Genomic DNA, 56,362 nt, shown 5'->3' on the forward strand with positions numbered 1-56,362 from the left:
GACGCGGGCACGAGGGCCGGGTACACCCGGACCGAGATCGACTCGGCACCGTTCGCCTCGATCCGCTCGCACACGGCGAGCAGCTTGATCACGAAACCGGCGGCGCGTGCCTCTTCGATCATGGATGCCGTGATCGAGGTGATGCCCTCGCGGTAGACGGCTTCCAGCGGGACAGCGGTGTGGAACGCGAGGCTCGCCAGGATCGCCGCCTTCTGCGCGGCGTCGTAGCCCTCGACATCCGCCGTCGGATCGGCCTCGGCGTAACCCAGACGCTGCGCGTCGGCGAGCACGTCGGCGAAGTCGGCGCCCTCGGTGTCCATCCGGTCGAGGATGTAGTTGGTGGTGCCGTTCACGATGCCCATGATGCGCACCACGCGGTCGCCGGCGAGCGAGTCGCGCAGCGGGCGGATGATCGGGATCGCGCCGGCGGCTGCGGCCTCGTAGTACACGGAGGCACCGACGCGGTCGGCGGCCTCGAACAGCTCGGGGCCGTGCGTTGCCAACAGCGCCTTGTTGGCGGTGACGACATCGGCGCCGGAGCCGATCGCCTGAAGGATGCTCGTGCGCGCCGGCTCGATGCCGCCGATGAGCTCGATCACGATGTCGGCGCCCAGGATCAGCGACTCGGCGTCGGTGGTGAAGAGCTCCTTGGGCAGGTCGACGTCACGCGGAGCGTCCACGTCGCGCACGGCGATGCCGGCGAGCTCCAGCTCAGCACCGGCACGGTCGGCGAGCTCATCGCCGTGGCGCAGCAGGAGCGCCGCGACCTGAGAGCCGACGGCTCCGGCACCCAGCAGCGCCACACGAAGTCGTCGGTAGTCAGTCATGGTTACTCCTTCGGAGGTGGGTCATTGGTCTCCCTCGGGGGCGATCGCCCCGTCGATGCCCGCGTCGCGGGCCAGCACGTCATCGATGGTCTCGCCACGGACGATGACCGTCGAGCGCCCGCCGCGCACGGCGACGACAGGAGGACGCGGGACATGGTTGTAGTTGCTCGCGAGCGAGACGCAGTACGCACCGGTGGCCGGCACAGCGAGAAGGTCGCCCGGCACGAGGTCTTCGGGCAGGTACTCGTGATCGACGACGATGTCACCGGACTCGCAGTGCTTGCCCACCACGCGGCTGAGGCGGGGCTCGCCCTCTCCGACGCGCGAGGCGAGGCGAGCCGAGTACTGCGCGCCGTAGAGGGCCGGACGCGCGTTGTCGCTCATTCCGCCGTCGACGCTGATGTAACGGCGCACGGCTCCGGAATCGATCGTCACGTCCTTCGTGGTGCCGACCTCGTAGATCGTCACACCGGCCGTGCCGACGATGGCGCGCCCCGGTTCGAACGACAATGCCGGGACGGGGATGCCCCTGGCCGCGCAATCCTCGGCCACCGCGGTGACGATGGCGGCGGCCAGTCCCTCGATCGGAGTCGGGTCGTCGACCCGCGTGTAGGCGATGCCGAACCCGCCGCCGAGGTTGAGCTGCGGCACCGGTCCGTCCGCGAGCAGGGACGCGTGCAGGTCGAGCACGCGGGACGCCGATTCGCGGAAACCTGCGACGCCGAAGATCTGCGAGCCGATGTGGCAGTGCAGGCCAGCGAACACCAGGCCGGGAATCTCGCGGATGCGTGCCACCGCCCGCTCGGCGTCCGGGAAGGGGAAGCCGAACTTCTGGTCCTCGTGCGCCGTGGCGAGGAAGTCGTGGGTCTCGGCGTGGACGCCGCTAATCACGCGCACCAGCACACGCTGCGTCGCTCCGGTGCGGGCGACGATGGCCGCGAGCCGCTCGATCTCGATGGCGCTGTCGACGATGATCGTGCCCACGCCCACCTCGACCGCCCGCTCGAGCTCGGCCACCGACTTGTTGTTGCCGTGGAAACCGAGAGAGGCCGGTGCGACTCCGGCGGCGAGGGCGACGGCGAGCTCTCCCCCGGTGCACACGTCGACGCGCAGTCCCTCGTCGACGACCCAGCGCGCGACCGTGGTGCAGAGGAAGGCCTTGCCCGCGTAGTACACCTGCGCCGTGGTGCCGTTCTCGGCAGCCGCCTGGTCGAAGGCGAGCCGGAACCGCCGCGCACGGCCGCGCACCTCGTCCTCGTCGAGCACGAGCAGCGGGGTGCCGTAGGTGCGGGCGAGCGTGGTGGCGCTGACGCCCGCGATATCGATCGCACCATCGGCGTCCCGCGTCGCGGAGGCCGGCCAGACGCCGTCGGCGAGATCGTTCGCGTCTTCAGGGACGGCAAGCCATTCCGGAGCGAGCGAATCGGCAGGGAGAAGCACTGATCACCAATCGTGGGAAGGATCTCGGGCAGGGCGCGCACATCGAGGTTGACCCGATTCTAGGGCACCGGCCCCGCCACCTTCGTCACGGCGACGCGCGGCGTCAAGCCCCTGCATCCTGTCATCGTCGCCTCTTAGGGTGGGGTCGTGACGAACAGCGAAACACGAACAGACTCCCCGGCGCGTCCGGGTCTCATCGCGCGCATCACCGGGCCGCTGATCGCCTGGGCGCTCGCACGTCGCCCGGTGCGCGCTGCGCTGCTGTACATCGAACGCCGCGGCCCCATGCTCGCCGACAGCGTCACGTACCGCGCGCTCTTCAGCGTGTTCGCCGGCGTGCTGCTGGGCTTCTCGATCGCTGCACTCTGGCTCGCCGGGAACCCGGTCGCGTGGCAGGCGATCATCGACGCGGTGCAGTCGGCGGTGCCGGGGCTGATCGGCGAGGACGGTGTGATCAAGACCGAGGACCTGCGCGCACCGGCCTCGCTGTCGATCGCCGGCATCATCTCGCTCGTCGCGCTCGTGGGCGCGGCGCTCGGAGCCATCGGCTCCCTGCGCGCAGCCGTGCGCGTGCTGGCGGGGACCCTGCAGGACGACATCCTCTGGATCTGGGTGATCTTGCGCAACCTCGCGCTCGCGATCGGAATCGGTCTCGCCTTCGTCGCCTCGGCTTTCCTCACCTTCGCCGGCCAGCTCGGCATCGTGTGGATCACCGGCCTGCTCGGACTCCCCGAGGACTCTCCGGTGGCCGCGTGGACGGTGCGCCTGGTGTCGCTCCTCGTCGTGTTCGCGCTCGACGCGGTGATCATCATCGGCGTGTTCCTCCTGCTCTCCGGTGTCCGCCCGTCAGCACGGTCGCTCTGGTCCGGCGCGCTGCTGGGTGCGCTCGGTCTGCTGGCCTTGCAGGAGCTGTCGGGCCTCTTCGTGGGCGGCGCCACCAGCAACCCGCTCCTGGCCTCGTTCGCCTCGCTGCTCGCGCTGCTGATCTGGCTGAACTTCTCCGCTCAGGTGATGCTGTTCGCCTGCGCCTACATCGTGACCGCCGACGAGGAGAGCACCGACCGCGTGCACGCGAGGTTCGCGGCGACCACGTTCCCCGAGCGACGGCTGCAGCGCGCAGAGGTCGAGGTGCAGATCGCCACGGCCGAGCTCCGCGCGGCGCAGAAGGCGGCGGCCGCCGACGCGGGTTCCTGATCCGCGCACCTAGTTGTGACCAGATCATCTAAACTGGTCACAACGAGAGGGCATCATGGATCCCCGACGCACGAGCATCACCCTCCCACATTCCACGGTCTCGACCCTGGAATGGCGACCCGAGTGCGAGTCCGCAGTGCCGGTGCTGCTCCTGCACGGAGGCGGCGCCGACAGTGCCGAGCTCTCCTGGGGCGCGGTCGGAGCAGCCCTCGCCGCAGCCGGACACCGCGTCTTCGCGCCCGACCATCCCGGTTTCGGGCGCAGCGCCCGCGCGGAGTGGCCGCTCACGCAGGAGCGACTCGTGCGGCATGTGGGGGAACTCGTCGACGGGCTCGGTCTGGACGACTACGCGATCGCGGGCCTCTCCCTCGGCGGCGGGATGACGCTCGGGCATCTCCTGGATCAGCCGGGGCGCGCGCGATCCGCCGTGCTGCTCGGATGCTATGGGCTGGTGCCGCGGCTGGCCGATGGCCCCATCGGCCGGATCACCCATTTCGGCACCTTCGTGCTGTTGCGCACCGGGCTGCTCGCCGCGATGACCCGCTCCTACGCGCGCAACCTCTCCGCGATGGAACGCGGCCTCGGCGACCTGGTGCGCACTCCGCAGGCACGGGCTCCCGAGCTCGTCGAGGCCGTGCTCACCGAGGCCGCCGTCGGCACCGGTCTGGAGACCTTCGCACAGTGGCAGCGCGATCAGGTGCTCTGGAATCGTCTGCGCACGCTCTACACCCCGCACCTGCCATCGATCACGACGCCCACGCTCCTCGTGCACGGTGATCGCGACTCGGGAATTCCGCTCGCGCGCATCCGCACCGCCGCCGAGCTGCTGCCCGCGGTGTCGCTGGTGACCGTTCCCGGTGCCGGCCACTGGGTGCAGCGCGATCGTCCGGACGTCGTCATCCCCGCGATGCTCGACCACCTGGAGAGGACCACCGATGCCCCGCCCCCGCGTCCCTGACCGTCGCGACCGCATCCTCGATGCCGCGGAGGAACTCGTGCTCGCCCACGGGTTCGACGCCATGAGCGTGGCGTCGATCGCCGACCGTGCAGGGATCGGCAAAGGCGCGGTCTATCTGGAGTTCGCCGGCAAGCGCGAGATCCTGGATGCGCTCCTGCAGCGCGGCACGACGCGCATGAACGACCGTGTGAGCCGTGAGCTGGGTGACCGACCGCGACTGAGTGCGGCGTATCGCGCGAGCGCCCGCGCCCTGAGCGACGACGCGCTGATGACGGCGGCTTTCCTCGACGATCGCGGCATCCTCGGGGAACACGTGGCGGAGGTCACCGACGGCCGGTATCGCGATCGGCAGCGACGCGTGATCGAGTGGCTCCGCGCGCTGCAGGACCGGGGGGAGATCGTGGCGGACGTAGACGTCGAGGCGCTCGCCCTGGCACTGTCGAGCGCTTCGATCGGGCTGCTCTCCGCGGCGCGACTGCTCGGCCCGTTCGAGCCCGCCCACCTCGAACGGGCCATCGACACGATCGGCCGCATGGCCGAGACCTTCGAGAGGAACTGACCATGCACGTCGAGACCTTCGGCGCCCGCGACGGGCATCCGCTGCTGCTCCTGCACGGCGGAGGCGTCGCCGGATGGATGTGGGAGCCGTTGCGCACCCATCTCGGCGAGGGCGTACGCGTCATCGTCCCCGACCTGCCCGGTCACGGACGCAGCGCAGACGAGACCTATGTCTCTCACACGGCGACGACCACGGCACTCGCCCGCGTGCTGGAGCAGGAGGGCCGAGCGGCGACCGTCGTCGGGTTCTCGCTCGGGGCGCAGCTGACCGTCCAGCTCGCCGCACTGCACCCCGACCGCGTGAGGAATGCCGTCGTCATCAGCGCGCAGGCCGTGCCGATGCGGGCAACCCGCCCCACCCTCGCGCTCCTGTCCGCGACGGCGGGACTGGCGAAGCGGGAGTGGTTCGCGAGGGCGCAGGCACGGCAGCTGTTCGTCCCGGATGAGCTGCTGGACGACTACCTGCAGGCATCGAGCACGATCTCCCGAGAGACACTGCTGCGCTCCGTCGAGGAGAACCTCCGCTTCGCACCTCCGGCCACCTGGCGGTCCTACCCCGGCGCCGCGTCCATCCTCGTCGGCGCGAAGGAGAGGTCGCTCATGAAGCGGTCGGCCGCACTGCTGCATGCGTCGCTCCCCCACAGCGACCTGGAAGTCGTCGAGGGGTGCGGACACGGTATCCCGCTGCAGCGGCCCGCATGGCTCGCACGCCACATCGCCGCGACGTTCGGCGACCGTCCCGACGCCGCTGAGCCTCCGGGGCACTGAGGGTCAGCTGGGGCAGACGCCCTTGTCCTGGAGCGTCGTGTCGGTGACGATCGCTCCGTTCACGTCGACGTCGATCACGGCCGCGCCATCGACGATCTCGAGCCCGGTGAGGGTGAGCCCGGCCGGCAGCTGATCGGCGATGCACACCCTCTGGGGCTCGGTCAGGCCTTCGCCGAGGGAGCCGAGAGTGGAGGCGACCCGGTCGAGATCGATGTCGAGTCCGCCGATGCTCGCCCCGACGGGTGTGAGCTCGAGGTCACCGTCGACCGTTCCGGGCGTGAGGGTCAGCGAGAGCGGCACCGCGGCTCCGAGCACGCTGATCGACCCGCTCACCGTGGCGTTCGGGGCCGCGAACTCCACCGATTCCACGGGCAGATCGGTGCCGGCGAGCAGTGCGGTGAACTGCTCCTGATCGATGCGGATCGTCCCGGAGGCACCACCGAGATCTCCCCCGCGCAGCGGGACGCCCGTCGCGGTCACATCGGCAGCTCCGGTGATGCCCTCCAGCGTCACGGAATCCGTGGACAGACGCAGAGTGTCGAGTGTGCCGCCGATCAACTGCGGCAGCAGCAGACCCTCCGTCTGCACATCGAGTTGCTGGCCGGAGGGCAGATCGAGCTGTTCCACGACGATCGACCGCACGACTCCTGGCAGCACGGCTCGTGCGATGAACTCCGCGGCGACCACGAGAGCGGCGAGGACCACGACCACGATGAGCAGCACCCAGGGCCACCGCGGCCGTGTCCGCGGTGCGGCGTCCGCAGCGTCAGGCGCGGAACCCGGGATCACGAGCGTCGGATGCTCCGCCGCGGCATCCGGATACGGCAGGGTCTGGTTGTCGTCGCTCATGACTGCCATCCTGCCGTACCGAGCAGGAGGCCTGCGTGCGCTACATGCGCTCCGGCGCGGAGACTCCGAGGAGGTCGAGCCCGTTGCGCAGCACCTGGCCGGTGGCGTCGTTGAGCCACAGGCGGGTGCGGTGCACGCTCTCGATCGGGTCGTCGCTCAGTGGGATCACGCGGCAGTTGTCGTACCAGCGGTGGTACAGGCCGGCGAGCTCCTCGAGATAGCGGGCGACGCGGTGCGGTTCGCGCACCTCGGCGGCGAACGCCACGATGCGCGGGAACTCCTGCAACGCGCCGAGCAAGGCGCTCTCGCTCTCGTGCGTCAGCGTCTCCGGCGCGAACTCGGAGCGATCGATGCCCGATTGACCGGCGTTGCGGGCGACGTTGTGCGTGCGCGCGTGGGCGTACTGCACGTAGAACACCGGGTTGTCGTTCGTGCGCTTCTGCAGCAGCTCGGGGTCGAGATCGAGCGGCGAGTCGGCAGGTGAGCGCTCCAGCGAGTACCGCAGCGCATCGGTGCCGAGCCAGTCGAGCAGGTCGTCCATCTCGATGATGTTGCCCGCGCGCTTGCTGAGACGGGCCCCGTTGATCGAGACCATCTGGCCGATCAGCACCTCGACGTTCTTCTCCGGGTCCTCCCCCGCCGCACCGGCGACGGCCTTGAGGCGGTGCACGTAGCCGTGGTGATCGGCGCCGAGCAGGTAGATCTTGTTCTGGAAGCCGCGGTCGCCCTTGTTCAGGTAGTAGGCGGCGTCGGCGGCGAAGTACGTGTACTCGCCGTTCGAGCGGCGGATGACGCGGTCTTTGTCGTCGCCGAAGTCGGTGGTGCGCACCCAGACGGCGCCCTCGTCATCGAACACGTGGCCCTGCTCGCGGAGGCGATCGACGGCCTGATCGATCAGGCTCGTTCCGGAAGCATCCTTCGCGTGCAGCGTGCGCTCGGAGAACCAGACGTCGAACGGCACGTTGAAGCGATCGAGCGAGCTCTTGATCTCGGCGAGCTGGAACCCGTAGGCGAGTTCGAGTGCGACGCTCGACTGCTCGGCGTCGGGGAGTGACAGCAGGTCGGGACCCGCTTCGAGAACGCGACCGGCGAGGGTCGTGATGTACTCCCCCGGATAGCCGCCCTCGGGGGTCGGCTCGCCCTTGGCCGCGGCCAGGACCGAGACGGCGAAGCGCTCCATCTGCGCGCCCGCGTCGTTGATGTAGTACTCGCGGACGGCGTTCGCGCCGCTGGCGAGGAGCAGGCGCACGATCGAGTCGCCGAGAGCTGCCCAGCGCGTGTGGGCGATGTGCAGGGGTCCGGTCGGGTTCGCCGAGACGAACTCGACGTTCACGCTGACGCCCGCCTGCGACGAGTTCGTGCCGTAAGCGGAACCGGCATCGACGATGACCTTCGCCAGTGCACCGGCGGCAGCAGCATCGAGGCGGACGTTGATGAACCCCGGGCCTGCGACCTCGGCGCTCGCGATGCCGTCGACGGCGGCGAGGCCGTCGACGATCTGCTGTGCGAGCTCGCGCGGGTTCGTGCCGAGCGGCTTGGCCAGGCGCATGGCGATGTTCGAGGACCAGTCGCCGTGGTCGCGGTTGCGGGGGCGCTCCAGCACGATGTCGGATGCGGAGAGCTCCAGCGGCTCGCCGGGACGTCGTTCCTCGGCGATCGGTGCGAGGACGGCGAGGAGGGCTGCGGCGAGGGTTTCGGGGTTCATAGCCTCCCCAGTTTACGGGGCCGGAAGACCTCGGCCGACGGCGCGGACGACGACGAATTTGCGTTCGGCCTCCCGTGATCTACTCTCATGCCATGAAGCCGCCCACCGCCCGACGCCGTGTGGGAGCGGCGGGCATCGTCGCCGGGCTTCTGCTCGCCGTCGCAGCCGTGGTTCTCGGGGTGTGGCGTCCGTGGATCCCCGCACCGTCGACGACCCCGATCAGCGCCGCCGCCGATGGCGCATCCGAGACGTCCACGGTCATCGCACCGGCACCGCTCGTGCTGCCGGAGAAGCCCACGGTGCTCGTGTTCGGGGACTCGTGGACCTACGGCTCTGCCGCGACCGTCCCGACCCTCGGCTACGCCTACCTCCTCGCCGACCTTCTCGGCGGCGAGACGATCGTGGACGGCGTCCGCGGGAGCGGATATCTCAAGCCCGGACTCGACGGCCCCACCTTCGGGGAGCGCATCGCCGCACTCGACCCGTCCACCACGCCCGACCTGGTCATCATCCAGGGATCGATCAACGACCGCGCACAGGGCGTCGCCGGCTACCGTGACGCCGTGAACGCCGCGTGGGACACGTTGGCCGCCACGTACCCGCAGGCGACGATCGTGGTGCTCGGCCCCGCTCCGCACGAGCTCCCCGTCGGAGCGGCCACCGCACGCATCGACACCGATCTCTCCGCGCTCGCCGCCGCACGTGGCTGGTGGTACATCTCCCCGATCGCCCAGGAGTGGATCACCGCACAGAACTATCTCGACGTGATCGACGTGGAGGTGGGGCGCAAGCATCCCTCCACGAACGGGCACCGCTACCTGGCGGAGAGACTCGCCGCCGCCCTCGATGAACTGCGCACCGCCCCGGTCACCGAGGCCGGTGGGTCGGAGTCCACCCCCGACGAGTGATATTGTCGATCGGTACGCCTCCGTAGCTCAGTGGATAGAGCGCCGGTTTCCGGTACCGTAGGTCGCAGGTTCGACTCCTGTCGGGGGCACAAAGGGTTGTACGGGTCACGTCCGTGAGCCCGTACATGAAGTTCTTCATCACGAGAGAAGCCGCCTGATTCCAGGCGGCTTCTCTCGTTCGTGCTCCGTGTTGCGGGGGGCTACTCCGTCAACCACCGTGCGGTGTACCCGACGGCTTCACTCCCCTCGAGCAACACGACGTCTCCGTTCGAAAGCCGTGAGCACGGGTGCCCCGTCACGGCTTCGATGCCGAGCCGCAACAGGGTCCCGTGAGCCACGACGACGGTGTCCACGTCGTCGCGGAGAAGCTCTCTCAGCGCGCTGGCGGCGCGGTCGGCGGTGGCAGCGACGGATTCTGCGCCGGGATAGTTCTGGTCGGGCCATCGCTCCCACGCTTCGGTGACCTGCAGACCGTCGGCCTCGCCGTAGTGACGTTCGACGAGGCCGTCATGCACGCGGTACTCCGCATGGGGCATGTGCCTGCGGATGATCTCGGCCGACTGCGAGGCACGTCGCAGCGGAGACGAGACGATCCGTGTCCAGACCGCCGTCGCCAGCAGACGACCGGCCGCTTCGGCTTGGGCTTCGCCGACCGGATCGAGAGCGATGTCGGACTGCCCCTGCATTCTGCGCTCGCGGTTCCATGCGGTGCGGCCGTGCCTGACCAGTGCGAGGGTCATGCCGACATCACCGCCTCGCGCTCGGGCGCGTCGTGCGCAGCCTGCGGGTACACCACCGCATCCGCGATGTGGACGGAGACGGCGTCGCCGACCCGGTGCCGGCTGCCGTGGGTGCGCACCCGCAGATGCGTGCCGCGCCAGTCCACGACGACGTCGCTGCCGTCCGGTGTGAAAAGCGAGGAGCGGACGATGGCATCACCGCCGGGAGTGAGGGTGACGGCGGCCGGAAGCACGGCAGCGGTGGCCCGTGCGGCATTCGCCATTCCGGGGCAGGGCACGGTCAGCGGGTGGTCGCCGGCGGAGAACAAGCCCTCGGTGACGCGCCCGTCGACCAGCGTCGCGTCGGAGAGGAACTTCGCGACGAACGGACTGTCTGGGCGGGCGAGCAGGTTCGACGGGGTGTCGACCTGCTGGATACGGCCCCCATCGAGCACCGCGACCCTGTCGGCGAGCGCGAGAGCCTCGGAGCGGTCGTGTGTCACGTGCACGACGGTCAGCCCCATCTCCCGGGTGAGGGTGTGCAGCTCGAGGCGAAGCCGGTCACGCAGCGGCTCGTCGAGGGCGGAGAGCGCTTCGTCCAGCAGGAGCACCCGGGGGCGGGCGACCAGCGCCCGGGCCAGGGCGACACGCTGCCGCTGCCCGCCGGAGAGTGTCGCCGGGTCCCGGCGCTCGTATCCGGCGAGTCCCACGAGGTCGAGCGCTTCGCCGACACGGGTGCGGCGCTCGGCGAGGGGCACCTTGGCGCGTCGCAACGGATATTCGACGTTGCGCCCCACGTCCCAGTGCGGCCAGACCGCATGCTGTTGGAACACCATCCCCAGCCGGCGCTGCTCCGGCGGCACGGCGACACCGGGACCGGCGATGACGCGGTCGTCGAGAAGGATACGGCCCGCTGTGGGAGTCAAGAACCCGGCGATACTGCGCAGCAGCGTCGTCTTCCCGGATCCCGAGGGACCGACGAGAGCGAGGAACTCCCCGTCCGCGACCTGCAGGTCGACGTCGGCGAGGCCGACGGCACCGGAGCGGTATCGCAGAGAGACGTGTTCAAGTGTGACGGAGGCCATGGGCACCTTTTCTGTTACTTCGTCTTCGGGATCGCGAGCCCGATGACAGCGAGTCCGAGCACGGCCACGATGAGCGACCATGCAGCGGCGGTGCTGAACGCACCCGCCTGTTGAAAGCTGAAGATCGCGACGCCGAGGGTCTGCGCTCCCGGCGACAGCAGGAGCACCGACAGCGTGAGCTCGCGCACGGCGGTGACCGCGACGATCACCGCGCCGGAGAGAGCGGCCGGTGCCGCCATCCGACAGGAGATGTCGATCAGGGCGCGCACCCGTGTCGCGCCGCCGATCCGCGCCGCCTCTTCCGCACTGGTCGGTGTCGAGGAGAGCGGAGCGGCGACGGCCTGCACGACGAGCGCTGTGAACGACGTGACGTAGGCGGCGAGGATCAGCCACGGCGTGTTGAACAACCCCAACGCGGGTGCGAGCACCAGCCATGCGACCGCGATGACGATGCCGGGGACGGCCTGCGGCACCACGGCGACGGCCCCCAGCGCCCGGTTGGCTCGGCTCGGCACTCGCGCCACGAGCAGCCCGATGGCCAGGCCGACGACGCCGCAGATCACGGCCGCCATGATGGCGAGCATCACGGAGTTCGCCGCCCCCTCCAGCGCGTTGCGCGTGGTGAGCGCGCGGACGAGGTGGTCGAGGGTGAGGTTCTCCCAGGTGAGCGGCACGCCGGGAGCACGCAGCAGCGTCTGCGTGAGCAGGGCGAAGAGCGGGAGGACCGTGATGAGGAGCACCACGAGCCACATCGCCACCCCCAGTCCCCCACGGGCGCGGCCCAGGGAGACGCGCTCGACGACGGCGCTCGACGAATCCAGCTCCCACCCGCGTCGACCGACCATGGCGTCGGCGACGAGGGCGAGGACCGCCAGGATCAGCAGGACGACGCCGATGGTCGCGACCACGGCCAGCGGGTCCTCGACCGTGCCCGACTGCAGGTAGCGGTAGACGAGGGTGGCGAGGGTGGTGAAGCGTTCAGGGAGCCCGATGATCGACGGGATGCCGAAGTCGGCGAGGTTCCCGACGGCGATCAATACGAACGATGACAGCAGCGCCGGCCGCAGCAGAGGGATCGTCACCGAGGTGAGCGCTCGCACAGGACCTGCGCCCCCGATCCGCGCGGCCTGCTCCAGGTCGGTGGGGATACGGCGCAACGCCGCGGAGACGATGAGCATGGCGATGGGATAGCTGTGGATCGTGAGCAGCGCGATGACGCCGTCCGCCCCGTAGATCGACCAGAGCGGTCCACCGAAGATGTCCCGCCACCACAGGTTCAGCGCACTCGTGGGGCCGGCGACTCCGAGCCACGCGATGGCGCCGACGAACGGGGGCATGAGCAGTGGGCTCAGAGCGAGCAGGCGAAGCGCCGACCGCCCCGGCAGGTCGGTGCGATCCAGGAGCACGGCGAAGACCGTGCCGACCACGACGGCCAGCACCGCAGACACTCCCGCGGAGAGCAGGCTGTTGGCTCCGGCTTCGAGGACGTCGCCCTGGAGGAGCACCTCCGCCTGCTGCCCGCGGCTCGCCAGCACGAGGATCGCGCCGACGGGGAGCAGGATGAACGCGCCGCACGCCAGCCACAGGACGAGGGTGAGGATGCTGACGCCGTCGAGCCTGCGGCGCCCGCCGCCGCGGGCCCGGCGCGATGCCGGACCCGCGGCGAGAGTGGACATCTCGATCATTTAGAGGAACAGCGAGCGGAAGGTCTCGACCGCAGCGTCCTGCGTGCTGCGGATGGTCTCGAGGTCCGGGGAGAGGATCTCGATGTCGTCCATCGACGGAGCGCCCTCCGGCGTGCCGACGTCGGAGCGCACCGGCAGGTACGACTGCTCGACGGCGAGCTCCTGGCCTGCGGCGCTCACCAGGAAGTCGACGAACGCCTTGGATGCTGCTTCTTCGTCGGTGTCGGCGAAGATGCCGACCGGCTGGGACACGTACGGCACGCCTTCGCTCGGGTACGACACGGCGATGGGCGACCCCTGTGCGGCGAGCTCGCGCACCAGGTAGTCCACCACGATGCCGATCGGCTGCGCGCCCGTGGCGACGGCCTGAGACACGGGGCCGTTGCTGTCGGCGATGACCGGACGGTTCTCGGCCAGGGCCGTCATCCACTTCTCACCCAGCTGATCGTCGTCCAGCCACACGGCGGCGTTGTACGCTGCTGCTCCGGACACGTCGGGGTTCGGCATCACGATCTTGTCGGCGTACTCGGCGTCGGTGAGGTCCTTCCACGACTCGGGTGCCTCGGTGATGATGCCGGTGTTGTAGGCGATGACGGTCGGGATGATCCTGGTGCCTGTGTAGAAGCCCTCGGGGTCGACGACGTCAGGATTCAGGGCGTCCACGTCCGCCGGCGTGTACTTCAGCAGCAGGTCGTCGGCGGCGTACCCCTCGAAGGTGCCGGCGTCGGCGGCGAGGAACACGTCGGCCTGGATGCCACCGGATGCCTGCTCGGTCGCGACGCGAGTGGTCAGGTCGCCGGTGCCGGCGCGGAACACCTCGACGGTGATCTCCGGGTGGACCTCATTGAAGGCGGCGACGAGTTCGTCGGCCTTCTCCTGCGGCTCGGAGGTGTACAGCGTGATGGTCGCCGGCTCCAGGGCTGCGGCGGACTCCTCGGGCGTCGCGGCGGGAGCCGGCGTCGAGGAGCAGCTGGCGAGGGCGAGTGCGGCGACGCCGAACAGTGCCACGGGAGCGGTCTTGCGAAGGAATGACATGGTGTCCAATCAGGGTTCAGGTGGAGATGACGGAGGAGAAGATCGGTGCGGGCGAGTCGAGCCCGACGTTGGTGACGGCGACGCCGCCCGGCAGCAGATGCACGAGGGAGAACATCGCCAGGTCGTGGCCGCTGACGCGGTTCGGGCCGGCGTCCATCACCTGGTGATAGGCCAGCGAGGGACCGACGAAGACGGGGATGCCGCGCAGGGTCGCGGACAGCGGGTGATGGAAGTGCCCGGCCAGAACCGCCCGCACGTCCGAGCCGGCCATGGCGTCGAGGAAGTCGTCCGCGTCCCGCAGCCCCGCCTTCGCCAGTGTCGGCAGCGGAGAGCCCAGCGGCGCATGGTGAACGGCGACGACCGTGCCGAGGCCGTGCGGAGTGCGCAGCACGTCGCGGAGCCACGCCCGCTGGTCGACTCCGAGCTCGCCGCGAGACGAATCCAGGATGATGAAGCGGAGCTCGTCGACGATGTGCACCCTGTAGTGGGTGTGCTCGTGGCCGCGCAGCACCCGTGCGGCATCCGGCTCGTCGTGATTGCCGAGCGCGGTCAGCACCGGGACACCGGCGATCTCCGCGAGCTCGTCGAACGCCTCGCGCAGTGCCGGATAGGCATCCGCGTTCCCCCGCTGCACCAGGTCGCCGGTGACCACGACCGCCTCCGGTGTGATCCCGGCGTCGCGCAGGTACGCGCCGACGGCGCGCAGGCGGGCGAACCCGTCCACGGTGTCGTACAGAAGGCCGCTGCTCATGGCATGGACATCGCTGAGGTGCAGCACCGTCAACCGACCGGTCGCGCGACTCATGCCGACACCCCTTCCTTGCGGCGCAGCGCCGCGAGCTGATCGGAGCGGAGACCGTGTGCGCGGAGGTACTTCTCCGCGCCGCCGAACTCGCGGATGACCGCCAGCGCGTGCACGATGGCCTCCGGGGGGCTTTCCAGGTGCAGGCGCAGAACATCGGCGCGTTCCCGGGCTTCGACGGAGGCGGCGATGCGCTCGGCATGCGCCCCTCGCACCGGACGCACCTGCGGTGCGGAGAGCACGTAGTCCGCGACCACGTCGTCCTCGCTCGCCCCCGCGGCGAAGCGCGCCAGCGCGACGACGAGGCCGGTGCGGTCCTTGCCGGCGGTGCAGTGAACCAGGGCTGCGCCCTCGGCATCCGCGATGGCTGCGACCGCCGCGGTCAGCGCGTGCCCTCGGCTTCGCAGCAACCCCTCGTAGATCTCCTCGAGGGTGCCCGTGGCCGGGGGCTCGGTGCCGTAGACCGGGACGGACGCCGAAGGGATGCCGTGGACGACGGCTTCGCTCTCCGCGGGCTCGCGCAGGTCGACGATCACACTCACCCCGAGCGCGATCAGGAGCTTCTCCCCCGCTTCGCTCAGCGCTTCGGGCGCACCGGAGCGGACCAGCCAGGGCCTCGTGGTGTCACTGGCCCGGACGTTGAAGAGCCCGTCCACATCAATCGCCAGCATGAGACCGTCCCGCCGTTACATGTATTTCGAACCGCACGAAACGTCATTACAGTCGGGGTACGTCACCGTCTGCTGACCCGGCGATGACGCCCGGCTGGCCGGGAGGTGAACGGTCGGGTGCGCTACTCCTCGGCGATCGCTTCAGCGACGACGTGACGCATACCCGCAGCGTCCGACGGGGCCACATCGCTGGCGAGGGCAGAGTGCAGCGCGTGCAGCACGACGGTGTGTCCGATTCGTGCGAGGAAAGGGTCGACGTCGTGCGTCAGGGCTGCAGGCCCCGTCGCGACGACGATGTCGGCTGTGCGCCCGATGGGCGAACGAGCGAAGCTGGTGACGACGGCGACGCGTGCTCCGCGGTCCGCAGCGGCAGCGCAGGCACGGAGCGTCTGGACGTTCGCACCGGAGTAGCTCAGCCCGAAGCACAGATCGTCAGCGGTCAGACTGTTGACCGCGAACTGCTGCGCGAGCGGGTCGACGGGCGCCTCCACAGGACGCCCCAGGATGCTGAGACGCATCGCGAAGTCCTGCAGCGGCGGCCCGGAGAACCCGTTGCTGACCAGCACCACGCGGCGGGCATGACGCAGCGCCGTCGCGGCCTCCTGAACGAGCGCGGGATTCACGCTGTCTTGGGCGAGGCGCACCGCTTCCACGGCGTCATCGAAGGTGTCGGAGGTGACATCGTCTTCCCGGGGGCGCAGGGGCGTCGAGCGAGCGAGTTCCAGACGGAGGTGCTGGAACCCGCGGAAGCCCAGGCTCTGGCATGCGCGGATCACGGTTGCCGTCGACGTTCCCGCGGCCTGGGCGAGTTCGGCCGTCGACCACATGACGACCTCCGCCGGCCGCCCCAGTATCAGCGCCGCGACTCGCGACTCACTGGGCCCGAGCAGGGACGACGAGGCCCGCACACGAGCGAGCACGCTGAGATCGGGGCGGGAGATGACCATGGCTTCCTCACCGGCGCACACGTCGGAATGCACCTGCATGGAATGTAGCGCCCGAAGTCGAACGGAGAGGAAACTCCGCCTCGCCCCTCAGACCTCGGCCTCTTCGGGGCGGGCGCGCACCGTGGCCGATCCGAGGGACACGGTCGCCAGCAGCCCGAGCGCGAGGAACCCCGCGGCCGTCCACGCCGCATAGCGCGTGCCCTCGGAGAAGGCCGCCTTCGCATCCTCAGCCGCGTCGGCCGTCGCAGCGTTCCCCTCGAGCCCGCTGATCGCCGCTCCCGCGCTGTCCACGACGGCCGAGACGATCTGGTCACGCTGCGCGGCAGGCACGCCCCGCTCGTCGAGCGACGTGGCGAGGATTCCGGCCGTGCTGGTGAACAGCACCGTGCCGAGCACCGCGACGCCGAGGGCGGCGCCGATCTGCCTCGACGTGGACTGCGTGCCGGACGCGGCCCCACTGTCCGCGACCGGGACCTCGGCGAGCACGACTCCGGTCAGCTGCGCGGTGGCAAGGCCCACGCCGAGCCCGTAGACGAACAGGAACGGGATGAGCGGTCCCCACGAGGCGTCGGGCCCGATCATGAACCCGACCCCCGCGACTCCGACGATCTCTGCGATGAGGCCCACACGCACCACCCACACCGGAGCGATCTTCCCGCTCGAGGCGCCGGCGACACCGCTGGCGAGGAACGAGCCACCCGCCAGCGCCAGCAGGAGCAACCCGGTCTGCACCGCTTCGAATCCGAGGACGAACTGCAGCCAGAGCGGGAGCGCGAGGATGATGCCGAACTCGCCCAACGACACCACGGCCGCCGCGATGTTGCCGTTGCGGAAGGAGGAGATCGAGAACAGCCGCAGGGCCAGCAGCGTCGACTTTCCCGCACGCTCCCGGTGGCGGCCCCAGACGATGAACCCGATGACGGCGATGACGGCGACCGCGAAGAGCAGGGGTATCGGCGACAGCTCCCAGGGCCACACCCAGTCGCCGATCTGCGGACGCGTATCGATGAGCCACCACCCGTATGTCCGCCCCTCGATGAGGCCGAACACGAGGCTCCCCATCGCCACGATGGAGAGTGCGGCGCCGACGACATCGACTCTGCTGATGCGATCGCTGCGAGATTCCGCCACCGTCAGCAGCACGCCGATCACGATGATGATGCCGAGGGGGATGTTGATCCCGAACGCCCACCGCCACGAATACGCGGTCGTGAGCCACCCGCCCAGGAGAGGGCCGACAGCAGCCATGCCACCGATCGTCGACCCCCACACGGCGAAGGCGATCCCTCGCTCGCGTCCTCGGAAGGTCGCATTGATGATCGAGAGCGTCGTGGGCAGGATCATGGCTCCACCGACGCCCTGGGCCAGACGCGCGAGGATCAGCATCCCCCCGTCCGGCGACAGCGCCGCGAACACCGACGACAGGGCGAACACGACGACGCCGATGAGCATCACCCGCCGCCGGCCGAAGCGATCGGCGAGACTGCCGAACACGAGCAGCAGGGAGGCGAAGACGAGGGTGTACGACTCCTGCACCCACTGCACCTCGGTCGAGGTGATGCCGAGGTCCTCCACGATCGCAGGGATCGCCACGTTGACGATCGTCGAGTCGACGATGATCAGCGAGACCGCGATGCTGATGAAGACGAGCCCGAGCCACCGCAGGCGCACGTACCGTTCCATGATCGCTAGCTTAGTTAGCTAAATAGGATTCGGGTAGAGCCCCCTCCCGTGCTACTCGCACGAAGAGCCCCCACCTGCTGCGGGTGGGGGCTCTTCGTTCATCACTTCGTCGGATCCTGCCACGAGGACAGGATCAGCCGATCTCAGTGCTCGATGTTCGAACGTCGGCGCCGACCGACGAGGAACAGCACGACGCCGATCCCCAGGAGCACCACGGCGGCGGTCCAGAATGCCGGCACCTCCGCACCGGTGTTCGCCAACGGGTCAGTGCTCGGCGAAGACGGGACCGGACCCGCAGGTGTCCGCGTGACGTTGGTCGAGGCGGACACCGACTGCGCACCAGGAGTCTCCCCGGCGACCGTCGCAACATTGCGCACCTCGCCCGCGGTCACATCCGCAGCCGTCACCCGGTACGCGGACGACACGCAATCGACCGTGCTTCCCGGCGCGAGCGCGCCGGTGGGGCAGACGACGTCGACCATGCGATCGTCCACGGAGATCTCGGACAGCGTGATGTCACCCGTGTTCGTCACGGTGATCGTGAAGACGATCTCCTCACCCGCATCGGCGCGGCCGTTGCCGTTGGTGTCCCTCAGGTCGGCGCTCTTCACACCGCTGATCCCGGGGGTCGCCGCCCCCGTGGTCACCGTCGTCGACGGCGCGGATTCGACGGGCTCGCCGGCGGGCGGAGTACCCGTGGCCGTCGCGACGTTCACCACCTCACCCGCGTCGATGTCCGTCTGCGTCACGACATACGACTCGTCAGCGACGCACAGTGCGGTGGCTCCGGGCGCGAGCACCTCAGCCTCGCAGGTGACGCCGATGCCGAGGTCTTGCAGGAAGGGGTCACCGATCAGGACACCGGCGAGGGTGACGTTCCCGGTGTTCGTGACGCTGAAGGAGAAGAGGATCGTCTCCCCCACATCCATCGATCCGTCGCCGTCCCCGTCTGCGAGCTCTGCAGACTTCACCATCGCCAGCGCCGGTGCAGCAGCCACCGTGGGGAGCGTCGAGGTCGAAGGAGCGGACGACACCGGCTCTCCTCCCGGCCCGGCGGCCCCGGCCGTGGCCGTGTTCACCACTTCACCGGCGAGCACATCGGACTCCGTCACGACATAGGGATCGTCGGCGACGCAGTTCGTCGAAGCACCGGGAACGAGCGAGGCGACCGGGCACGACACACTCACCCCGACACCGGCGAGACGCGGGTCATCGACCGCGATGCCCTGCAGAGTGACGTTGCCGGTGTTGGTCACGAGGAACGAGTAATTGACCGATGCCCCGAGAGCGACCGGCCCCGCGGTGTCCGCGGACTTCACCAGTGAGACGGCCGGGTTGCTCGCGCTCGGCGCGACCGTGGAGGACGGATCGGATGTGACCGCGCCGCCCGGCGTGGTCCCGGCGGCGGCCGCCGTGTTCTCGATGCTCCCGGCATCGACGTCGCCCTGTTCGACCGTGTAGTCCGCCGTGCAGGCGGTGCTCGCCCCCGGCGTCAGCGACGTGACAGGGCAGGAAACGGCGCCCAGCGCGCCGGCCCCGGTGAAGGCCGTCTCGTCGATGCGGATGTCGGCGACGGCGACGTTGCCGGTGTTCGTCACGAGGAACGTGTAGGTGATGATCTGCCCCACGCTGATCGCTTCCTCGCCGGCATCGTTGGACTTCACCAGCGCGAGCGCCGGCGCCGGCACGATGACGGGCGAGACGGTCCAGCTGTCGGTGTTGTTCCCGGGGGTGGGATCCTGCTCATTGCCGGTGACGCTCGCCGTGTTGGTGAGCTCACCGGTCGTTCCCGCCGCGACGGTTCCCGTGACGGTGAGGGTGGTGCTCTCCGACGGCGCGAGTTCTCCCAGCGAGCAGCTCAGCGCGTTGCCGTCGACATCGCAACCCGGAGTGGGTGAGGACACCGAGGTGACCGATGCGGGAACCTGGTCGGTGACCACGGATCCCGATGACGCTCCGGGCCCGTTGTTCGTGACGGTCAACGTGTAGGTGATGGTCCCGCCGGGCGTGTACTCATCCGGTCCCGTCTTGGTGAGGCCGAGATCGACCGGCAGGCCGGCGATCGATGCGCCGTCGTTGTTGCTCGACGCCGGACCAGACGTCGAGGACACGAGCCGGAAGCCGGGCGTCGCGCTGCCCGGAAGGTCGATGGCGATCTGGAAGACCCGGCCGTCGACGTTGCGCGACAGACCGATGTTGCCGTTGCCGTACTGCCATTGGGCTCCGAAGTCTCCCGTGATGCCGAGCCCCGTCGCCCAGGAGCTCACCTGTCCGTTGACGGGGTTGATGCGGTACATCCGGTCGTTGTTGTACATCCCCCAGAGGAACCCGTCCTTCCAAGTGATGTCAGACACGTTCGGCACCCCCGCACCGGACAGGGGGATCCGCGTGGCCGACGCCGCTCCCGCGGCGGGAAGACTGCCGACGTTGATCGCCCACATCGAGTTCGCGTCGAGCTGGTTGCGCACGTACAGAGTCCCCGCGCTCGCCCCCGCCCCGAAGGAGCCTTGGTTGTAGGCGTCATTCTCCGCAGGCGTCGGGAGTCCCGTCACACCGCCGAGACCGGTGACCTGGCCGTCCTGTCCGACGCGCTGCAACGAGGTCTTGTTCCCGCTCTCCACCCGCAGCCCGTACAGGTAGTTGTCGAGGCTGTTGAATCCGATGGCGTTGTAGGTGCGATCCGCGACCGGCCCTGTGGGCTCAAACGTCACCGCTCCCGCGCCCTGCACCGCGGTGTAGAGCTGCGTCGGGGACTGCTGCCCGATGAACACGGTCGGCACGCTCGGGTCGAGAGGATCCCCCGCTGCCGCCAGCGCAGGCGCGGCCGGAACCAGCGCTGCGCCGACGGCCACGAGAGCGGAGAGTCCGAAGGCGGCGGCTCCGCGCCACCGATCCTGCGGTCGCGGTCGTCTCCGCGAAGTTCGTATCCGACGATGTGTTCCTGTCATGCCTGCTCCGATTCTCATGTCTCTCCCCTCCGCGTCCCCCGACGCCCGGCGGGAAGCCCTGGGGCGCGAGCGCACCCTCACATCCGGGAGACGACAGACCACGGCCGACGGCGGGTCCTACGCCTCTCACCTAACCCAAGGAGCGCGAGCCCCACATAGCCATGGCGCACAATGGCCGTAATTTGACCTCCCTACGGGGGTCAAGATCGGAGGAGGCGACCGGAGCGGCGAGGAGCCGTCCTCGTGCACAGAACGCCCAGCACACGTCGGGCTAGGGTGGAGGGGTGCCCCTTCTCTCGATCGCCGGCTCGACGCGTGCCCCGCACCGTCTTCGCTCGGCGACCCCGATGAGGGAATGGATGCGGGTCATCCTGCACCCGGGCACGAACGGGTGGACCAGTGTGTGGGGCACGCTCTCGCACGGCGAGATCGCCGGCTGCCCGCCGCCACGGAACTAGACCACGCCTCGAACGGGGCGGTGGTCTTCTGCACCATTCACCCCTTCTCTCGCGTGAGGTCTTTCCGTGTCCCCGAATTCATCCCCTGCCCGTTTCTCCCTCGCCCCACATGCGCTGTGGCAAGGCATCCGATCCAACGCCCGCAGCGACGTCCTGGGCGGCTCCCTCCTGCTGGCGGCGACGTTCGCGGCCCTGATCCTCGCCAACAGTCCTGCCGCCTCCTGGTACGAGTCCGTGCGCGACTTCACGTTCGGCATCCCCGAGCTGCATCTCGAGCTCAGCATCGGCGCGTGGGCGGCCGATGGGCTTCTGGCGATCTTCTTCTTCGTCGTCGGCCTCGAGCTGAAGGAGGAGTTCGTCGCCGGGCGGCTGCGCGACCCGCGCCGGGCGGCCCTGCCGATCGCCGCAGCTGTGGGCGGTGTCGTGGTGCCGGCGCTCATCTTCGTCCTGATCAACGCGGGCGGCGGCGCCGATGCGCTGCGCGGGTGGGCGATCCCCACCGCGACCGACATCGCGTTCGCGGTCGCGGTGATCGCCGTCGTCGGCAAGTTCCTCCCCCCGGCACTGCGTGTGTTCCTGCTGACCCTGGCGATCATCGACGACCTGATCGCGATCACCATCATCGCGACGTTCTACACCGACTCGATCAGCTTCCCGTGGCTGATCCTCGCCCTGCTGCCGCTGGCCGGGTTCGCCGCACTGGTCGCGAAGGGCGTCCGCGCATGGTGGCTGCTGCTCCCGCTCGCGATCGCCGTGTGGGTGTGCATCCACGCGTCCGGTGTGCACGCGACCGTCGCGGGTGTGCTGCTCGGTTTCGTCGTCCCCGTCACGGCGACCGAACGCGCCAGGGTCCGCACCGGCACCGACGAGGAGGGCCTCCCCGTCTACGACGGCATGGCCGCCCACTTCGCGGACCGCTGGAGCGTCGTGGCCACGCTGTTCGCCGTCCCCGTCTTCGCCTTCTTCGCCGCCGGCGTCACGGTCGGTGGGTGGGACGGCCTCGTCTCCGCGTTCGCCGACCCGATCACGATCGGGATCGTCGTCGGACTCGTCGCCGGCAAGCCGATCGGCATCCTTGTCACGACCTTCCTGCTGAGCCGATTCCCCGCACTGCGGCTCGACGAGACGCTGCGCTGGCCGGATCTGACCGGTATGGCCTTCCTCGCCGGTATCGGCTTCACGGTCTCCCTGCTCGTGGGAGAACTCGCTTATGGGTCGAGTTCCGTGGCGGACGAGCACGTGAAGATCGGGGTGCTCGTCGGATCCTTCGTCGCCGCGATCCTGGGGGGACTGTTCCTCGCCCGAGGCAACGCACGGGGACGCCGCGAGCGTCAGGAGGCGGAGGCGGGCGTACTCTGATCACCTAGATCACGGACGATTCCCGAGGACGACCGCCATGAACCCGACCGATGTGCCGCGCGGATCGCTCCTCTACGTGGAGGACGATGCGGAGATCGCCGCCTTGACGGTCGAAGTGCTGGGCGACGTGTACGACGTGGATCATGCTCCGGACGGCGAGAGTGCCCTGCGGCTCGCGCTGGGCAGGCGCTACGACGCGATGGTCGTCGACAGGCGTCTGCCCGGCATGGACGGTATCGCCTTCGTGCGCGCGGTGCGAACGGCGCACATCACGACGCCCGTCCTGATGCTCACGGCGCTCGGCACGGTCGATGACCGCGTGACGGGTCTCGACGGCGGTGCGAACGACTATCTGGTGAAGCCGTTCGATTACGACGAGCTGCTCGCCCGCCTTCGAGCGCTGCGGAGAGCCTTCCGCGTGGAGGGCGCGCGCCGACCGATGGGCGAGTGGGTCTTCGTCCCCGCTGCCCAGGCGATCTACGACCCCTCGGGATTCCGCGTGGCCCTGACTGCGACGGAGAGCGCGCTCCTGGAGCTGCTGACGGACAGTCCCGAGCATGTGTTCTCCCGGGAGGAGATCCTCCGTGCCGTGTTCCACGAAGGCGACACGGCGAGCTCGGTCGACACCTATGTGCACTACGTGCGGCGCAAGACGACCTCCGGCGTGATCGAGACGATCCGTGCACGCGGCTATCGAGCGGGGACTCCCGCATGAGCGACGACGCGGCGCAGGTGCGTCGGGCGGCGTTGTCGATCGGGCTGTGGGTGGGGGTGGCTTCGGGCGTGATCGTCGCGGTGGGGATCGGGATCCTCATCGCGGTGATCCTCGCCACGTCGCGCCGCGAAGGCGAGGAGCACGGCGGCGGATGGTTCGGCGGTCCCGGCGGTACTCGCGACGACTTCATCGTCGACATCGACGTGGTCGTGCCGACCGTGATCGTGTTGGGAGTCATCGGCGTCGTGCTGCTGGGTCTTGTCGCCGCCATCGCTGCGCGCCGTTCTGTTCGGCCCCTCGGCGAGGCGCTGCGCCGCCAGCGCAACTTCGTCGCCGACGCGAGCCACGAGCTGCGCACGCCGTTGACGACGCTGACCAGCCGCATCCAGGTGATGCAACGCCGTCTGGAACGGGGGGACGACATCGGGCAGGGCCTGGTCGAGCTGCGTCGCGACGCCGACTCCCTGGGCGACGTGCTGAACGATCTGCTGATCTCGGCCGAGGGCGAGTCCCACGCCGAAGGTGAGGCCGACGTGGCACACGCGGCCTCCACGGCCGTCGCCTCGCTGTCGACGATCGCGCACGAATCGGCCGTGACTCTCGCTGTGGACGCCGAGGCCGACGCCGTGGCCCGGATCCCGGCGGTGACACTCGTGCGCATCCTCGTGGCCCTGCTCGACAACGCCGTGCAGCACTCGCCGTCCGGAGGATCGGTCACGGTCCGCATCGGGCGTACTGCCCGCGATGTCACCGTGCGTGTCATCGACGAGGGGACCGGGATCGAGGGGATCCCCCCGGATCAGATCTTCGAGCGGTTCGCCCGGCCCGCCGAGAGCGGTCGCCCCCGCGGCTTCGGTCTCGGACTCTCACTCGTGCGCGACGTCGCGCGCCGGGCGGGCGGCTCGATCGAGGTCGAGCGCTCGAGCTCGAGCGGTACGACCTTCCTCCTCACGCTGCCTGCGATCCGCTGACCTCGCACACATCGATCACCGTCGAACCGAGCCAGCGCGTCACGGCTCCGTCGTCATCCACGACGATGCCGGTGCGCGTTGCCGACGGCCCGATCCACGAGTGGTCCGTGCGTCCGGCGACGACGGCTGCGGTCGCCCAGACATCCGCCTGAGCGAGCCCGTCGGCGACGATCGTGGCCGACGCGACCCCGGTCGCAGGCTCACTCGTCCGAGGGTCGAGGATGTGCAGGCCGCGCTCGGCGGTACCCGACGTGGCGACGGCACCGTCGGCGATGTCGAGGGTCGCGATCATCCGACCTCGCTCGTGCGGATCGGCGATTCCCACGTGCCAGCGCCAATCGGCTCCTGGCGCGGTGAAGAGCTGCAGGTCTCCGCCCGCATTGATCCCGACCGCGAGCGCCGAGGACAGCAGCGGAGCGAGGTGTCGACGACTCGCCTCCTCCACGGCCCACCCCTTCACCCATCCCGTGGGGTCGAACCACCCCTGCCAGTGTCCCGAGAACAGCCCACCGGTCGCCTGTTCCGCACGTTCGCAGGCCGCAGCGGCCACCCCGACCCGGGGGTCGGCATCGGCGAGCGCCATCTCTCCCCGACGGATGCGGTTGATGTCGGAATCCGGCCGATAGGTCGAGAAGACACGGTCGACCTGGTGCAGCTCGTCGAAGCACGCCCTGACGGCCCTCTCGGTCGTCGCCTCATCCCGCGCCCCCGCGGAGATCAGGTGGACGCTCATCGGGGTGCCCATGATCTCCTCGACCCAGACCCGCGTCTGTCGGTGTGCCGCACGCATCAGCTCTGCGCCTGATCGATCGCGCTCTGCAACGACGACAGGTAGCCGTCGCTCGTGTATGTCGCGCCGGACACCATCTGGATCTGGGCACTCTGCGACTGCAACGTCTCCGACACGAGGCGCGGGATCGCTGTGCCGTTGATCTGCCGGTCCCTGCCGTTGCCGTCGGGATAGTGGATCGCCTGCACGTCGCTGATCTGACCGCCCGAGACCGTGATCTGCACCTGTACCGGGCCATACCGCGTCTGCGACGAGTCGCCCGTGTAGGTGCCGTCGACCAGCCCGGTGGCCGAGGCGGTGCCGGGGGTGGACGTGGTGCCCGTCCCGGAGGTCGACCCCGAAGTCGGCGTCCCCGAGCTGTCCACGGATCCCGTCGACGCCGGAGCGGTGTCTTGCGGCGCCACCGCGTCGAGCGACGTGCGGTAGCTGAACAGGAGCACGAGACCGCTGACGGTGGCGAGCACGGCATACAGGATCTTCTTCATGGTGTTCTCCCTGGTCAGATCGTGAAGGACTCGGAGTGGATACGGTGTGGAGCGAACCCGGCGCTCTCGAGGTCGCGCGTGAGGTCCTTCATCCACGCCGCCGTTCCGCAGATGAAGACGTCATAGACCGCGGGGTCGGGGACGAGGTGGCGGAGGAGATCGGGTCCGGCCCAGGCGCTGTGGCTGGCCGCGATCCACCCCGAGGGGCCTGACGAGCGCGGCCCGACGAACGGCAGATACCGCACCCCGCGACGGGAGACGAGCTCAGCGATCGCACTCTGACGAAGGGCGTCCTCGGCGACCGAGTCGCGCGTGAGCAGGAGGGCATCCCCCGGCGCGTACTCCTCGGCCTCCAAGAGGGAGAGAAGAGGCGCGACCCCCGCTCCCGCACCGATCATGAGGAGCTTCTTCCCGGTGCGGCGCTCCCCCGTCATCTCTCCGTAGGGCCCCTCGACGATCACCCGCGTGCCCGGCACGAGCCCCGCGAGGCGGCGCGTGCCGTCCCCGACCACGCGAGCTGTCAGGGTGAGCTCTCGCCCGGGTGCAGCGGACAGGGAGAAAGGATGCCCGCGCGTCCATCCCGGCCCATCGAGGAAGCGCCAGACGAAGAACTGCCCGGCTCGGGCGCCCAGCGACGCGAGGTCGCGTCCGGCGACCCGGACGGTCACTCCGCGCGCTCCGTCCGGCTCGACGCTCGCCACGCGCAGGCTATGACGGGTCGAGCGCAGCACGGGCATGCCGATCCTGAAGACGAGGACGGACGCCGCTGCGAGCGCCCAGATCGACCACCAGTAGAGGGTGGCGAGCGGCGAGGAGAGGAAATCCGCACCCGTCCACAGCTGGTGCGGGAGCGCCAGCCCCACGCCCAGATAGGCGTAGAGGTGCAGGAGGTGCCACGATTCGTAGCGAAGACGCCGACGCGCACGACGGATCGAGGTGATCACGACGAGCAGGATCAGCAGCGTGCCCGCCGTGGCCAGGAGCATCCCCGGGTAGTCCCAGATGAACCCCCACAGCTCGACGACCGGATTGACGCCGGCCGTGATCGCGTAGCCCAGGGCGAGCAGCGCGATGTGCGCGCCCATCAACCAGAACGACCAGAATCCGACGAAGCGATGCATGCGCGTGATGCCATCACGACCGAATCCGCGTTCGAAGAGCGGCACCCGCGCCATCAGCAGCACCTGGTACAGCAGCAGATTCGCAGCGACCAGACCGGTCAGTCGCCCCAGCGTGGTGACGGTCTCACCGTTGAGTCCCAGGACGGCGGCGACGCCTCCCCCGGATACCCACAGCGCCACCACGAAGAGGCTGGTCGCCCAGATCACGGTGATCGCTCCCATCCGCCATGCCTGCGCACGGCGACGGTTCGCATGCTTCGAGGCTCCGGCCGCCGGAGGGACGGAGGCTCGGGGTCGCGTCGTCGTTGTGGTCATGAGGCCATGGTGAGGACTCGGCTCTGAGACAGCTCTAAGGAAGGATGTACCTCAGAGGACTCACAGGGATTCCATGGGATTCGCCGGGGCACGCCGTCTCCCCGCTGGTACTGCGTACCGATTCGCGGGAAGCTGGGGCATGAGGTTTCTCCGCCTGCTGTGGCGCTATCCGGCCATCACCACCACCGTCCTCGTGTTCGTCGGCGTACTGGTCCTCCACGCGATCGACGCCGCGGTCGCCGGTCGATGGATCGCGACCGGCTACGTGGCGGCGTTCGTCGTCTGGACTCTCGTCGGGATGGTGCGCGATGTGCTCCGCGGTCACGTCGGGCTCGACATCCTCGCCGTGGTGGCGATGGTGGCGACCCTCGCCGTCGGGGAGTACATCGCCTCGCTCATCATCGTGCTGATGCTCTCCGGCGGAGAGGCTCTCGAGGACTTCGCCGGACGCCGTGCGAAGCGTGACCTGTCCGCCCTGCTGGATCGCTCTCCGCGCATCGCGCACGTGCTCCTGCGCCCGCAGTCCGCGGATTCGGATGAGGTCAGGGATCTACCCGTCGACGAGGTGGCCATCGGCGACGTTCTGCTCGTGCGTCCGGCGGAGATCGTGCCCGTCGACGGCGAGCTGCTCACTGAGACCGGGACTTTCGACGAGTCCTCGCTGACCGGCGAGAGCATGCCCGTGACCCGCGAGTCCGGGGGCGAGGTGCTCTCCGGCGCGATCAACGGAAGTCGAGCAGTGCGGATCAGGGCCGTGCGCACGAGTTCGGACAGTCAGTACCAGCAGATCGTCGCGCTCGTGCATGCGGCGGAAGACTCCCACGCTCCCGTCGTGCGACTCGCGGACCGCTTCGCCATCCCGTTCACCGCGGTCTCGCTCGTGCTGGCCGGAACCGCGTGGGCCCTTTCCGGCGATGCGACGCGCTTCGCCGAGGTGCTCGTGCTCGCGACGCCGTGTCCGCTCCTGATCGCCGCACCGGTCGCGTTCCTCGGCGGCCTCTCCCGCGCGGCGAAGACCGGGGTGATCATGAAGGGCGGTGCGGTGATCGAACAGATCGCCCGCGTGCGCTCGGCCGCGTTCGACAAGACGGGCACGCTCACGCAGGGACGACCGGAACTCGTCGCGGTCCGCCCGGCGGAAGGCTTCGACGAGGATGAGATCCTGCAGCTCGCCGCCTCTGCGGAGCAGTACTCGACGCACGTGCTCGCCGAAGGCATCCGTCGCGCTGCGCACGCGCGCGGACTCGCGCTCCGCAGTGCTTCCGAAGCCCGGGAGGAGGCCACGAACGGCGTCGTCGCCGAGATCGACGGCCGATCGGTCGTGGTCGGCAAACCGGCCTACGTGGCCGCACTCGCACCCGACACCGTGCGGGCGACGCTGGAGCTGAGCCAGGCCGCAGCCTACGTCGCGGTGGACGGACGCTTCGCCGGGGTGCTGGTGCTCGCCGACCACCCGAGGCCCGAAGCCGCGGCCGTCATCTCGTGGCTGCGCACGCACGAGGTGGACCGCGTGGTAATGCTCACGGGCGACGTCGGCCCGACGGCGGAGTCGGTGGCCCACCAGGTGGGCATCTCCGAGATCCACGCCGAGCTGCTCCCTCCCGAGAAGGTTGCTCTCGCCGCTGAGCTGCAACCGCGCCCGGTCATGATGGTCGGCGACGGCGTCAACGACGCTCCCGTGCTCGCCGCCGCCGACATCGGCGTGGCCATGGGGGCGAAGGGCGCGACCGCGGCCGGGGACGCCGCTGATGTCGTGATCCTCGTCGACTCGCTGGCGAAGCTCGTCGACGCCGTCGCGATCGGCCGTCACACCCTGCGGGTCGCGCTCACCGCGATCTGGATCGGCATCGGACTGAGCATCGGACTCATGATCGTGGCGATGACCGGACTCATCCCCGCCGTCGTCGGTGCGCTCGTCCAGGAGCTCGTCGATCTCGCGACCATCCTCTACGCGCTCCGCGCCCTGAGCGGCCCTTCCACGGTGCTTGCCGCAGCGCCGGCCCGCCCGAGCGCGAGGACCGAGGCGGTGGCTCCGCAGCGCGCGGACTGACGAGCCACCGCTTCCCTGCTCGGGTCACCCCAGAGAGCAGCGGCTCAGCGGTTCTTCGCCGCTGTTGACGGCCCCGGCCCCGGGGGAACCGGCGCCTCCGGGTGGGCATCGCTCAGGAGACTGCCGTCAGCGGGGCGACGATCCCACGCAGGCTTGCGCAGAGCGTAGAACAGCAGCGGAGGGCCACCGAGGATCACGATGACCGCTCCGACGATCCATGGGTACGCGGCGGGAGAGAAGGCGGTGAATCCATCGGGAGGGATGAAGGCGAGAAGGAAGGCCGCGAGACACGCCACGAATCCGACCCCCGCCACCAGCGGCAGTGCAGCCACACGATAAGCACGGTGCACCGTCGGCTCCTTGCGACGCAGCACGATAGCGGACGCGAACATGAGCATGTACATGATCAGGTACAGCGCCGCGGCCATGTCGATCAGGGCCACGAAGGCCGCGCTGACGTTGGGAACGACGATGAAGATCGCCGCGAGGATCGTGACGATCGTTCCCTGGAGCATCAGGATGCCCGACTGCACTCCGGCCTTGTTGCGCTTCTGCAGCATCGGCGGGAGCAGGCCCGTCTCCGCAGCGGCGAGCACCCCCTTGGAGGGACCGGCGACCCAGGTGATCACCGAAGCGAGGGCACCGGCGGCGATGAGGGCCGATACGACGGCCGTCGCCCAGCCCATTCCCCAGTGGTCGAAGTAGACCCTGAATGCGAGCATGATGCCGTTGGTGAGCCCGAGCTCCTTCGATGGGACCGCGACCGGGATCGCCAACGTCGGGAGGATGAACACGAGCAGGATCAGACCGGCGGCGAGGAACACCGAGCGTGGAAAGCCTTTGCCGGGATCCTCATCTGGTTCACGTGCACGGCGTTGACCTCCATGCCCGCGTAGGCCAGCACATTCGACACGATCAGCACGATCGATGCCAAGCCGGTGAACGGAGGGATGATCGCCGACGCTTCGAGCGGCACCTGGCTCTTCTCGCCGCTGAACACCCAGATCGCCCCGAACACGATCAGGAGGGCTGCGGGGAGCAGCGTACCGAGGATGCCGCCCCAGGAGCCGAGCTTGGCGAAGAGGTTGCCGCCGCGCAGCGTGACGAACGTCGCACCCCAGTAGAAGACGATGATCACCACGGCGGTGAAGAAGCCGGAGCTCGACAACGACGGGTCGACGAAGACGAAGGCGAGCGCTCCCGCGATGAAGGCGAGCTGGGTGGGGAACCAGACGACATTCTGGATCCACTGCAACCACACCGCCGTGAAGCCCCAGCGGTTGCCGAGGGCCTCACGCACCCATACGTAGATGCCGCCCTTCCATCCGGTCGCGAGCTCCGCCGCCACGAGCGCGGTCGGCACCAGAAAAGACGATCGCCGGAATCAGGTACAGCATGATGCTGCCGAGGCCGTACGTCGCCATCGCCGGCAGCGAGCGCAGGCTGGCGACGACGACGAGGGTGAGCAGGGCGAGCTGTCCGACGCCGAGGATGGCGACGGCGGGCCGCGACACCTGCGTAGCGGCCGAGATCTGAGGGGCGGATTTCGGTTCGGGGGTGGCCCCCGTGTTCGAGGTGGACATCGTCGGCTCAGTGGTGGAAGGCCGACTGGGGCTTCTCGGTCGGCATCGGCGACTCGAGTGCGTCGAGGTACGCGACCTCGGTCTCGATGGCCTGGAGCAGTTCGGCAGCGAGGTCCATGCTCAGTCCGTTGCGGACCACGATGCGCTGCACCGTGATCTGCTCGAGGTCGGCGGGCATCGGATACGCCGGAATCAGCCAGCCCTTCATCCGCAACCGATCCTGCAGGTGGTAGAGCGTCCAGTTCTTCGTGTGCCCGTCTTTCAGACGCCAGGCGAACACCGGGATGTCGCTGCCGTCGTTCCAGAGCTCGAACGCGTCGAGCTTCGCGATGCCGGCGGAAAGGAACTTCGCGACGTCCTGCGATGCCTGCTGCACGGCCCGGTACCCCTCGAAACCCAGACGCAGGAACAGGTAGTACTGGAGCACCACCTGTGCGCCGGGTCGCGAGAAGTTCAAGGCGAAGGTGGGCATCTCCCCGCCGAGATAGCTGACCTTGAACACCAGGTCCTCCGGCAGCCACTGCGCGTCGCGCCAGACCACCCATCCGAGACCCGGGTAGACGAGACCGTACTTGTGACCCGACGTGCTGATCGAGTGCACCCGGTCGAGCCGGAAGTCCCACACCAGGTCGGGCTGGAGGAAGGGCGCGATCATCGCCCCGGAAGCACCGTCGACGTGGATGGGGATGTCGAGTCCGGTGCTCTTGTGGATCTCGTCCAGCGCCGCGGCGATCTCGGCCACGGGCTCGTACATCCCGGTGTATGTCACGCCCATGATGGCGACGACCCCGATCGTGTTCTCGTCGACGTACTTCGCCAGATCGTGCCCGTCGAGCGTCTTGTGCTCCGCGCTGATCGGCACGTACCGCGGCTCGACATCGAAGTAGTTGCAGAACTTCTCCCAGCACACCTGCACCGCCGACGACATCACCAGGTTCGGCGATGACGCGTCTTTTCCGGCGGCGCGTCTCGCCTGCTGCCACCGCCGCTTGAAAGCGAGGCCGCCGAGCATGCACGCCTCGGACGAGCCGATGGTCGATGTGCCGATGCTCTTATCCGCGTCCGGGGCGTTCCAGAGATTCGCCAGCATGTGCCAGCAGTTGTCCTCGATCGCCGCCGTCTGCGGATACTCGTCCTTGTCGATCATGTTCTTGTCGAACGACGCGGCGTACACCTGCTTGGCGTCGTCGTCCATCCACGTGCTGACGAAGGTCGCGAGATTCAACCGCGCGTTCCCGTCGAGGATCGTCTCGTCATCCACGATCTGCTTCGCCGTATCGGGAAGCGACTCTGTCGCGGGAATGACGTGACGCGATGTGAGCGTCGCCTCCCCCGGCCTTGTGAACATCGGCTGGTCATCGCTGGAGGGAGCACTCATGTCCGGAACCTTTCGCATCGCGTGGCTTCACGCCGGCGACACGCTCGATCCTCGTCGCTGGTCGTGTGCCGACCACTATCCCAAGCTCGTCAGCGTCGCACCATCCGACCTTCGGCCACATCCGACGATCTCTCATCCACCGCGGGGCACTCGAAGGGGCACAGTGACGCAGCGACGGCGAGTCGAGCCCGCCACAGCAGTCACCGATCGAGGATCGCGCGGGTCGTCACCTCCGGGCGCAGGTCCAAGCGCCGCAGCAGCTGGGCGTTGAGCGCCACCACGATGGTCGACAGCGACATCAGGACCGCTCCGACCGACATCGGCAGCACGAAGCCGATGGGTGCCAGAACGCCGGCCGCAAGCGGCACCGAGAGCAGGTTGTAGCCCGCCGCCCACCACAGGTTCTGCTTCATCTTCCGGTACGCGGCGCGTGAGAGCTCGATCACCGAGAGCACGGAACGCGGGTCGTCGCCGGCGAGGATCACCCCGGCCGAAGCGATCGCGACATCGGTGCCGGCACCGATCGCCAGCCCCACGTCGGCCTGGGCGAGCGCGGGTGCGTCATTGACGCCGTCACCGACCATCGCGACTTTGCGCCCCTCGTGCTGCAGCTCCTGCACCTTCGCGGCCTTGTCCTCGGGGCGCACGCCGGCGAAGAATCGGTCGATGCCGAGATCTGCCGCGACCGTCTGCGCGACGGCCTCGGCGTCGCCCGTGATCATGACGACCTGCACACCGAGTGCGTGCAGTGCATCGACGGCCTCGCGGGACTCGGGCCGCACCTCGTCGGCGAGTTTCAACGCCCCGATGACGTGACCGTCCTGAACCACGTGCAGGATGATCGCGCCGTCCTCGCGCCACCGCTCGGCGTCGGCGAGCTCATCCGCATGCTCTTCGGCGAGCAGATGCGGGCCACCGACGCGCACAGTCGTCCCCTCGACGGTCGCCGTGACCCCGACCGCCGGTGACGACGTGAACTCGCGGCTCTCCGGCACGGACAGGTTCTTCTCGGCGGCGGCGCGGACGATCGCCTTCGCGAGAGGGTGCTCGCTGTCAGCCTCGGCAGCGGCGGCGAGCGCCAGTACCCGATCGCCGTCGTGCTCCCCGGAGACGGACACCTCGGACACGACCGGCTCGCCCTTGGTGAGCGTCCCGGTCTTGTCGAACAGCACGGTGTCGACGGTGCGCATGCTCTCCAGTGCCAGGCGGTCCTTGACCAGCACTCCCCCGCGGGCCGCACGCTCGGTGGCGATCGACACGACCAGCGGGATCGCCAGCCCGAGTGCGTGCGGGCAGGCGATCACGAGCACGGTGATGGTGCGGATCACGGCTGCATCGGGCAACCCGACCAGGCTCCACACGATCGCGGTGATCGCCGCGGATCCGAGTGCGAACCAGAACAGCCATCCCGCAGCGGTGTCGGCGAGGCGCTGCGCGCGCGAGGAGGAGCTCTGCGCCTCGGTCACCAGACGCTGGATGCCGGCGAGCGTGGTGTCGTCCCCGGTGGCGGTGATCTCGATGCGCAGCCCGGAGTCGGTGGCCACCGTGCCGGCGGTGACCTGGTCGCCGACGCCTCGCGCGACCGTGCGGGACTCCCCCGTGACCATCGACTCGTCCATGGACGCCCGGCCGTCGACGATGCGCCCATCTGCGGGCACGCTTCCGCCCGGTCGTACGACGACGACGTCGCCGACTGCGAGGTCCGCGGGTGAGACGATGACGACCTGCCCGCCTTCCACGCGCTCGGCCTCGTCCGGCAGGAGCGCGGCGAGCGAGTCGAGAGCAGAGGTGGTCTGCGCGAGCGAGCGCATCTCGATCCAATGCCCGAGCAACATGATCACGATGAGGAGCGCCAGTTCCCACCAGAAGTCGAGCTCGTGGTGGAGGATGCCGAGACTCGCTCCCCACGACGCGAGGAAGGCGACCGTGATCGCCAGGCCGATGAGCAGCATCATGCCGGGCCTACGGACTCTGATCTCACTGACGGCCCCGACGAGGAAGGGCTTGCCGCCCCACACGTACAGCACGGTCCCGAGCACGGGTGAGACCCATGCCAGGCCCGGCACGTCGGGGAGCGTGTATCCGAGGATCATCGCGAACATGCCGGACAGCGCGACGGTCGGGACGGCGAGGACGAGCATGATCCAGAACAGCCGCCGGAACTGGCCTACGTGGTCGCCGTGGCCTGCGTGGTCGCCGTGGCCTGCGTGGTCGCCGTGGCCTGCGTGGTCGTCGTGACCTGCGTGATCGTCGTGGCCCTCGTGCGCCACGTGCGGGGAAGCGGGGCCGTCCGACTCGTGATGCGGCGCGGCGTGCGCGGTGCCCTCGTGATGTGAAGCGCTCATTGCTCTCCTCGGAAAGACGATGCCGTGCAGGCAGCGGATGGAAGCCCCGCACGGACCGAACGGGTCGTCCCGCTCACTCTCCCAGGTCAACATAATACCCTCCAGGGGTATTCCAATGCACGAAACGCCCCGACGTTCGCACCTCGGGCGTCACCCGCCGCTCAGAGAGCAGGCGCCGTGGCGTGGGAGTCGGGCTCTGCGGTGTCGTGATCGACCGTCGCGGATTCGCCGGGCTCCTCTGCCGGGAGCTCCTCGGCAGTGGACGCGTACGCCGCGCGCGGGCGCCGGAGCAGCTCGATCACGACCGCGAAGACCACGAGCCCCACGGTGACCCCGATCACCGTGCCGAGCGCGACCGGCCGTGACGTGATGAGGATGAGAACCGCGAGCGCGAAGGCGGCGATGAGGATCGGTCCGTGGAAGCGATCGACCGCGACGCCCAGGCGTCCGGTCGACAGCCCTCGTCGCTCCCACGTGCTCCGGATCGCGGTGAACCCGCTGTCCAGGATGCCGCGGATGGCCACAGCGCTGCGGCTGGACCCGGCGAGCCATGCCCACACGGCGACGAGCACTCCGACGAGGGCCAGCGCCACGATCGTCGAGCTCAGCAGCGAGGTCACCTCGTCGAACAGCGACTGGGCCGCCCCCGCCGTCATGACCGATGGACTCACCGCGCCGATGAAGAACGTCCTCCCGATCCCCATCCCCGCGGACAGGAGCAGGAACGCGACGGCGAAGCCCACGCTGGTCCAGAGAAGGGCACGCGCGCGATCTCGCGCGATCAGGATGCCGGCGACGACGAGGCCGAGAAGCACCCATGGCAGCCAGAACCCCGCGGCGACCGCGATCTGGTAGACGGTGCGCACCAGGACCAGCGCGTCGGCCTGGGCGATCGGGACCGACCTGTCGATCTCGGGGATGAGCTCGGCGAATCCGACGCCACGCTCGGTCAGCACCACCTTGACCCGGTCGACGACCTGACCGAGGTCGATCGAGAGCACTCCATCGTCAGCGAGCTGCACGGCGGTGTCCGGGCTGTTCTGCAGGATCGCGACCGCGCGTTCGTGCGTGAACCGCAGCGATTGCGCCCAGATGTCGGCGAACTGATCGGATGCCACGACGTCGTGGATCACGCCGTCGACGAGGGAGGTGAGACCGCTGGCCGCCGGGACCTCCAACAGGGCCAGCGCGGATGACGCGCGGGGCGGAAGGTCGAGTTCACGGATTCCGTCGAACACCTCTGCGACGATCGCGCTGAAGTCCACCTGCTCCTGGATGGCGGCGCTGACCTGATCCGCGACGAAGTCCTGCACATCGGGGTCCTCGGCGAGCGGCGCGAAAGTCGCGACGAACCGATCGGCATCGACGAGCTGCAGCCGGGCCCAGGTGCCCATCGCCGCTATCGGAGCCATCAGGACCGCGAGAGCGAGCACGATCCCCGCGACGATGCTCCTCCCCACCCGCCGGCGACGGGGTCGCTTGAGCGTCTCGTTCTCGTGCTCGAGGAGGACGACGCGGGCACGCAGGTCATCCAGTTCACTCATTCGCTGTCCTCGTCTCGGCTGTCGTTCCGGCGGCGGGCTGCCGGTCTCGTCAGCTCAGGAGCTTCTGCTTCGCCGCCGCGAACTCCGCATCGGAGAGCACCCCGGAATCCTTGAGGGATGCGAGCTGCTGCAGCTTCGCGATCAGGTCGTCAGCGGCGGCGGGTGCCGCCGGAGGCGGAGACGAGTACTGAGCCGCTGCATCCTTGGCTGCGGCATCGATCTGCGCCTGCTGCTGCGCGGCCGCGTACTGCTGCTGCTCGTATTCACCCTGCGCACGCTCCTGCTGATGCCGCGACATCGCGCCGCCGACGGCTGAAGCCGTCCCTGCGACCACTGCGGTCCTGGCAGCGAGGCCGATCAGTCCGGGACGGCCGAATCTTCTCATGGGCATGTCATTCATCTTCCTGGTCGAGGATGTCCATCACCGCGTTCACGACGGCCGCCGGCACACGCTCGCTGCGCAGCACCTTTCCGCCCGCAGCGGCGAGCTTCTGCGCGAGGGTGCGGGCGAAGGCGAGCTCGAGCACGACCAGAGCGGCCGACTGCCCTGGGGCGATCGCGGCGGCGAGCGCTTCGACGTCCTCCTCACCGGCGAGACCCGCCGCGATCGGCTCGAAGCCGTCGAGATCGAGCTCTCCGTCCTCATCGTCGAGCTCGACGATGAGGACCTCTCCGGTCGCCGACTTCGCGAGCACGACGAAGTCGAGCAGTCGCACGACGCCGCTGTCCACGAGCTCCGTCAGTGCGCGGAATGTCGCCGGATCCGGGCGCTGACCCTCGAGCCCGACGAGGTAGACCTCGGCCGGGCCGAAACGGAAGTCATTCATGGGTCGTCCCTTCGCCTGGCGCACGTCGCCCGTGACTGGATCCATGCTCGCATCGGGGTCACGGGCGAGGAGTCCGGCCTCACCCCGGGAGGATGAGTGCTCCGTCGTCGGAAGCCCGTCTCGGGGTCGCCCGCTCGGGGTGAGGGACGCCCCCGCTCGTCTGCTCACGCTGCCACGATCGCCCTACGCAGTAACTCGACGAAAGAGGTGCGAAGTGTCCATTTGGGAAAGCTTCTGGGACATCATCTGGTGGTTCTTCTGGGTCTTCGTGTTCGTTTCCTACCTCATGGTGCTCTTCAACATCGTCGCCGACCTGTTCCGCGATCACACGCTCAACGGCGGGTGGAAGGCCGTGTGGATCATCTTCCTCATCTTCGTCCCGTTCCTCACGGCGCTCGTGTACCTGATCGCCCGCGGCAGAGGCATGGGCGAGCGCAGCGCGTCGGCGTACCGCGAGCAGCAGCATGCCGCCGACTCCTACATTCGCAGCGTCACCGGCTCCAGTCCGAGCGACGAGATCGACAAGGCCTCCAAACTGCTCGCTGCAGGGACCATCAACGCCGACGAGTTCGCCGCCATCAAGGCGCGTGCGCTGAGCTGACCGGCATCCGCGCCGGGCGGCGAGAGCGCCGCATCGGCGAGCTCGTCCCGATCAGACGGTGGTGCGCACGGCCTCGCGTCGCGACGACACCCCGAGTTTGCGGTAGATCGCGCGCTGGTGGGTCTTCACGGTGTTGATCGACACCGCCAGTTCGCGTGCGATCTCGTGCAGCGTGCGCGCGGTCTGCAGCTGCTGGAAGACATCGCGTTCACGCCCGGAGAGGGCATCCACCAGCGACCCGGCCGTGCCCTTCGCGAGACACCTGCCGATGAAGTCCTCGAACTGCGTACCGAAGTGCACATGCTCGCCGAGCAGCTTGCGCACGGCCGTCTCGCGCGGCCCGAAGAGAAGGCGGATGTTCTCCCCCGAGGCGACGGCTACCCCCGCCTCGCACAGCTCATGCGCCTGGTCATGGTGTCCGGCCTGACGTCGAAGCAGGGCTGCCGTGAGCAGAGTCGCCGATTTCACGTAGGACACCTCCGCGAACACGCGCGGCGCCCGCAGCATCTCCAGGGCGGTGGTGTAGTCACCGGCGCGGCGCAGCACGCCGGCGAGGGCCACGTTGACGACGGGAAGGTCCGGGCACTGGATGTACTTGCGCGCGATCCGCATCGCTCGATCCGTTCGGCCGACGGCTTCTTCGAGCAGGGCGACCGACGATTCGCGGAACGCCGGCCAGGAGACGCCGTGCACGACCTCCAGGGGAATCTCCTGGATGCCGATCGCCGCGCGACGGCAGGCGGTGACATCACCTGATTCCGCTGCCGCGTAGGCGATCATCATGCGCGCCACATTCGTGAACGAACGATCAGAGCCGCCGTTGGCGATCACGGTGCCGAACTCGCGGATCGCTTCGTCGAGCTCACCCGACCAGTACGAGACGTATCCCGCGGCCGCTGCCGCACTTCCCCCGGCATAGGTGCTCCAGGGAAGACCGACATCCTCCGCACCACGAACGGCGATGAGCGACCGGCGGGCGTCGATGAGATGACCGGCCCAGGTCTGCCCGAAGGCGAGGTGCCCCAGCGAACGCTTCGCCAGTTCTCGATCTCCCAGGTTCTGCGCCTCCCTGGCCGCCGCGGAGAAGTACTCGAGCGGGACCATAGGGTTGCCGCGGTGCCGGATCTCGGTCCACCCGAGGAGATAGTTCAGCGCGGCGCGGTCGCCGAGGCCCGTCGAGTCCGCATCGAGGAGCATCTGCTGCACCTTCGCACTCGCATCCGCGACCTCTGCACGCTCGTCGGCGATGAAGAGCCGGGCGATCTGCAGCACCGCGGGCTCCTCGCCGTCGCCCGATCGACCGATCATCGCCTCCGCGCGCCGGAACAGCTCACGGGCCACCCGATGATTGCCGAGCACGTCGCTCGCACACGCGCGCACCAGCAGCACCTGTGCGTCATCGGGCGTGCGTCGCAGCATCAGCATCGCTGTGCATTCGACCTCGTCCGCCCTCGCCCCCACCACCAGGCCGAGCCAATGGCGAAGGAGGGTCTCCCGTGCGGTGAGGAACTCGGACGCATGGAGGGAGTGCGTGATCGATGCTGTCGGATCCGTCGCCTGCAGCGCGGCGGCGGCGCGGCGGTGGCATCCAGCGGCGCGTTCGGCATCGATGTCCAGGATCTCGGCGCATCGCCTGGCGAAGGAGGCATGCCAGCGGTACACCACCCCGTAGGGGCCCTCGAAACGGTCGAGGAACAGTCCGAGTCGCACGCAGGTCTCGAGCAGGGCCGCCGCATCGGAGCGGCCGGTCACCGCGGCCGCAAGCGCAGGGGTCAGCTCGCTGCAGACGCTCCCCTCGAGGACGAAGTCGGCGACATCGGGAGGGAGCGTCGCGAGCACGTGCTCCCGCACGTAGTTGCCCAGGAAGCCGGCGGCGCTCTGTGCGCGCTGGTCGGGCCTCGCTCCGCCGATCATCATCAGTCTGACCGCGATCGGCCACCCCTGGGTCTCCTCGAAGATGGTCTGCGCCGAGAGGCCGTCCGTCTCCCCGTCGAGCAGCAGCCGCACCTCCGCATCCGTGAAGCTGAGCGTGTCCGCACCGACGAAGGAGTCCGGATGCGTCACGCGGTGCCGGGAGAGGGTCACCTCGAGCAATGTCGTCCCCACCAGCACGATCCGCAGGCTGTCCGGCGCCTGCTCGGCCAGCATCCCCAGAAGTCCCGCACGCCAGTCCTCCCCTGCACGCTGAGCATCGTCGACGATCAGGTGGACGCGCTGGTCCGCATCCTCCAGCGCTCTGCAGATCTCCTCGTACGCCCGGTGCGGGTCGTCCAGATCCCGGTCCAGGTCCAGGCGACGCCCCGAGCGCTCCGCACCCCGGAGCAGCGCGTTCACCACACCCTGGGTCAGCCGCGATGGGTCGGAGTCGAACGCGTTGAGCCCGAGCCACGCCACCTGTTCGAGCCCTGAGGCCCACTCGGCCACCGAGGTCGTCTTCCCGAATCCGCTGGGGGCGCTGACCACGGTCAGGGGGTCTCTGGCGACGGCCTCCGCGATCACCGCGCTCACCCGATCGCGACGAAGGGCACCCGGCTGGGGTGCCGGCGGCCGGAATCGCACCGTGGGTCCCGGCCTCGTCGAGCGTACGGGGTGCGACATGGCACCAAAGCTAGTGCTGTGCCGGATGCGCCTTCAAGGGCATCCTCGCGCGTTAAATCAAGTTGTGCACAATTGAATCGCATGCAATGCTTTACTCATGCCCATGACCGACGAGATGGTGTGCTTCTCCCTCTACTCCGCTGCGCGCGCCACCACGCAGGCGTACCGGGCCCTGCTCGCCCCCTGGGGGCTGACATATCCGCAGTACCTGGTCCTCGCCATCCTGTGGCACGAAGGCGATCAGACGATCGGCTCCCTCGGGGACGCCATGCAACTCGACTCCGGGACCCTCTCGCCGCTGGTGCGCCGCCTCGAGCAGGCGGGCCTGGTTGCGAAGACGCGCAGCGCTCAGGACGAGCGCGTCGTCACGGTGCAGCTCACCGCCGCAGGCCAGGCGCTCCGCGGGGACCTCGCGAAGATCCCGGCCCAGATCGCGCAGCTCTCCGGCATCCGCGACGACGCGCACCGCCGCCGGCTCATCGCAGAACTCCACGAACTCACCGCTCTGCTCCAGCGCGGTGTCTCGACACCGGCTACCGGCGCGACCGCGCTGCGCGCCGGCGAATGACCACCCTCCCGGAAGGAAACCCCTCAATGGAAGCCCTCTACACCGCAGAAGCCCTCGCCACCGGCGCCGGCCGCAACGGACACGTCGCCACGAACGACGGTCGCGTCGAGTTCGATCTCGCCATCCCCAAGGAGATGGGCGGCAGCGGCGACGGAGCCAACCCTGAACAGCTCTTCGCAGCCGGATACGCCGCATGCTTCCACTCCGCTCTGCAGTCCGTCGCGCGGGCGCAGAAGATCAAGATCGATCACAGCTCGGTCGGCGCGCGCGTGCAGATCGGGTCGAACGGCGCCGGCGGCTTCGGCCTCGCGGTCGAACTCGAGGTGGTCATCCCCGAGCTCGCGCACGACCAGGCCCAGGCACTCGCCGACGCCGCACATCAGGTCTGCCCCTACTCGAACGCGACGCGCGGCAACATCGACGTCACGATCACCGTATCGGACGACTGATCAGCGGAAGGAAAGGAAACCACATCATGCGTGCACTCATCCATTCCCGGTTCGGCGAAGCCGAAGACGTCCTCGCGGTCGAGGAGCGTCCCGTTCCGGAGCCCGCAGCAGGGCAGGTCCGCCTGCGCATCGTCCTCTCCCCCATCCACAACCACGACCTGTGGACCGTGCGCGGCACCTACGGGTTCAAGCCCGAACTGCCTGCGGCCTCGGGCACCGAGGCCCTCGGTATCGTCGACGCTCTCGGTGAGGGCGTCGAGCACCTCGTGGTCGGACAGCGCGTCGCGACCGGCGGCACGTTCGGGGCCTGGGCCGAGTACATCGTGGCCAACGCCGCCGGACTCATCCCCGTGCCCGATTCCCTCTCCGATGAGAGCGCGGCCCAGCTCGTCTCGATGCCGTTCAGCACGATCAGCCTGTTGCAGTTCCTCGACGTCAACGAGGGCGACTGGATCGTGCAGAACGCGGCGAACGGCGCTGTCGGACGCATGCTCGCGCAGCTCGGCGCCGCGCGCGGCGTGCACGTGCTCGGGCTCGTGCGTCGCGCGGAGGGTGTCGAAGAGCTGCGCGCCCAGGGCATCGACAACGTCATCTCCACCGATCAGGACGACTGGCGCGAGCAGGCTGCGCGCCTGACCGGCGGCGCGCCGATCCTCGCCGGTGTCGATTCCGTGGGCGGCTCGGCCTCCGGCGACGTGCTCTCGCTCCTCAGCGAAGGCGGCACGCTCGTCGCGTTCGGGGCGATGAACTCCCCCGTCATGGAGATCGCCTCCTCCGATGTGATCTTCAAGCAGGCCATCGTCAAGGGCTTCTGGGGCAGCAAGGTCATCCAGCAGCTCGATGCCGCCACGCGCGGGGCCCTGTTCGGCGAGCTCATCCAGCGCGTCACCGACGGGACACTGACCCTCCCGGTCGCCGGCGTGTTCGACGCCGCCGAAATCGCCGATGCCGTGCGTCTCAGCATGACGCCTGGCCGCGTGGGCAAGGTGCTGCTGAAGTTCTGATCGCTCTGCTGTCCGGAAAGGGTCGTCCGCATGCGGGCGGCCCTTTCGCGTACCCGCCCTGCGGCGGCTGCGCTCAGTTGAGCTCGTCCGCCTCCGCGATGGTGTTGCGGATGTCCGTGGTGCCGCGCACACTCTCGGCATGGACATCGCACTCATGCAACCGCAGGGGCTGGTCGTCAGCCCCGCTTTCAGCCACGTCGCCGTCGTGCCACCTGGCGCCACGACCATCTACGTCGGAGGGCAGAACGGCATCGATGACACCGGCGCCCTCGTCTCGGACGACGCGGCGGAGCAGTCACTCCGCGCGGTCGAGAACGCCCGCATCGCACTCGAAGCCGTGGGCGCGGGACTCGACGATGTGATCAGCTGGACGGTGCTGATCCATCAGGATGCCGATCTGCGCGCCGCGTACGGCGCCGTCGCATCCACGCTCGCCCGCGACGACGCTCCACCGCTGGTGACGGCCGCCCTCGTCGCCGGACTCGGCGTGCCCGGCGCACTGATCGAGGTGAGCGCGGTCGCCGCGGTGGTCCGCCGCTGATGGCGAACCCGGCAGGGTTCACCCGATGGCGACGGCGATGGCCGTGGCGATGATCGCGAGCAGCGGGAGGGTTCCCTGCATCGCGGCGGCGCGGACCTTGGTGGAATCCGACAGGACGAGCACCAGAGCAGCGGCGACCATCATGCCGGTGCCGGCGAACACGAGGGTCAGACCCACGGTCGCGAAGCCGACGATCGTCAGACCGATTCCGAGCAGCGCGGTCAGCGCGAGAAACAGGTTGTAGAAGCCCTGGTTGAACGCGAGCCCCTTCATCGTCACGGCATCCGCCTCGCTGGCGACGCCGAAGATCTTCCTCGTCTCGGGCTCGGTCCACTTCAGCGACTCGAGCGCGAAGATGAACACGTGGAAAGCGGCGGCAGCCGCGGCGAGGACCAGACCGACGATGAGCATACGGCGATTGTCCCGCGCCGGGGCGCCGCACACCAAACGCCCCCGGACACTCGGCGCGTCTGGATGTGCCGCTCTAGACCAGGAAGATCGGCAGCAGTCCCGGGTTGTGCGCGTGCACCAGGACGGCGAACACCACGGCGTCGAAGAGCAGGTGCACCGTCACGACGTAGGCGAGCGAGTGCGTCCGGAGGAAGATGTAACCCTGCAGGAGGGCGAACGGAATGGTCAGCAGCGGTCCCCACTCGCGGTAGCCCAGTTCCCACAGGAACGAGACGAAGACGATCGCCTGCAGCAGGTTCGCGACGAGATCCGGGAAGTGGCGCCGCAGCAGAGCGAACACCGTGCAGATGAAGAACAGCTCGTCCCAGATGCCGACAGCGCCCACGCCGACGAAGAGTCTCGCGATGAGATCGGGCGTGTCGACCACCGGCCAGTTCTGGTACACGCCGCTGGTGATGAAGTAGAAGGGCAGGATCAGCCAGCCGAGCACCAGCACCGCCACGAGCCAGCCCCACTGCAGCCCGCCCCAGCGCTTATGGGTCCGCCAGGGGAAGCTGATCGCGCGGTCGCGATAGACGAACCGCGAGATCAGGTACGGCACCGCGACCGCCCCGCCGAGTGCGAGGGTGAAGCGCAGCATCGCGAGATTGTCGAGCTCTGCGGCCAACGGGATGATGCTCACGATCAGAAGGCCGATCGCGATCAGGGAGAGATCCCTGGTGAGAGACGGGGGCCGGTGCAGGCCGATCGCCCTCGCGCTCTCCCGGCGCGACCCCACGCTCACGACCTGGTCCTCGGGGTGCCGACCCCGCTCGATCAGACCGGCCACGGCGATGCCAGCCGCGAGCAGCGTCCAGCCGAGCCAGGGGATCTCGAGCACGAAGAACGCCGGAGCCGCGGCGCACACGAGCAGCGCCGGCACGAAGCTCCACCGCTGCCTCGTGTCGCGCCGCACATCGGTCATGTGCGCGTCCTGCGCCGATAGACGAGGTCGCGGATGTCCCGCCCCTTAGCGATGCCCTTGCGCTCGAACGCCGTCATCACCCGTCCGTCGAAGCGATCTGCCCATTCTCCGTCGAACGCGCGCTCGAATGACGGCTCGGCATCGAGCACGTCGCGCATCTGCAGCGCATAGTCCTCCCAGTCCGTCGCGAGTCGCAGCAGTCCGCCGTCACGCAGTGCCCTCGCGGCGGCGTCGCCGAATCCGGGCCGCACCAGACGGCGCTTGGTGTGCTTCTTCTTGTGCCACGGGTCGGGGAAGAAGATCCACACCTCACGCGCGGCCGCCTCTGGCAGGAACGAGGAGAGCACCTCGGGTGCGTTGGCCTCGACCACGCGCAGGTTCCGGGCGCCCTCGCGATCGGCATCGAGCATGGTCCGAGCGAGTCCGGCGCGGAACACCTCGACAGCGAGGAAGTCGTCATCCGGGCGCGACGAGGCCGCCGCCACGATCGCATGCCCCTGTCCCGAGCCGATCTCGACGTAGAGATCCGCCGAGCGTCCGTACTCGGTCGCGGGGTCCAAGCGCGCCTCGGGGTGCACTGAGGTCCAGGCGACATCGCGCGGCACATCGAGCAGATAGTGCGGGCCGAGCTCGGTGAAGGCGCGCTCCTGCGCGTCGGACATCCGGCCGCTGCGGCGCACGAACGAGACTGGCTCGTCTCGGAAGGTACGGGGTTCGGGCATGTTTCCAGGGTAGCCGCCGGCGTCGTGGCCTCCGGTGCCGCGGCGACCGCGGCGGCTCAGACCGCCGGAGCCGTGACGAAGTCGATGAGCTCCTCCACACGGCCCAGCAGCGCCGGTTCCAGGTCTCTATACGTCGTGACCTTGGAGAGGATGTGCTGCCAGGCGCGGGCGATGTCGGCCTGCGTCTCGTGAGGCCAGCCGAACGCGCGGCAGATACCGACCTTCCACTCGATGCCGCGCGGGATCTCCGGCCACTTCGCGATGCCGAGAGCCCGCGGCGTCACGCACTGCCAGACGTCGACGAAAGGATGCCCGACGATGCGGAGATGGCGTCCGTGCGGGCCGCGCGCGACGGCGTCCGCGATCCTCGACTCCTTCGAGCCCGCGACGAGGTGATCGACGAGGACGCCGTAGCGTCGCGTCGCACTGGGCGGCTCGGCGGCCAGCAGATCGTCCAGCAGATCCACGCCCTGGAGGAACTCCACGACCACTCCCTCGACCCGCAGGTCGGCGCCCCACACCTTCTCGACGAGTTCGGCATCGTGCTTGCCCTCGACGAGGATCCGACTGGGCAGGGCCACGCGGGCGCGCTGGTCGGCGACGACGAAGGAACCGGAGGCCGTCCGGCGAGGTCCCTGCTCCTTCGCTGCGGGGACGACCAGCCGGACAGGTGCGCCGTCGATGAGGAACCCCCCGCCGAGGGGGAACAGGCGCCGGCGCCCGAGGCGGTCCTCCAACTCGACGTTGCCGCCCTGCACTCGGGTGACCGCACCGCAGAAGCCGTCGTCGGCGACCTCGACCACGAGATCCGCCTCCGCCGCGACCTGTGGCACCTGCTTCGCGCCGCGGTCGCGCCAGCCCGTCGCCAGCACATCCGAACCGTACATGTCGTCCATGCCTCCCAGCGTATGTGTCTGCGCTTAGGGCGAACGGCGAACCCGCCGTGAGTGCTGTCGCGTGTCGGACGGAGTGCATAGACTCAAGGCATGGGGCTCGGCTGCCGGTCGGAGGGAACACGATGACGAAACGGTGGCTCGCGCTGGCCGCACTCACCCTCGCTGCGGTCGCCGGGGCGTTCACCGCCTCCGCGGCATCCGCCACCGATCCGGTCACGCTCGACGCCGGCTACGTCACCGACCAGGCCGGAGTGCTGAGCGCCGACGAAGAAGCCACCGTCGAGGCCAGGCTCCAGGAGCTGACCGACAACTCGAACGCCGATCTGTTCGTCGTCCTCGTCGACGACTTCACCAATCCCACCGACAACGTGCAGTGGGCCGACACGGTCGCGCAGAACAACAACCTCGGCACGGAGCAGTATCTCCTCGCGATCGCCGTCGACGGCCGCAGCTACTACATCTCCGCTGCACCCGACGGTCCGGTGAGCTTCGGCCAGCTCGACAGCATCGAAGACAAGATGGTCCCCTTCGCCGCAGACGGCGACTGGGTCGGCGCGATCACCCTCGCCGCCGACGAGATCCAGGGAGACGGGGGCGCCGGCGCGCTGCGGATCGGACTGATCGTGGTCGCCGTCATCGCGGTGGCACTGCTTCTCTGGCTCGTGATCGCGCTGGTGCGTCGCGCACGCCGCAGGGCCGAGATCCGCGAACGCGGAGCCATGCCGGAGACGCCCGACCCCGCCGATCCCTTCTCCACCCTCACCGACCAGCAGGTCGAGACGCAGGCCGGACTCGCGCTCGTGCAGGCCGACGACGCCATCACCTCCAGCAGAGAGGAACTCGGCTTCGCCGTCGCGCAGTTCGGTGAAGGAGCGACCGAGGAGTTCACGCGCGTCGTCGACGCCGCGAAGGCGAAGATCTCCGAGGCCTTCGACCTCAAGCAGAAGCTCGACGACGAGATCGAGGACACGATCCACGAGCGCAGGGCCTGGCACATCCGCATCATCCGGATCGCCGACGAGATCGATGACATCCTCGACGACAACACGGCGGCCTTCGACGCCCTCCGCAAGCTGGAGCAGAACGCCCCGCAGGAGCTCGAGCGGGTCCGCGGTGAGCGCGCGGCCCTCGACCCCGTCCTCGCTTCGGCATCCCCGGCTCTCGCCGCACTGTCGACGACCTACGCACCGGCGGCGCTCGCGATGATCGCAGACAACCCCGCCCAGGCCCGCGAACGCGCCGATCTCGCGGATCGGTCGATCGAGGCGGCGGCGCAGGCGATCGCGGCCGGGCGCTCGGGCGAGGCGGCCTTCGCCATCCGCACGGCCGAGCAATCCGTCGCGCAGGCCGCGCAGCTCGCACAGGCTGTCTCGACGCTGGGGGCCGAGCTCTCCACGATCGAGGCGCAGTCCCAGGCGCTCGTCGCCGAGCTCCAGGCAGACCTCGCCGCAGCGCAGCAGCTTCCCGACCCCACGGGCACGATCGCCGCAGCGGCCTCCGCGACCGCGCAGCAGCTTCAGGTGGCGCAGACCGAGCTCGCCGGTTCCGCGCGCAATCCGCAGCGTGTGCTCGAGGCGCTCAGCGCGGCCAACGCACAGATCGACGCGGCGATCGCGCAGGGTCGGGAGAGCGTCGAACGCGCCCGCCGTGTGCAGCAGATGCTGGAGCACACCCTCGCGCAGGCGACCTCCGAGATCCGTGCTGCTCGCGAGTTCATCGAGACCCGTCGTGGGACCGTGGGCTCCACCGCACGCACGCGTCTCGCCAACGCGGAGGCGAGTCTGACGCAGGCGCTGAGTCTGCGAGCCACCGATCCGGACGCCGCGCTGGCGGAAGCGAATCGTGCGCTCGCTCTGGCGGGGCAGGCGACGTCCGCGGCGCAGTCCGACGTGCAGTCCTACACCCCTCCCGGCTTCGACCAGGGCGGCTTCGGCGGCCCCTTCGGCGGTTCCGGATCGTCGTCGGGCGGTTCGGGGATCGGCGGCGACATCCTCGGCGGCATCATCGGCGGCCTGCTCGCGGGTGGAGGCGGAGGCTCCTCTCGTCGAGGAAGCAGCAGCGGCTGGCGCTCCTCGGGAGGGGGAGGCTTCCGCAGCTCCGGTTTCGGAGGCGGAGGCTCGCGAAGCAGCGGCCGCAGCGGCCGATCGGGAGGTAGACGCTTCTGATCCCCTACACAGACACTTACGACAAGCTCTCGAAGACGCCCTCTGAAAGGAACCACGCATGACCAAGCAGTCCATCTTCGGACGTATCTCGACCCTCGTCCGCGCGAACATCAACTCCCTGCTGGACTCTGCGGAAGACCCGCAGAAGATGATCGACCAGCTCGTTCGCGACTACACGAACAGCATCGCCGACGCCGAGTCCGCGATCGCGGAGACCATCGGCAACCTGCGCCTGCTCGAGCGCGACCACGAGGAAGACGTCCAGGCTTCGACCGAGTGGGGCAACAAGGCCCTCGCCGCCAGCCGCAAGGCCGATGAGATGCGTGCGAGCGGCAACACCGCCGACGCCGACAAGTTCGACAACCTGGCCAAGATCGCTCTCCAGCGTCAGATCAGCGCCGAGCGCGAGGCCACGGGCGCCGAGCCGCAGATCGCGGCCCAGACCGAGATCGTCGACAAGCTCAAGAGCGGCCTGAACGGCATGAAGGACAAGCTGGTCGAGCTCAAGAACAAGCGCAGCGAACTCCTCGCCCGTGCCAAGGTCGCCGAGGCGCAGACCAAGGTGCAGGACGCGGTCGGCTCGATCAACGTGCTCGACCCCACCAGCGAGCTGGGCCGTTTCGAGGACAAGGTCCGCCGCCAGGAGGCCATCGCACAGGGCAAGATCGAGCTCGCAGCGTCGAGCCTCGACGCACAGTTCGAGAGCCTGGAAGACCTCGGCGAGCTGACCGAGGTCGAGGCGCGCCTCGCCGAGCTCAAGGCCGGCGGCAGCGCTCCCCGCCAGGCCATCGAAGGCAACTGACACGACCGGCGGATGCCCCGAGCTGCGTGCCCGGGGCATCCGCCCACTCTTCTTCGGAGGCACCCATGGTGCGATTCCTCGTCATCCCGCAGTGGCAGGGCTCGCCCGCACCGCGCGCGATGCTGCTCACAGACGGCGCCTCGGCGATCTCCGGTGATCTCCCCCGGGCTGCCACCACCGTGCTCGATGTGCCGGTCGAGGCCGGCGAATCCCTGGGCACCGGGGTCCGCCGTCTGAGCGCTCTGCTCCGCACCCGAGAACTCGTCCACGGGCACATCGACTCCGGCACCGTCGTGATCGGTGGTGATTGCAGCGTCACCGTCGCCGCCCTCGATGCACTGCCCGGGGGCACCGATGACCTTGCTGTGGTGTGGTGCGATGCGCACGCCGACATGCACACCCCCGAGACCTCGCCGTCGGGTGCGTTCTCGGGCATGGCGCTGCGAGCTCTGCTCGGCGAGGGAGAGGAGCAGCTCGTGCTCACCCCCGCGATCCCTGCGAGCCGCGTGGTCACGGTCGGGATCCGCAATCTCGATGACGAGGAGGTCGATCAGATCGCCCCTCTCACCAACCTCTCGGTCGACGACCTCGCGCGCCCGGAGGCGCTGCTCGATGCAGTTCGTGCGACCGGGGCCTCACGTGTGTGGGTGCACATCGACGTCGATGTGCTGGACCCCTCCGACTTCGCCGGCGTCTCCTCCTCGGTGCCCTTCGGGCTCTCCCCCGCAGCGCTCAGCACCGCCATCCGCGCCCTGCGCACCGAGGTGCCGCTCGCCGGTGCGACCATCGCCGGGTTCGCACCCCGGTCTCCTGCCGATGCCGTCGACGACCTCGGTGCGCTGCTGCGGCTGGTCGGAGCGGTGGCGTGAGCGCCGGGGCCGACTGGCGAACGCGAGCCGATGAGATCCTCGCTCGTGGACGACGATTCGACCGTCGCATCCCGTCGTTCCTGCTGCGCTCTCCGGTGAGCCGGCTCGGCTACCTCTGGGGCACGGCCGTCGGCTGGGTGTGGGGATCCCTGTGGAGCACCGGCCCTGTCGAGCGGCGTGCCGGACTGTGGATCTTCCAGGGCATGCCGAGCTGGACCTTCAATCGAGGAGGAGTGTGCGTCGGCGGCTGCTTCCTGACCGGTGACAGCCGTCCCAGCGAAGCGGTGCTCCGGCACGAGGCTGTGCACAAGGAGCAGTGGCTCCGCTACGGCTTCCTGATGCCCGTCCTCTACCTGTTCGCCGGCCGAGACCCGCTGCGCAACCGCTTCGAGATCGAAGCGGGGCTGGAGGACGGCAACTACGTGCGACGCACGCGCCGATAGATCGCGGCCATCCGCGAGACGCACCGCTGCTCACAGCACCGCGCTCAGGAGGACCATCGCTGCGCGCGAACGCGGATCGGCAGAGGCCGTGTCAGTATTCGACGGGCAGCAGGCCGAAGCGCTCGGGGGCATGGATGAGCGCCGGCGAGATCTCCAACGAGGTCGTCAGGTGCTCGACGATGTCCGCCGTGCCCAGGTAGCCGCCCAGCAGGGTGACGTGGGTCTCGATCTCGTCGTCGCACATCATCTCGTCGGCCCACGCACAGGTCGCGCGCGCCAGGGCCTGGCCCGGTGCGCATGCACGACCGCTTCCGGGGGCGCCCGATCGCTGCTCTCGCGCCAGCCATGTCACCGTCATGCGGCCAGGCGCCTCGATGAAGCCGATGTCGGCGACCTCGGGCACCTCGATGAAGATGCGGCCGGACGCGCACAGCGGCAACGTCGTCAGGAACACCTCGAGCTCGGTCAGCGAGCGCTCGTCGGCCGTCACCAGGTGGTGGGAACGCCGACGGGCTGCGCGACGTTCGGCGCGCGTGCCGCGAGTCTCGAGCGAGGTGTTCATGGTGTCTTCATCGTACACCAAGTGAAGGCTTGCCTAACCTTGCATCAGCTGGGCAACGGCGAGGTCGACGACTCCGACGCGTCCTCGACAAGTGCCGCCGAGAGCGCAGCCAGCTCTGCCTCCGTCATCCCCTGCGCGCGCAGGTACCCGGCGGCAGACCCCCACCGTTCGTCCACCTGCTCCAGCAGGCGTCGCATCACGGGCGCCGGAGACTGGGTGGCGAGCGCCACTGCGTGCACGGCTTCCGGGTGCTGGGTGCGAAGGTAGTCGGCGATCCGCTGCGAACGCTGAGCCGGGAGCTGAGACTCCGTGAGCGCATAGTCGGCGATCACGGCCTCCCGATCGGCGCCGACGGCGGAGAGGGCGAGGGCGACCGTGACCCCCGTGCGGTCCTTGCCGACCGTGCAGTGCACCAGCGTGCGCTCCCCCGCGGCGATGATGCGGATGGCGTCCGCGAGCCGTTCCCCGCTCTCTTCGAGCAGATGCAGATACAGATCGTCGAGGCTGGTGTCGGCTTCGAAGAAGGATCGCACCGACCCCAGGAACAGCGGCAGGTGCGTGGTGTCCGGCCCCTCGATCTCCGAGGGCTCCGCTGCGACCTCTTCGCCGTCACGCAGATCCACGATGTGCTGGACACGGGCCCGCAGTGCGGCGGCACCCGAGGTCGTCGCCCCGGAGAGCTGTCCTGCTCGCAGCAGGGCGCCGGAGCGGATGCGCCCACCGTTCGCCGGCATGCCCCCGACGTCCCTGACGTTGAAGACCCCTTCGATCTCGAGGATGGTCATGCCTGGGCCTGCGGGGCCCGAACGGGAACCGGGTATCGTCCGGCGATCACGATGCGGTTGAACGCATTGATGGATACGCATGCCCAGCTGAGCGCCGCATACTCCTTCTCGGTGAACACGCTTCCGACCTGGTCGTACACCTCATCGGAGATCCCGTCCTCGGCGATGAACGTGAAGGCTTCGGCGAGCTCGAGCGCAGCGCGCTCGCGTTCGCTGAACACGCCGCTCTCGCGCCAGGTGGGAATCTGCGTGAGGGTGTCGATGTCGACTCCGGCCGCCACCGCCCTGTCGACATGGATCCGCGCACAATAGGCGCAGCCGTTGAGCTGCGAGCAGTGGATCATGACAAGCTCTTTGAGGCGCTCATCGATGCCGTTGGCCGCGCAGATCTGCCCCACGGTCTTCGAGAATGCGTCAAGCGCCTGGTACGCGGCCGGCTCGGTCTTGGACAGGTGCACACGCGTCTCGCTCATGACTCCATGATATTCGGCGCCTCTCAGCGGACCCTGATCGGAGCCATCTGTCGCCGAAATGCACCATGACAAGTCTAATGAGCCAACGTCGAACATATTGCGAGACTGAAGGCGGCACTCCCTTGTCATATTGATCCGGCATTTCCGGCATCTTGGACTGAGGGAGCAGAATGTGGAGGTGGCGATCGACAACAGCGAGTTCAGCTATCTTCCCGCACAGGCCGAAGCGCTCGGCGTCCCCCTTCCCCCGGTGGAACGTCTCACCCTTCCGCTCGCCGACGGACGCACCCTGAGTGCCCTCCGCTTCGGAAGCGAAGCCCCGCGCGTGACGCTGCTGCACGGCGCGGGCCTGAACGCGCACACCTGGGACACCACAGCGCTCGCGCTGCAACAGCCCCTCCTCGCGATCGATCTCGCCGGGCACGGCGACTCCTCCTGGCGAGACGACGTCGACTACACGCCGCGCACCCTCGCGCGCGACGTCGCTGCCGCGGTCGAGGCCTGGACCACGCAGCCCCAGCTGGTGGTCGGGCAATCGCTCGGAGGCCTCACGGGCGCCGCTCTCGCCGCCTCGCGGCCCGATCTGGTGTCCGAAGTCATCGTCATCGACATCACGCCCGGCATCGACGTGACAGCCGGCCCTGCGGCGTTGCGCGAGTTCTACGCCGGCCCGACCGACTTCGCTTCACGGGACGAACTCGTCGACAAGGCGATCTCGCTCGGCTTCGGCGGGACCCGTCCCGAGACGGAACGCGGCGTCTTCCTGAACACGCGCGTGCGCGCGGACGGACGTGTGGAGTGGAAGCACCACTTCGCCCATCTCGCCGCCCAGGCACTGGCGGCTCACGATCCCGGATCGGCGACGGCGCCGTCGGTGCTCCACGAGACGGGCTGGGACGACCTCGCAGCGGTCACCGCGCCGATCACACTGGTGCGCGCGGCGCGCGGTTTCGTCAGCGAAGCAGATGCCGCGGACTTTCAGCGACGCGTCCCCACGGCCCATCTTGTCGTCCTCGATGCGACCCACAACGTGCAGGAGACGGCTCCGGTCGCTCTGGCGGGGCTCATCGAATCAGCGACCCCCGCCCGCAGAATATGACGTTCCGTTCCATACCCGACCCTCACCACGCCACACATCTCTAGGCTCGATCCCACGGCACACAGCAGCTGCCGCACCGAGAGGAAACGCCCATGTTCCGACGTACCCGACGTCTCGCGCTGATATCCGCGCTCGCGGCCACCGCTGTGATCCTGAGCGCATGCTCCGGCACTCCCGACCCCGAGCCCAGCAGCGCGCCCGGAACACCCGATCCGAACGCGACGCTGCACGTCGGTCTCGTCCTCGAACCGACCAACCTCGACATCCGTCACACCAGCGGCGCCGCCCTCGAGCAGATCCTGATCGACAACATCTACGAAGGCCTCGTGACCCGCACGCAGGACAACGAGATCGAAGGTCGGCTCGCCTCGGACTACGAGGTCTCCTCCGATGGCCTCACCTACACGTTCACGCTGAACGAGGGAGTCCTGTTCCATGACGGAACGCCTCTCACCTCGGCCGACGTCGTCTCCTCTTACGAGACCGTCCGCACCGATGCCACCGTGCAGGGCAACGCGGACTTCGCCGCTGTCACGGCGATCACCGCACCCGATCTGACGACGGTCGAGATCACGCTGTCCGAGCCGAACCAGAACTTCCTGTTCGCTCTCACCGGGCCCGCAGGTCTCGTCTTCAAGTCCGGGGACACGACCGAGCTGAAGACCGCGGAGAACGGCACCGGACCCTTCACGCTGACGCGCTGGAACAAGGGCAGCACCATCACCTTCGCGCGCAACGACGCCTACTGGGGGGATCCTGCCGGGGTCGCCCAGGTCGAGTTCCAGTACATCCCCGACTTCACCGCCGGCGTCAACGCGGCGCTGGCCGGCGACGTCGATGTGCTCACCGCCGTCGACCCGAACCTTGCGCCTCAGCTCGAGGACTCCGGCGACTTCGCTCTCACGACGGGACGCACGACCGACAAGGCGACACTCGCCTTCAACAACAAGAAGACACCGCTCGACGACGTTCGCGTGCGTGAAGCGCTGCGCCTCGCCATCGACCACGACGCCCTCATCGAGGCGGTCGGCGCGGGAACTCCCCTGTACGGTCCGATCCCCGAGCTCGACCCCGGCTATGAAGATCTGTCGGATGTCGTCTCCTATGACCCGGAGAAGGCCAAGGCGCTGCTCGCCGAGGCCGGTCAGAAGGACCTGGAGCTGACGCTCACGATCCCCTCGTTCTACGGGACCACCGTTCCCAAGGTCCTGATCTCCGACTTCAAGAAGGTCGGTGTGACCCTCGAGGTGAACGCGGTCGAGTTCCCGACCTGGCTGGAAGACGTCTACACCAACCAGGACTACGACCTGAGCTTCGTGCTGCATGTCGAGCCCCGCGACTTCGGCAACTTCGCCAACCCCGACTACTACTTCGGGTACGACAACGCCGAAGTGCAGAGCCTGTACGCGAAGGCGCTGGCCGAGGTCGACCCCGACAAGTCCGCCGAGCTGCTCGCGCAGGCCGCGCGCATCGTGTCGGAGGACCACGCCGCCGACTGGCTCTACAACGGCGAGACCATCACGGCGGTGAGCCCGATCGTGACCGGATTCCCCGAAGACTCCATCAACTCGCGCATCAACCTCGCCGGCGTCACCGTCTCCGCCGAGAAGTAGCGAGCGGTCACCCCTTCGTGATCCGCTACGCGCTCGTCCGAGGAGCCCTGCTCATCGCAGGGCTCCTCGTCTCGAGCGTGCTCATCTTCCTGACTCTGCGCGTGTTCCCCGGAGACGTCGCGCAGCTCATCGCGGGCACGCAGGCCTCCCCCGTGGAAGTCGAAGCCCTCCGTGAGTCCCTCGGTCTGAACCGTCCTCTGCTCGCCCAGTACACGGACTGGATCGGGGGGATCTTCCGCGGCGACCTCGGCACCTCGTTGCTGTCGGGAGCATCCGTCGGGGAAGAGCTGTTCCTCAAGGCCCAGGTCACCGTTCCGCTGGGGGTCATGTCGCTGCTGATCGCCGTCCTCATCGCGGTGCCCTTCGGCATCCTGGCCGCACTCCTGCGCAACCGTCGCGGCGGCACCGCACTCAGCGTCGGTGCCCAGACGCTGGCCGCCGTACCCGTGGTGTGGGCCGGCATGATGCTCATCGTCGTGTTCTCGGTCTGGCTGGGGTGGCTTCCTCCGCAGGGCTTCCCCCGCACCGGCTGGTCGACCCCGGGGAAGGCGATCGAGGCCCTGCTGCTCCCCGCCTTGACGATCGGCATCGTCGAGGGGGCGATGCTCATGCGATTCGTCCGCAGCGCGACGTTGCAGGCCGCCGGCCAGGACTTCGTCCGCACCGCCGCGGCGAAGGGCCTCACCCGCACCCGCGCTCTCATCCAGCACGGCATCCCCGCTGTCGGCCTCTCGATCATCACGGTGCTCGGCTTGCAGGTGGCCGGCATCATCGTCGGATCGGTGGTGATCGAGCAGCTGTTCACCCTGCCGGGGATCGGACGCATGCTCGTGGCTGATGTCGGCACCCGCGACCTCATCAAGGTGCAGAGCGAACTGCTGGTGCTCACCGGCTTCGTGCTGGTCGTGGGCTTCCTGGTCGATCTCCTGCACCGCGCGATCGACCCTCGGCAACGGGAGACCGCATGATTCCGCGCTGGCTCGCCCGACTCTGGGCCACCTCGACAGGGCGCTTCGGGATCATCGTCGTCGCGGTGATCGCCGTCGCCGCTCTCGTGTCGCTGTTGTGGACGCCGTTCGACCCGCAGGCCTCGGACATCGGCGACCGCTGGCTGCCGCCGAGCTGGCCGCACCTCCTCGGCACGGACGACACCGGACGCGACATCCTGAGCCTGCTGATGGCGGGGGCACGCACGACGGTGTTCGTCAGCGTGGGCGCCGGCATCGTGGCCACCGTGGTGGGCGTCGCCCTCGCCGCGCTGGGAGCGCTGACGGCGCGCTGGCTGCGAGAGACCGTCGCCGTGCTCGTCGACATCCTGATCGCCTTTCCCGTGCTGCTGATCGCCATGATGATCTCCTCCGTCTGGGGTGGTTCGCTCTGGGTCGTGATCTGGGCGGTGGGCATCGGATTCGGCGTGAACATCGCGAGGGTCACCCGGCCGGAGCTGCGCCGCGTGCAGCAGAGCGACTTCGTCCTGGCCGCGCGAGCCGCAGGACTCACTCCCTCCCAGAGCCTCGTGCGCCACCTGCTTCCGAACGTGGCGCCGGTCTTCATCGTGCAGCTGTCGTGGTCGATGGCCGTCGCCGTCCTCGCCGAGGCCGGACTGTCCTACCTGGGCTTCGGCGCTTCCGTGGTCGAGCCGAGCTGGGGCCTGCTGCTCGCCGATCTCCAGCGGTACATCGGGGTGCATCCGCTCTCGGTCATCTGGCCTGGACTCACGATCACGATCACCGTGCTCGCCCTCAACCTGCTGGGCGACGGCCTGCGCGAGGCGACCGATCCCACCCTGCGGCATCGCGCCGCCGAGATCCACACCCCGGGGGTGGTCGCATGAGCCTGTCGGTGCACGACCTGGTGATCGAGATCGACGGACGAACGGTGGTCGACGGCGTCTCCTTCGACGTGCCGGACGGCGCTCGACTCGGTCTGATCGGCGAGTCCGGCTCCGGCAAGTCGCTCACCGCCCTCGCGGCGCTGGGCCTGCTCCCCGACGGAGCGACCGCGAGCGGCAGCATCCGCTGGGACGGCACCGAGCTGATCGGGATGCCCGATCGCGAGCTCGCCCGTCTGCGCG

The 56,362-nt window shown here is 69.0% G+C and carries 54 protein-coding genes, 1 tRNA gene and 1 pseudogene (2 of these 56 only partly in view); 25 read left to right on the top strand and 31 right to left on the bottom strand.

Going from position 1 to position 56,362, the window contains the following annotated elements; translation table 11 throughout:
• Together D514_RS34730 and lysA are read right to left on the bottom strand one after the other, a co-directional pair.
• On the bottom strand, positions 1–827 hold the 5' portion of the coding sequence (locus D514_RS34730; protein ID WP_017831011.1) for a homoserine dehydrogenase. 478 nt of this gene lie to the left of the window's left edge; the window shows 827 of its 1,305 coding nt (coding positions 1–827); it begins with the start codon at positions 825–827; its stop codon lies off the left edge, out of view.
• 21 nt (positions 828–848) lie between these two features.
• Positions 849–2,267 carry a diaminopimelate decarboxylase gene (lysA, locus tag D514_RS34735; protein ID WP_017831012.1) on the bottom strand — a complete coding sequence of 473 codons (1,419 nt, stop codon included), beginning with the start codon at positions 2,265–2,267 and terminating at the stop codon, positions 849–851.
• A gap of 147 nt (positions 2,268–2,414) precedes the next feature.
• Between lysA and D514_RS34740 the strand changes: the two genes are divergently transcribed.
• From D514_RS34740 to D514_RS34755, 4 genes are read left to right on the top strand one after another with little or no spacing between them, the layout of a single operon-like run.
• Positions 2,415–3,461, top strand: coding sequence for a YihY/virulence factor BrkB family protein (locus tag D514_RS34740; protein ID WP_017831013.1), 1,047 nt, complete (start codon positions 2,415–2,417; stop codon positions 3,459–3,461).
• 55 nt (positions 3,462–3,516) lie between these two features.
• Positions 3,517–4,419, top strand: coding sequence for an alpha/beta fold hydrolase (locus tag D514_RS34745; RefSeq protein WP_017831014.1), 903 nt, complete (start codon positions 3,517–3,519; stop codon positions 4,417–4,419).
• Positions 4,397–4,978: a TetR/AcrR family transcriptional regulator gene (locus D514_RS34750; protein WP_017831015.1), complete on the top strand. Its 582-nt coding sequence runs from the start codon at positions 4,397–4,399 to the stop codon at positions 4,976–4,978. The genes D514_RS34745 and D514_RS34750 overlap by 23 nt, the downstream gene beginning before the upstream one ends.
• Before the next feature lie 2 nt (positions 4,979–4,980).
• Positions 4,981–5,745, top strand: coding sequence for an alpha/beta fold hydrolase (locus D514_RS34755; protein WP_017831016.1), 765 nt, complete (start codon positions 4,981–4,983; stop codon positions 5,743–5,745).
• Positions 5,746–5,748: 3 nt separating this feature from the next.
• Here the strand turns inward: D514_RS34755 and D514_RS34760 are convergent, their stop codons facing one another.
• On the bottom strand, positions 5,749–6,594 hold the full coding sequence (locus D514_RS34760) for a DUF2993 domain-containing protein (protein ID WP_017831017.1): 846 nt from the start codon (positions 6,592–6,594) through the stop codon (positions 5,749–5,751).
• A 40-nt stretch (positions 6,595–6,634) separates the two neighbouring features.
• Entirely contained in the window at positions 6,635–8,299 is a 1,665-nt protein-coding gene (argS, locus tag D514_RS34765; protein WP_017831018.1) for an arginine--tRNA ligase, read from the bottom strand.
• A gap of 92 nt (positions 8,300–8,391) precedes the next feature.
• Here argS and D514_RS34770 point away from each other — a divergent pair, with 92 nt between their 5' ends.
• Entirely contained in the window at positions 8,392–9,207 is an 816-nt protein-coding gene (locus D514_RS34770; protein ID WP_051056627.1) for an SGNH/GDSL hydrolase family protein, read from the top strand.
• A gap of 16 nt (positions 9,208–9,223) precedes the next feature.
• Positions 9,224–9,296, top strand: a tRNA-Arg gene (locus tag D514_RS34775).
• 111 nt (positions 9,297–9,407) lie between these two features.
• Here the strand turns inward: D514_RS34775 and D514_RS34780 are convergent.
• The 9 genes from D514_RS34780 to D514_RS34820 all read right to left on the bottom strand — a co-directional run bounded on the left by D514_RS34780 (position 9,408) and on the right by D514_RS34820 (position 20,782).
• On the bottom strand, positions 9,408–9,947 hold the full coding sequence (locus tag D514_RS34780) for a histidine phosphatase family protein (protein WP_017831020.1): 540 nt from the start codon (positions 9,945–9,947) through the stop codon (positions 9,408–9,410).
• The gene (locus D514_RS34785; RefSeq protein ID WP_017831021.1) at positions 9,944–11,011 is read right to left on the bottom strand and encodes an ABC transporter ATP-binding protein; all 1,068 of its coding nucleotides are present in this window, start codon (positions 11,009–11,011) and stop codon (positions 9,944–9,946) included. Before D514_RS34785 ends, D514_RS34780 begins: the two co-directional genes overlap by 4 nt.
• A gap of 14 nt (positions 11,012–11,025) precedes the next feature.
• On the bottom strand, positions 11,026–12,687 hold the full coding sequence (locus D514_RS34790; protein WP_051056628.1) for an iron ABC transporter permease: 1,662 nt from the start codon (positions 12,685–12,687) through the stop codon (positions 11,026–11,028).
• A gap of 9 nt (positions 12,688–12,696) precedes the next feature.
• On the bottom strand, positions 12,697–13,731 hold the full coding sequence (locus D514_RS34795) for an ABC transporter substrate-binding protein (protein ID WP_017831023.1): 1,035 nt from the start codon (positions 13,729–13,731) through the stop codon (positions 12,697–12,699).
• A 16-nt stretch (positions 13,732–13,747) separates the two neighbouring features.
• Entirely contained in the window at positions 13,748–14,536 is a 789-nt protein-coding gene (locus D514_RS34800) for a metallophosphoesterase (protein WP_017831024.1), read from the bottom strand.
• The gene (locus D514_RS34805) at positions 14,533–15,204 is read right to left on the bottom strand and encodes a tyrosine-protein phosphatase (RefSeq protein WP_017831025.1); all 672 of its coding nucleotides are present in this window, start codon (positions 15,202–15,204) and stop codon (positions 14,533–14,535) included. The genes D514_RS34800 and D514_RS34805 overlap by 4 nt, the downstream gene beginning before the upstream one ends.
• A 122-nt stretch (positions 15,205–15,326) precedes the next feature.
• Positions 15,327–16,151 carry a MurR/RpiR family transcriptional regulator gene (locus D514_RS34810; protein WP_017831026.1) on the bottom strand — a complete coding sequence of 275 codons (825 nt, stop codon included), beginning with the start codon at positions 16,149–16,151 and terminating at the stop codon, positions 15,327–15,329.
• Between the two features lie 87 nt (positions 16,152–16,238).
• Positions 16,239–17,834: a DHA2 family efflux MFS transporter permease subunit gene (locus tag D514_RS34815; protein WP_017831027.1), complete on the bottom strand. Its 1,596-nt coding sequence runs from the start codon at positions 17,832–17,834 to the stop codon at positions 16,239–16,241.
• 143 nt (positions 17,835–17,977) lie between these two features.
• Positions 17,978–20,782, bottom strand: coding sequence for a DUF11 domain-containing protein (locus tag D514_RS34820; protein WP_186004855.1), 2,805 nt, complete (start codon positions 20,780–20,782; stop codon positions 17,978–17,980).
• A 284-nt stretch (positions 20,783–21,066) separates the two neighbouring features.
• On the opposite strand from D514_RS34820, the gene D514_RS39040 reads away from it, so the two are divergent.
• The 4 genes from D514_RS39040 to D514_RS34835 all read left to right on the top strand — a co-directional run bounded on the left by D514_RS39040 (position 21,067) and on the right by D514_RS34835 (position 24,285).
• On the top strand, positions 21,067–21,240 hold the full coding sequence (locus D514_RS39040) for a hypothetical protein (RefSeq protein ID WP_017831028.1): 174 nt from the start codon (positions 21,067–21,069) through the stop codon (positions 21,238–21,240).
• Positions 21,241–21,306: 66 nt separating this feature from the next.
• Entirely contained in the window at positions 21,307–22,599 is a 1,293-nt protein-coding gene (gene nhaA / locus D514_RS34825) for a Na+/H+ antiporter NhaA (protein ID WP_017831029.1), read from the top strand.
• 37 nt (positions 22,600–22,636) lie between these two features.
• A complete protein-coding gene (locus tag D514_RS34830; protein WP_017831030.1) occupies positions 22,637–23,314 on the top strand; it encodes a response regulator transcription factor in 678 nt (225 codons plus the stop codon).
• Positions 23,311–24,285 carry a HAMP domain-containing sensor histidine kinase gene (locus tag D514_RS34835; protein WP_017831031.1) on the top strand — a complete coding sequence of 325 codons (975 nt, stop codon included), beginning with the start codon at positions 23,311–23,313 and terminating at the stop codon, positions 24,283–24,285. Before D514_RS34830 ends, D514_RS34835 begins: the two co-directional genes overlap by 4 nt.
• Here the strand turns inward: D514_RS34835 and D514_RS34840 are convergent.
• The 3 genes from D514_RS34840 to D514_RS34850 are packed head-to-tail and all read right to left on the bottom strand — an operon-like array spanning position 24,263 to position 26,996.
• The gene (locus tag D514_RS34840) at positions 24,263–25,075 is read right to left on the bottom strand and encodes an FAD:protein FMN transferase (RefSeq protein WP_017831032.1); all 813 of its coding nucleotides are present in this window, start codon (positions 25,073–25,075) and stop codon (positions 24,263–24,265) included. The two genes, D514_RS34835 and D514_RS34840, sit on opposite strands and share 23 nt — an antisense overlap.
• Positions 25,075–25,560: an FMN-binding protein gene (locus D514_RS34845; protein WP_017831033.1), complete on the bottom strand. Its 486-nt coding sequence runs from the start codon at positions 25,558–25,560 to the stop codon at positions 25,075–25,077. Before D514_RS34845 ends, D514_RS34840 begins: the two co-directional genes overlap by 1 nt.
• Before the next feature lie 14 nt (positions 25,561–25,574).
• Positions 25,575–26,996 carry a ferric reductase-like transmembrane domain-containing protein gene (locus D514_RS34850; RefSeq protein ID WP_031206286.1) on the bottom strand — a complete coding sequence of 474 codons (1,422 nt, stop codon included), beginning with the start codon at positions 26,994–26,996 and terminating at the stop codon, positions 25,575–25,577.
• A gap of 139 nt (positions 26,997–27,135) precedes the next feature.
• Between D514_RS34850 and D514_RS34855 the strand changes: the two genes are divergently transcribed.
• Positions 27,136–29,046 carry a heavy metal translocating P-type ATPase gene (locus D514_RS34855; RefSeq protein WP_017831035.1) on the top strand — a complete coding sequence of 637 codons (1,911 nt, stop codon included), beginning with the start codon at positions 27,136–27,138 and terminating at the stop codon, positions 29,044–29,046.
• 44 nt (positions 29,047–29,090) lie between these two features.
• Here D514_RS34855 and D514_RS39550 read toward each other — a convergent pair.
• The 7 genes and pseudogenes from D514_RS39550 to D514_RS34885 all read right to left on the bottom strand — a co-directional run.
• Positions 29,091–30,352, bottom strand: a pseudogene (locus D514_RS39550) (amino acid permease); the annotation flags it as partial.
• Positions 30,339–30,629, bottom strand: coding sequence for a hypothetical protein (locus tag D514_RS39280; RefSeq protein WP_236610980.1), 291 nt, complete (start codon positions 30,627–30,629; stop codon positions 30,339–30,341). The gene D514_RS39280 and the pseudogene D514_RS39550, both read right to left, overlap by 14 nt.
• 7 nt (positions 30,630–30,636) lie before the next feature.
• Positions 30,637–32,007 carry a glutamate decarboxylase gene (locus D514_RS34865; RefSeq protein WP_186004856.1) on the bottom strand — a complete coding sequence of 457 codons (1,371 nt, stop codon included), beginning with the start codon at positions 32,005–32,007 and terminating at the stop codon, positions 30,637–30,639.
• A 200-nt stretch (positions 32,008–32,207) separates the two neighbouring features.
• Complete coding sequence (locus D514_RS34870; RefSeq protein ID WP_031206288.1) at positions 32,208–34,352, bottom strand: heavy metal translocating P-type ATPase; 2,145 nt, start codon at positions 34,350–34,352, stop codon at positions 32,208–32,210.
• Between the two features lie 161 nt (positions 34,353–34,513).
• Entirely contained in the window at positions 34,514–35,896 is a 1,383-nt protein-coding gene (locus D514_RS34875) for a hypothetical protein (RefSeq protein ID WP_017831039.1), read from the bottom strand.
• A gap of 49 nt (positions 35,897–35,945) precedes the next feature.
• Complete coding sequence (locus tag D514_RS34880; protein WP_017831040.1) at positions 35,946–36,287, bottom strand: SHOCT domain-containing protein; 342 nt, start codon at positions 36,285–36,287, stop codon at positions 35,946–35,948.
• Position 36,288: 1 nt separating this feature from the next.
• Positions 36,289–36,723 carry a DUF6325 family protein gene (locus D514_RS34885; protein WP_031206290.1) on the bottom strand — a complete coding sequence of 145 codons (435 nt, stop codon included), beginning with the start codon at positions 36,721–36,723 and terminating at the stop codon, positions 36,289–36,291.
• A 214-nt stretch (positions 36,724–36,937) separates the two neighbouring features.
• Here D514_RS34885 and D514_RS34890 point away from each other — a divergent pair, with 214 nt between their 5' ends.
• Complete coding sequence (locus D514_RS34890; RefSeq protein ID WP_017831042.1) at positions 36,938–37,324, top strand: PLDc N-terminal domain-containing protein; 387 nt, start codon at positions 36,938–36,940, stop codon at positions 37,322–37,324.
• Positions 37,325–37,375: 51 nt separating this feature from the next.
• Here D514_RS34890 and D514_RS34895 read toward each other — a convergent pair whose 3' ends face one another.
• Positions 37,376–39,922, bottom strand: a complete 2,547-nt coding sequence (locus D514_RS34895; RefSeq protein WP_144053062.1) for a LuxR C-terminal-related transcriptional regulator — start codon at positions 39,920–39,922, stop codon at positions 37,376–37,378.
• Between the two features lie 97 nt (positions 39,923–40,019).
• Between D514_RS34895 and D514_RS34900 the strand changes: the two genes are divergently transcribed.
• From D514_RS34900 to D514_RS34915, 4 genes are all read left to right on the top strand, one after another.
• Positions 40,020–40,490: a MarR family winged helix-turn-helix transcriptional regulator gene (locus D514_RS34900; protein ID WP_051056610.1), complete on the top strand. Its 471-nt coding sequence runs from the start codon at positions 40,020–40,022 to the stop codon at positions 40,488–40,490.
• A 26-nt stretch (positions 40,491–40,516) separates the two neighbouring features.
• Complete coding sequence (locus D514_RS34905; RefSeq protein WP_017831045.1) at positions 40,517–40,939, top strand: organic hydroperoxide resistance protein; 423 nt, start codon at positions 40,517–40,519, stop codon at positions 40,937–40,939.
• Positions 40,940–40,965: 26 nt separating this feature from the next.
• The gene (locus D514_RS34910) at positions 40,966–41,943 is read left to right on the top strand and encodes a zinc-binding dehydrogenase (RefSeq protein ID WP_017831046.1); all 978 of its coding nucleotides are present in this window, start codon (positions 40,966–40,968) and stop codon (positions 41,941–41,943) included.
• A 139-nt stretch (positions 41,944–42,082) separates the two neighbouring features.
• Positions 42,083–42,484 carry a RidA family protein gene (locus D514_RS34915; RefSeq protein WP_017831047.1) on the top strand — a complete coding sequence of 134 codons (402 nt, stop codon included), beginning with the start codon at positions 42,083–42,085 and terminating at the stop codon, positions 42,482–42,484.
• 18 nt (positions 42,485–42,502) lie between these two features.
• Here the strand turns inward: D514_RS34915 and D514_RS34920 are convergent, their stop codons facing one another.
• The 4 genes from D514_RS34920 to D514_RS34935 all read right to left on the bottom strand — a co-directional run bounded on the left by D514_RS34920 (position 42,503) and on the right by D514_RS34935 (position 45,477).
• Entirely contained in the window at positions 42,503–42,895 is a 393-nt protein-coding gene (locus D514_RS34920; RefSeq protein ID WP_017831048.1) for a DUF1304 domain-containing protein, read from the bottom strand.
• A 73-nt stretch (positions 42,896–42,968) separates the two neighbouring features.
• Complete coding sequence (locus D514_RS34925; protein ID WP_017831049.1) at positions 42,969–43,859, bottom strand: CPBP family intramembrane glutamic endopeptidase; 891 nt, start codon at positions 43,857–43,859, stop codon at positions 42,969–42,971.
• Positions 43,856–44,581 (bottom strand): tRNA (guanosine(46)-N7)-methyltransferase TrmB, encoded by a 726-nt coding sequence (gene trmB, locus D514_RS34930; protein ID WP_031206294.1) that lies wholly within the window; start codon positions 44,579–44,581, stop codon positions 43,856–43,858. Before trmB ends, D514_RS34925 begins: the two co-directional genes overlap by 4 nt.
• Positions 44,582–44,637: 56 nt before the next feature.
• Positions 44,638–45,477, bottom strand: coding sequence for a DUF3097 domain-containing protein (locus D514_RS34935; protein ID WP_017831051.1), 840 nt, complete (start codon positions 45,475–45,477; stop codon positions 44,638–44,640).
• Positions 45,478–45,599: 122 nt separating this feature from the next.
• Here D514_RS34935 and D514_RS39425 point away from each other — a divergent pair, with 122 nt between their 5' ends.
• The 4 genes from D514_RS39425 to D514_RS34955 all read left to right on the top strand — a co-directional run bounded on the left by D514_RS39425 (position 45,600) and on the right by D514_RS34955 (position 49,756).
• On the top strand, positions 45,600–47,642 hold the full coding sequence (locus D514_RS39425) for a TPM domain-containing protein (protein WP_017831052.1): 2,043 nt from the start codon (positions 45,600–45,602) through the stop codon (positions 47,640–47,642).
• 58 nt (positions 47,643–47,700) lie between these two features.
• Positions 47,701–48,444 (top strand): PspA/IM30 family protein, encoded by a 744-nt coding sequence (locus tag D514_RS34945; RefSeq protein ID WP_017831053.1) that lies wholly within the window; start codon positions 47,701–47,703, stop codon positions 48,442–48,444.
• 65 nt (positions 48,445–48,509) lie between these two features.
• Complete coding sequence (locus tag D514_RS34950) at positions 48,510–49,313, top strand: arginase family protein (RefSeq protein WP_017831054.1); 804 nt, start codon at positions 48,510–48,512, stop codon at positions 49,311–49,313.
• A complete protein-coding gene (locus D514_RS34955) occupies positions 49,310–49,756 on the top strand; it encodes a hypothetical protein (protein ID WP_017831055.1) in 447 nt (148 codons plus the stop codon). Before D514_RS34950 ends, D514_RS34955 begins: the two co-directional genes overlap by 4 nt.
• A 91-nt stretch (positions 49,757–49,847) precedes the next feature.
• On the opposite strand, the gene D514_RS34960 is transcribed toward D514_RS34955, so the two are convergent.
• The 3 genes from D514_RS34960 to D514_RS34970 are packed head-to-tail and all read right to left on the bottom strand — an operon-like array spanning position 49,848 to position 51,576.
• Positions 49,848–50,318, bottom strand: a complete 471-nt coding sequence (locus D514_RS34960) for an SIP domain-containing protein (protein ID WP_017831056.1) — start codon at positions 50,316–50,318, stop codon at positions 49,848–49,850.
• Positions 50,319–50,362: 44 nt separating this feature from the next.
• A complete protein-coding gene (locus D514_RS34965; RefSeq protein ID WP_017831057.1) occupies positions 50,363–51,103 on the bottom strand; it encodes a tyrosine-protein phosphatase in 741 nt (246 codons plus the stop codon).
• Positions 51,100–51,576 (bottom strand): carboxymuconolactone decarboxylase family protein, encoded by a 477-nt coding sequence (locus D514_RS34970; protein WP_017831058.1) that lies wholly within the window; start codon positions 51,574–51,576, stop codon positions 51,100–51,102. Before D514_RS34970 ends, D514_RS34965 begins: the two co-directional genes overlap by 4 nt.
• A gap of 172 nt (positions 51,577–51,748) precedes the next feature.
• On the opposite strand from D514_RS34970, the gene D514_RS34975 reads away from it, so the two are divergent.
• The 5 genes from D514_RS34975 to D514_RS34995 all read left to right on the top strand — a co-directional run.
• Complete coding sequence (locus D514_RS34975; protein ID WP_017831059.1) at positions 51,749–52,675, top strand: alpha/beta fold hydrolase; 927 nt, start codon at positions 51,749–51,751, stop codon at positions 52,673–52,675.
• A 92-nt stretch (positions 52,676–52,767) separates the two neighbouring features.
• Entirely contained in the window at positions 52,768–54,288 is a 1,521-nt protein-coding gene (locus D514_RS34980) for an ABC transporter substrate-binding protein (RefSeq protein ID WP_017831060.1), read from the top strand.
• A 17-nt stretch (positions 54,289–54,305) separates the two neighbouring features.
• Positions 54,306–55,256, top strand: a complete 951-nt coding sequence (locus D514_RS34985) for an ABC transporter permease (protein ID WP_017831061.1) — start codon at positions 54,306–54,308, stop codon at positions 55,254–55,256.
• Positions 55,253–56,122 (top strand): ABC transporter permease, encoded by an 870-nt coding sequence (locus D514_RS34990; RefSeq protein WP_017831062.1) that lies wholly within the window; start codon positions 55,253–55,255, stop codon positions 56,120–56,122. The genes D514_RS34985 and D514_RS34990 overlap by 4 nt, the downstream gene beginning before the upstream one ends.
• Positions 56,119–56,362, top strand: the start of a protein-coding gene (locus tag D514_RS34995; protein ID WP_017831063.1) for an ABC transporter ATP-binding protein. It continues 545 nt past the right edge of the window; the window shows 244 of its 789 coding nt (coding positions 1–244); its start codon is at positions 56,119–56,121; the stop codon falls past the right edge of the window. Before D514_RS34990 ends, D514_RS34995 begins: the two co-directional genes overlap by 4 nt.

The sequence above is a fragment of the Microbacterium sp. UCD-TDU genome (assembly GCF_000340625.1).
GTDB lineage: Bacteria > Actinomycetota > Actinomycetes > Actinomycetales > Microbacteriaceae > Microbacterium > Microbacterium maritypicum.

Bases quoted from the DNA above. Each gene is read 5' to 3' on its own strand.
- D514_RS34745 (WP_017831014.1), top strand. From the start codon at position 3,517: ATGGATCCCCGACGCACGAGCATCACCCTCCCACATTCCACGGTCTCG.
- D514_RS34750 (WP_017831015.1), top strand. From the start codon at position 4,397: ATGCCCCGCCCCCGCGTCCCTGACCGTCGCGACCGCATCCTCGATGCC.
- D514_RS34755 (WP_017831016.1), top strand. From the start codon at position 4,981: ATGCACGTCGAGACCTTCGGCGCCCGCGACGGGCATCCGCTGCTGCTC.
- D514_RS34760 (WP_017831017.1), bottom strand. From the start codon at position 6,594: ATGAGCGACGACAACCAGACCCTGCCGTATCCGGATGCCGCGGCGGAG.
- argS (WP_017831018.1), bottom strand. From the start codon at position 8,299: ATGAACCCCGAAACCCTCGCCGCAGCCCTCCTCGCCGTCCTCGCACCG.
- D514_RS34770 (WP_051056627.1), top strand. From the start codon at position 8,392: ATGAAGCCGCCCACCGCCCGACGCCGTGTGGGAGCGGCGGGCATCGTC.
- D514_RS34780 (WP_017831020.1), bottom strand. From the start codon at position 9,947: ATGACCCTCGCACTGGTCAGGCACGGCCGCACCGCATGGAACCGCGAG.
- D514_RS34785 (WP_017831021.1), bottom strand. From the start codon at position 11,011: ATGGCCTCCGTCACACTTGAACACGTCTCTCTGCGATACCGCTCCGGT.
- D514_RS34790 (WP_051056628.1), bottom strand. From the start codon at position 12,687: ATGTCCACTCTCGCCGCGGGTCCGGCATCGCGCCGGGCCCGCGGCGGC.
- D514_RS34795 (WP_017831023.1), bottom strand. From the start codon at position 13,731: ATGTCATTCCTTCGCAAGACCGCTCCCGTGGCACTGTTCGGCGTCGCC.
- D514_RS34800 (WP_017831024.1), bottom strand. From the start codon at position 14,536: ATGAGTCGCGCGACCGGTCGGTTGACGGTGCTGCACCTCAGCGATGTC.
- D514_RS34805 (WP_017831025.1), bottom strand. From the start codon at position 15,204: ATGCTGGCGATTGATGTGGACGGGCTCTTCAACGTCCGGGCCAGTGAC.
- D514_RS34810 (WP_017831026.1), bottom strand. From the start codon at position 16,151: ATGGTCATCTCCCGCCCCGATCTCAGCGTGCTCGCTCGTGTGCGGGCC.
- D514_RS34815 (WP_017831027.1), bottom strand. From the start codon at position 17,834: ATGGAACGGTACGTGCGCCTGCGGTGGCTCGGGCTCGTCTTCATCAGC.
- D514_RS34820 (WP_186004855.1), bottom strand. From the start codon at position 20,782: ATGACAGGAACACATCGTCGGATACGAACTTCGCGGAGACGACCGCGA.
- D514_RS34830 (WP_017831030.1), top strand. From the start codon at position 22,637: ATGAACCCGACCGATGTGCCGCGCGGATCGCTCCTCTACGTGGAGGAC.
- D514_RS34835 (WP_017831031.1), top strand. From the start codon at position 23,311: ATGAGCGACGACGCGGCGCAGGTGCGTCGGGCGGCGTTGTCGATCGGG.
- D514_RS34840 (WP_017831032.1), bottom strand. From the start codon at position 25,075: ATGCGTGCGGCACACCGACAGACGCGGGTCTGGGTCGAGGAGATCATG.
- D514_RS34845 (WP_017831033.1), bottom strand. From the start codon at position 25,560: ATGAAGAAGATCCTGTATGCCGTGCTCGCCACCGTCAGCGGTCTCGTG.
- D514_RS34850 (WP_031206286.1), bottom strand. From the start codon at position 26,996: ATGACCACAACGACGACGCGACCCCGAGCCTCCGTCCCTCCGGCGGCC.
- D514_RS34855 (WP_017831035.1), top strand. From the start codon at position 27,136: ATGAGGTTTCTCCGCCTGCTGTGGCGCTATCCGGCCATCACCACCACC.
- D514_RS39280 (WP_236610980.1), bottom strand. From the start codon at position 30,629: ATGTCCACCTCGAACACGGGGGCCACCCCCGAACCGAAATCCGCCCCT.
- D514_RS34865 (WP_186004856.1), bottom strand. From the start codon at position 32,007: ATGAGTGCTCCCTCCAGCGATGACCAGCCGATGTTCACAAGGCCGGGG.
- D514_RS34870 (WP_031206288.1), bottom strand. From the start codon at position 34,352: ATGAGCGCTTCACATCACGAGGGCACCGCGCACGCCGCGCCGCATCAC.
- D514_RS34875 (WP_017831039.1), bottom strand. From the start codon at position 35,896: ATGAGTGAACTGGATGACCTGCGTGCCCGCGTCGTCCTCCTCGAGCAC.
- D514_RS34880 (WP_017831040.1), bottom strand. From the start codon at position 36,287: ATGCCCATGAGAAGATTCGGCCGTCCCGGACTGATCGGCCTCGCTGCC.
- D514_RS34885 (WP_031206290.1), bottom strand. From the start codon at position 36,723: ATGAATGACTTCCGTTTCGGCCCGGCCGAGGTCTACCTCGTCGGGCTC.
- D514_RS34895 (WP_144053062.1), bottom strand. From the start codon at position 39,922: ATGTCGCACCCCGTACGCTCGACGAGGCCGGGACCCACGGTGCGATTC.
- D514_RS34900 (WP_051056610.1), top strand. From the start codon at position 40,020: ATGCCCATGACCGACGAGATGGTGTGCTTCTCCCTCTACTCCGCTGCG.
- D514_RS34905 (WP_017831045.1), top strand. From the start codon at position 40,517: ATGGAAGCCCTCTACACCGCAGAAGCCCTCGCCACCGGCGCCGGCCGC.
- D514_RS34910 (WP_017831046.1), top strand. From the start codon at position 40,966: ATGCGTGCACTCATCCATTCCCGGTTCGGCGAAGCCGAAGACGTCCTC.
- D514_RS34915 (WP_017831047.1), top strand. From the start codon at position 42,083: ATGGACATCGCACTCATGCAACCGCAGGGGCTGGTCGTCAGCCCCGCT.
- D514_RS34920 (WP_017831048.1), bottom strand. From the start codon at position 42,895: ATGCTCATCGTCGGTCTGGTCCTCGCCGCGGCTGCCGCCGCTTTCCAC.
- D514_RS34925 (WP_017831049.1), bottom strand. From the start codon at position 43,859: ATGACCGATGTGCGGCGCGACACGAGGCAGCGGTGGAGCTTCGTGCCG.
- trmB (WP_031206294.1), bottom strand. From the start codon at position 44,581: ATGCCCGAACCCCGTACCTTCCGAGACGAGCCAGTCTCGTTCGTGCGC.
- D514_RS34935 (WP_017831051.1), bottom strand. From the start codon at position 45,477: ATGGACGACATGTACGGTTCGGATGTGCTGGCGACGGGCTGGCGCGAC.
- D514_RS39425 (WP_017831052.1), top strand. From the start codon at position 45,600: ATGACGAAACGGTGGCTCGCGCTGGCCGCACTCACCCTCGCTGCGGTC.
- D514_RS34945 (WP_017831053.1), top strand. From the start codon at position 47,701: ATGACCAAGCAGTCCATCTTCGGACGTATCTCGACCCTCGTCCGCGCG.
- D514_RS34950 (WP_017831054.1), top strand. From the start codon at position 48,510: ATGGTGCGATTCCTCGTCATCCCGCAGTGGCAGGGCTCGCCCGCACCG.
- D514_RS34960 (WP_017831056.1), bottom strand. From the start codon at position 50,318: ATGAACACCTCGCTCGAGACTCGCGGCACGCGCGCCGAACGTCGCGCA.
- D514_RS34965 (WP_017831057.1), bottom strand. From the start codon at position 51,103: ATGACCATCCTCGAGATCGAAGGGGTCTTCAACGTCAGGGACGTCGGG.
- D514_RS34970 (WP_017831058.1), bottom strand. From the start codon at position 51,576: ATGAGCGAGACGCGTGTGCACCTGTCCAAGACCGAGCCGGCCGCGTAC.
- D514_RS34980 (WP_017831060.1), top strand. From the start codon at position 52,768: ATGTTCCGACGTACCCGACGTCTCGCGCTGATATCCGCGCTCGCGGCC.
- D514_RS34990 (WP_017831062.1), top strand. From the start codon at position 55,253: ATGATTCCGCGCTGGCTCGCCCGACTCTGGGCCACCTCGACAGGGCGC.